Source organism: Acetobacter sp. DmW_043 (assembly GCF_002153485.1).
GTDB lineage: Bacteria > Pseudomonadota > Alphaproteobacteria > Acetobacterales > Acetobacteraceae > Acetobacter > Acetobacter thailandicus.
Map to the genome: position 1 here is coordinate 57,672 of NZ_JOMN01000016.1, position 56,540 is coordinate 114,211.

Here is a 56,540-nt window from a genome sequence, read left to right on the forward strand (position 1 = left end):
AGCGGCGGCGCTCACCCTGCTCAAAATAAATACCGGGAATACCAAGGTTGTTGATCGCCATCTCCTGCTGTGGGGAGATGTTACGTGCAATATAAACAAACTGTTTGGGTAGCGAGAGGCGACGTGTAACCTCTTCTAAATTCAGGTCATGCAGAACAGACTGAAGTTTCTTAGCCACATCCTGCGGGTCAATCAGCTCTTGCGGGTTAGCATAAACCTGAGCAACCGGCAGAGATAAAGCCAGTGTCTGCCCGTTACGGTCGATAACAGATGCCCGATGTACCTGAGGCAGAGAGAAATCAGCTGACAGGCTGCCTTTAGGGTCAATTTGCGGGATCTTAGGTACCTGCGGGGCAATCTGCCGGCTTTCAGGTGCCATAGGAGCAAAGACTGTCGCGATGGAGAGCTTGACGGCTACGGCAGAAAAAAGACCAAAGAAACCGGCAGCAACGACAAGGAGCCTGACATGCATTTTATCGCGATGCGCGCGTGCGCGCAGGTCATCCCCGGTGACGCGTACTGTGCGTGATGGGGGTGAAGACGGACCAGATTCTTGAGGCGATCGGGCCATTGCAGGATGCAGACACTTTCAGGCTGTAAACAGAGGCAGATTTAGTTTGATACGGGAACCGGGGGTGCCATTTCGGTTCCGCTGCGGCTGAGCAGAGATCCGCTGTCGTAAGATGAACCGGCGCGCGCTTCCACATATCCTGATTCTGAAGATGGTGCAGCCTGTCTGGTTCGTGGCGCGTGCCAGCTGGCAACGGTAAGAGGCAGCGGGTGGCGTACCTCCGCCTGCCGGGTGTGCACCGCTACAGGTAATGCAGATGGTGTGACCTGAGCTGCCATAATTTTTGGTGCAGGTAACCGTACCTCATGCGAAGCAGGCAGCTGTGCGGTTAACACCTTTACGGGCTGAGGTTTGCTGTCATGTGCAGCTGCCCCGGTTATGGTGAGCGTATGGTGAACAGCTGCCGGGGCAGGTGACTGTACAGTAAAAGTTGTCTGCACAGGCCTGATGGCAGGTTCTGCACTGGTGTAAGAAACAGCTGTTGTATGAACATGCGCGTCCTGTGGCAGGTGCGAAACAGGTTTCGCTACGGCTACTACTGCCGTTACCGGAGGTTTGACAGCCACAGCCACAACTGCGGACGGGGCCGCAGCCAGAGCCATAACAGGCCCGGATAAAGGTGGCAGGTTTTTACCAAGGTCAGCCATGCGCACGAACTGAACCGGTTCCATAGGGTGAAGGTCCGGGAGGTGGTGCTCTGCCAGATGTGTCAGACGTTCGGGCTGATTTTCCAGCGCCCACTCAGTTCGCAGCATAGCCGTCTGCGCCCTGACGTGCTGTGTTTCTGAGACAATTCTTGAAATCTGCTGGTCAAGTAAAGTTGTCTGGTGCTTCTTCGTATAAAGAAAAAATCCCGACGCAATCGCCAGAATAGCCGAGCAGCATGTAAATGGCCGGGGTATCATACGGTCTGTCCTTTAGCAGGCGAAGAAGATACGAGAGGGCGTTTCACGATAGCACGCAGCTTCGCACTGCGTGCGCGTCGGTTGGTATCAGATTCATCTGCACCAGGGCGCAAAGGCTTAGAAGTCAGAGTGACAAACTCACTCTCTGCGCTGCGTGACGTGACAGCGCGCGGGTCATAGCGCGAAATGTTTTGTGTTTTACCAGTCGCCTTACCAAATACACGCTTGGTAATACGGTCTTCCAGGGAGTGAAAAGAAACAACAACGAGCCTGCCCCCGGGAGAGAGCAGATCAAGCGCCTGGGTCAGACCATTTTCGATCTCTCCAAGTTCGTCGTTAACAGCAATACGCAATCCCTGAAAAGAACGTGTTGCCGTATCAATGCCTGAACGATCAGCTGGTACAATCCGTCGTATAAGTTCGGCCAGCTGCAGGGTTGTGGTGAAAGGGGTGGCAGCCCGGTCGGCAACAATGGCCCGCGCCACGCGACGTGCATGACGCTCTTCACCATAATAATGGAAAATATCAGCAAGTTCAGTTTCAGGGGCTGTATTAATAAGATCAGCCGCCGTCTGCCCGTCGCGCCCCATACGCATATCGAGCGGACCATCCTGCTTAAATGAAAAGCCACGTTCAGCTTCATCCAGCTGAAATGATGATACACCCAGATCCAGAACAATGCCGTCAAATGCATAAATACCGGCTGCTTCGGCCAGATTTTTCATATCGCCAAAGCAGCCGTGCAGCATGTGAAGGCGAGGGGATCCGTCCGCAGATAAGAAATGACCTGCCAGAGCCTGACCACGGTCGATAGCATGGGGGTCGCGGTCAATAGCGTAAACAGAGCAGTCTGCACTGTTCAGGATTGCAGATGTGTAACCGCCACCGCCAAACGTGCAGTCGAGAAAGGTCTCTCCATCAGCGGGTGCAAGGGCGCTAAGCACTTCGGAGAGCATGACCGGAACGTGGCCTGAGTGCCCCTGCACTGAAGGTGAGAAAGGAGGCGTGGTCATCAGCTGTGCCCCTCATTTTTGTGGGCCGCAGGCAGATTGACGCGGCGTGAACGCAGGCGGGCTTCAGCACGGCGCTGTTTCGCTGCTTCAGGCTCCCATAGCTGAAAGGTGCGCCCGACACCCATAAAAGCTACCGTTGCACTGCTGGTCAGGCCGGCATGGTCGCGCAGAAAGTCAGGTAAAATAATTCGTCCTTCACGGTCGGGGTCAGCAGGGTAGGCATCTGCATACAGGGCTGCGGCCAGATCATCGTGCTCGTCAGAAAACATATCCAGGCGGTCAAGCGAGCTGGTCAGCTGAGAAAAAGCAGCAGCAGGCCAGGCTTCGATGCACGGCATGACATGTGAGGGACGAAGTATCATCAGAGAGTCACCTTCCATATGCTGGCTTTTGAGAACAGTGCGAAACGCGGCCGGAATTGAGACGCGACCTTTCGCGTCAAATTTGTTTTCATGTGTGCCAAGAAACACACTCACCCGATGCTTTTCCCCTGCTGCAGGTTGTTATTTGTTTGCGTGCCTGATGCAAAGCAAGACTGGAATCACACTCTGCTGTTAATATTTGGGATAGCATGGGATTTCATGGGAAGCAATTCAAACCAGATAAAAAACAACAGAAAACGGTTTGTTTTTTAAGTATCTTTGAGAAGAGTAAAGAAAAAATAAGTCTGAATATTGTTTGCCTGAATTGCGCCTGGGCAGAGAGATTATTTTGTTCATGAAAATATCAGGAATAAACGAATTGTTAATATTTATTAACAGCTTAGGAAGGTTAATCCAGGCGGTCTGTAAGCCGGGTTCTGTCCGGCTCCGTAAGGAGCCTGGACGGTCATTCTTCTAGGATATGCCTTGCAGCATACCTCAAGCAACCAACCCGGACAGCGAGGCGGAAGAACCTCTGAAACGCCCTTGCGGGGTTTCTGCTGTCCCTATTCGGTTTTGCTCCCGGTGGGGTTTACCATGCCTCGGCTGTTACCAGCTGAGCGGTGCGCTCTTACCGCACCGTTTCACCCTTACCTTCAGTTTGTCCCATGGTTTCCCATGAAAAAAACCCGGAAGGCGGTTTGTTTTCTGTGGCACTTTCCCTAAGGTCGCCCTCGCCGGCAGTTAACCGGCACCGTTCTCCCGTGGAGCCCGGACTTTCCTCTCCTCTGCAAAGCAGAGCAGCGACCGTCCAACCGCCTGGAGGCTGCACCCTGCGTCGGGATGCGTTGCAGGTCAAGGCCGAAAAGCCGGGTAATGGTCATTATATAAGCATCTGCATGTATAAAGAGAATTTTTTCAGGTAAAATCAGCACTGCCGATACTGTTCACAAACCATAAAAAGGGTTCGGATATGCGTTGTTCTGAGTTTTCACATGCGGCATCTGACCCGGCGCGTCCGACACGTTCTGCGCGATTTTTATTGTGGTGCATCAGGAAACAGGCAGCCCGTCAGCAGAAAAAGAATGCAGATCAGCCACCTGCAATTCCGTTGAGCCCGGATGATCAGCTCAGGGTAAGGGAGGCTTTTTTAGCCCGGTTGCGTAAGGTGACAGACAGCCCTTCCTTTATACCATGCCTGTCATCTCTGCAGGTCAGGCGGGTAATTTCTCTGAAAGTGCCTGGGGCTAACGGTATGCTGCGTGCCCGTCTTTACATTCCATATGGTTGTGTCAGAGGGGCCGTTTTGTTTCTGCACGGTGGTGGGTTTGTTCATTGTGGTCTGACTTCCCATCATGGTATCTGCTGTCGTCTTGCCCGCAGTTCAGGGGCGGCTGTGCTCATGCCTGAATATCGCCTGGCGCCTGAATATCCTTTTCCTGCCGCAGTGGAAGACGTTCAGGCTGTTCTGCGCTGGCTTGCTGAACAGTCCCGCCATTACTGGGGAGGGGACGTTGCCGTGGCTGGTGATAGTGCAGGGGGGAACCTTGCCGCCGTTCTGGCGCAGCAGGCTAAAAAGGGAGGTTTGCCCCGCCCGGTTTTGCAGCTTTTATATTATCCGACGCTTTATGGTGATGATATTTCCCACTCACATGAGCATTATGGTGAGGGGCATTTTTTATCGCAGTACGCGCTAAGATGGTATGGAGCGCAGTATCTTGCTCATAAAGAGAACTGGACAGATCTGCGTTTTGCACCCGGGTTTGCTCAGGATCTGACCGGGCTGGCTCCCGCTGTTATCATGACCGCTCAGTGTGATCCGTTGCGTGATGATGGTGCCCGCTATGCGCAGGCTCTCAGGGCAGCAGGTGTACCGGTGGCTTATGCCTGTTATTCAGGAGCCCTGCACGGTTTTCTTAATTTCTATGCGGTTATGCCCCCCGGTAAACGGGCCCTGCGCGCCGGAGGGAAAATGCTGCGCAGGGCGTTTGCAGGCGCTCTCAGGGAACAGGGTGGAATTCACCCGGAGACCCCTGGTCAGACATAATAGTGTGGTTGACTCGGTCAATCTGCAACGTAAAGAGTTTTGGCAGTTCTTTGCCCGGGTTGGGGCATGTGCCTGAATGCTTTTGCATCACGTCAATACGTGAAGCGGTCAGCGGGTCGTTGCCATTGACGATAAACAGCAGGCAGTCAGGTCTGTCGTGCGACATACCATTGCTCGTTACGAGTAAACGCAGGTGACTGACAAGAGCCGTGTCATTAAACCAGCTCTCAGCGCGGAAGGTATAGCGGTCAGCCACTTTATCGAGAAAACCGGTTTTAGCCAGCCCGATCATCAGCAGCATAAGAGGCACAACCATAACCAGGCGGCGCAGAACATGCTGGCGTAACGTGCGTTTTTGGGGTGTTTTTTTGGGGTTGAGAAGTGTTTTGTTGCTCATGTCTGCATATCTTCATGCCAGAGTGCGCCATCACGTGCCAGTAAAATACGGGCGGACGCGGGGCCCCAGCTCCCGGCGGGATAAGGTTCAAGGGGGGAAAGGTCTTCGCGCCATGTTGCCAGAATAGGTTCAACCCAGCGCCATGAGGCTTCAACTTCGTCACGTCTGATAAATAAAGCCGGGTTTCCTCTCACAGCATCAAGCAGAAGGCGCTCGTAGGAATCCCGGTATGTAATGTTGAACTGATCATTATAAAGCATCTGAAGATCAGCGTTCCGCACTCTGAAACCACCTGCACCAGGGTCTTTACTGGCAAGAACCAGAGACAGGCCCTCTTCAGGAGCAATGCGGATAACCAGACGCCCGGGTGAAGGAGTATTGCTGAAAATAGACCAGATCTGCGGGCGGAACTGCAAAACAATCTCGGTTGTTTTTGCGGCCATTCGTTTGCCGGTGCGTAAATAAAACGGCGTGTTGCCCCAGCGGCTGGTACGGATTTTTGTACGGATGGCAACGTATGTTTCAGTATTTGATGTGCGGTCTTTGCCCAGATCATCCTGATAGCTGCAGACATTTTCCTGCCCGCACAGGCCGGCTGTATACTGACCACGAATAACATTCTGCCTTACCATTTCAGATGTCATCGGGCGAAGTGCATTGAGTACTTTGAGCTTTTCATTGCGCAGATCATCAGCACTGAGTGAGGCCGGGGCATCCATCGCCAGCATACACAGCACCTGAAGCAGGTGGTTTTGCATCATATCGCGCAAAGCCCCTGACTCATCGTAATATGCGCCACGTGTGCCAACACCAACGGTTTCAGCCGCGGTAATTTGTACGTGGGAAATTGCGTCAGAGGACCAGAGTTTCTCAAGAACGGGATTGCCAAAGCGCAGTGCGAGAAGATTCTGCACGCCTTCTTTGCCCAGGTAATGATCGATCCGGTAAATGGCGCTTTCGTGGAAAAACTTACCTACACCGTCATTGATTTCTGTCGCGGTGGTGAAATCAACCCCGATTGGCTTTTCAAGCACAAGGCGGGCCTTATCGGTGATAAGATCATGTTTCGACAAAGCTGCGCATAACGGAGAATACAGCGCGGGACTGGTCGCCAGGTAAAAAACACGAATGCGAGTCGGGTCAGCCAGAGCTTTTTCCAGGCCAGACCAGTCGCTATTTGCTTTGGTCGCATCGAGCGGGATATACTGAACCAGCTTGAGGAAGCGGTTAAGCGTGGCTGTACTCTTTGCTGTCTCAGGGGCAAATTCGCGCAGAGTTTTGCTGACCTGCTGGCGGTAGTCATCCTCCGAATGGGCAGAGCGGGCAATGCAGATAATACGCGCTTCATCGGCAAACTCTTTTGCATGAAAACGGCGCAGAAAAGCTGGCAGAAGCTTGCGCATGGTCAGATCGCCGGTTGCTCCGAAGATGACAAAGTCAAACGGGTCAACTTGATTGATATGGGCCATGTCCCTGGGTTCCTCCCGCAAGAATAATGAGGGCGAAGTGCTTTTTTCTCTGGCAGGCCTGTTACCTGTTTTTGTTTATAGTCTGTAACAGGTCATAGCAGAGATATCAGCTTCATGATTTAGGGTTTGTCCGGAAGGAGGATAGCTGTCAAGGCAATTGACCGCAGGCTCATGCCGCGATAATCCCGTCGGTTCTGATAGTCGCGGGACGGATGGTAATATCTCTCCGGGGCTGGCAGCCTGGTTATGAATCACAAAACAGAGGACCAGACGCTATGGATAATGAAGGTTTTTCCAGTGGTGAAGACGCAGCAGCCGGTGGTGTTGCCGCTGATCGCCTGCGCAGCATCATAGAGCGCGTTGAGCGCCTGGAAGAAGAGCGCAAAGCTCTGGCAAGCGATATTAAGGATATTTTCACGGAGGCAAAATCTGCCGGGTTTGATGTGAAGGTGATTCGCCAGATCATCCGTATCCGTAAGCAGGAGCCCGCTGAAGTGGAAGAGCAGGAAACACTGCTTGATATCTACAGACGGGCATTGGGTATGTAATTCAGCTGCCATATGCCGGCAGGCGGATGAATTTTAAAACAGGGTCAGAGGAGCACGATGTCAGATTTTTTTCCTGAGTGGATGCCACTCTGGCTGCAGGTATTTCTTGTCGTCACTGCTGTGGTGTACGGCCTGTTTTTTCTGATGATTCCGTTTGCCGTGTTTGGCCTTAAAGGCCGTCTGGCAGAGATAGAACTGCAGCAGCATGAAATTCAGGCTGATCTGCGTTCTGTCTCTATGCATCTTGTTGCTTTACAGGCGCAGAAATCATCTTCAGCCGTGCGGGATGTGCCCGCACCTGATGCACAGGTACCTGTTTCATCTGGTGGTGTAACAGTTGAGGAAGTGCGTTTTGCGCCACCCCCTCCGCCCCGTGCTGAAGAACCGCCTGCAATGCCGGCTATTTTGCCGGCTATACGTGCGCCGCGTGTATCAGATGCTTATGAGCCACGTCGTGGTGCTCCGCCTGTTCCGCACATGACGGCCGCGCCGACGGCGCGCGGGGCGCGTTCAATGCCATGGCATACACAAAAATTTCCGGTAGAATCAGAGCATGAGCGTGCGCCTGATGCGAACAGAGAGCCACACCGTATCGATTTCAGCCAGGAGCGTCCTGATTGTGCTGATCAGCGCAGGCAGGCAGCTGAACGCACGGAGCCAATGCTAAACTGGCCTCCGACACGTTCAGGCTCTTGAATTTATTTTATACCATAACGAGGTTATCGCGGTGGATAATCTCGTCATGATGTTGCCAGCCAAGAATTTTTTCAACTTCTGATGAATGATGCCCTGCGATCCGGCGTATGGCTTCCGCATCGTAAAATGACAGGCCATGGGCCAAAAGCAGCCCGGCTTCGTCAGTAACGCTCACAAGGTCCCCGCGTGAAAATTGTCCCTCAACCTGCGTAATCCCGGCGGGGAGAAGGGATGACCCCTGCTGCAGGGCGGCAACAGCGCCCCGGTCAACAATAATTTTTCCTGCAGGGGTCAGGCTGCCTGCAATCCATTGTTTGCGGGCGTCCTGGCTACATGTGCGCGGCAGGAACCAGGAGCATCTTGCTCCTTCCAGCAGAGCGCGCAGCGGGTGCAGGGGCTGGCCCTTTGCAATAGCCATTGCACAGCCTGAACGTGTAGCGATATCTGCTGCGAGTAATTTGGTGCGCATACCACCTGAAGAATAACCAGGAGGAGGCTCACCACCCATGGCCTCAATTTCAGGTGTCAGAGCGTCGATAACCGGCAGGTGTTGTGCTGTCGGGTCAAGGCGGGGATCAGCTGTGTAGAGACCATCAATGTCAGAGAGTAAAACAAGCTGGTCAGCATCGATCATCTGTGCAACGCGGGCTGCCAGCCTGTCATTGTCACCAAAGCGGATCTCAGCCGTAGCGACGGTATCGTTTTCATTGATAACCGGCACACAGTTCAGTTTTATAAGAGTATCAAGCGTGGCACGGGCGTTGAGGTACCGCTTTCGGTCTTCCGTATCACCCGGTGTCAAAAGAAGCTGTGCGGCAGTCAGACCATGAGCATGCAGGGCCTTGCTCCAGGCCTGCGCCAGGCTGATTTGCCCGACAGCTGCTGCGGCCTGTTTTTCTGCCAGTTGCAGTGTACGCCCTGTCATGCCAAGGCTGTGGCGCGCCAGGGCAATAGCCCCTGACGAAACTACGGTGACGGCCGTGCCCTGCCTGTGCAGCTGTGCAATATCAGCAGCAACGCTGTTCAGCCACTCCTGCCGGGGGAGGGCTTTTTCAGTATCCACAACCAGAGCGCTGCCGATTTTAACAACAAGGCGTCGGGCAGAAGTCAGGGAAGGGGGAAGAGCGCGTCCGGTCATAGTCTCAGAACCTGTTTGCCACAGCGGCTTGAAGTGAAACGAGATCAGGAGGCGTTATCGCGCTCCTCATTGCGTATCTCTGTGACCTGATTCTGAATTGTACGCAACAGCTCAGGTACACCCTGACGGGTTGCTGCTGAAATGAGCACAACAGAAGCGCCACTCGCTTTTTCTAAAGCGCGGCGGCGAGCCGAGGCCTCACGCGGGGTCATGGCATCATTCTTGTTGAGTGCAATAATCTCGGGTTTACTGGCCAGTCCCCCGCCATATTCTGTGAGTTCCCGGCGGATGGTGCGCCAGGTGTCAACGACATCACCTGCTGAACCATCGATCAGATGCAGCAGCACAGCGCAGCGTTCGACATGACCGAGAAAGCGCGTGCCAAGGCCTGTGCCTTCATGTGCGCCTTCGATCAGGCCAGGGATATCAGCAATCACAAATTCTTCAGCGACGGAGAGACGAACAACACCAAGTTGCGGATGAAGCGTTGTGAAAGGATAGTCAGCAATTTTTGGGCGTGCTGCCGAGACAACAGAGAGGAAGGTCGATTTGCCAGCATTGGGCATGCCAACCAGGCCAACATCAGCAATCAGCTTAAGGCGTAGCCAGACCCAGCGTTCTTCACCCGGCCAGCCTTTATCTGAGCGACGGGGAGAGCGGTTGGTGCTGCTTTTATAGTTCGCGTTACCAAAGCCACCATCGCCACCACGGCAGAGCATGATCCGTTTGCCGGGTTCGTCGAGGTCAGCCAGAAGGGTTTCGCGGTCATCATCAAAAATCTGAGTGCCAACAGGCACTTTAATAATGACGGGCGAGGCCGCCGCGCCGGTGCGGTCAGAGCCGGCACCGTTGCCGCCTTTGCGGGCTCTGAAATGCTGTGTGTAGCGAAAATCAATGAGCGTATTGAGGTTAGCGACAGCTTCAAAGAAAACGTCACCGCCGCGCCCGCCATTGCCACCGTCAGGCCCCCCGAATTCAACATATTTTTCACGACGGAAAGCCGTTACGCCATCACCGCCGTCGCCTGAGCGGACATAAATTTTTGCCTGGTCGAGAAATTTCATGGGGGGTACCTTTGTGAGCAGCAGCTAAACGTAAAAAAGGCCGATCCTCACAGAACCGGCCTTTTGTTCTGCTTTGGCATAACCAGCCTGGGCAGAAAAAATTATACTTTACTCAGCTGCAGCTGGCAGTGCGTCAACAGAGACGTGTACACGGCCTTCTGAGCGGCGTTCAAAGCGAACACTGCCGTCAACCAGAGCAAAGAGTGTGTGGTCGCGACCAACACCGATATTAACGCCAGGCTTCATTTTTGTGCCGCGCTGACGCACGATGATGTTGCCTGCAACGACGCTTTCGCCACCGAATTTTTTAACGCCAAGACGACGTCCGGCGCTGTCGCGCCCGTTACGGGATGAACCGCCCGCTTTCTTTTGTGCCATAACTCAGGTCCTCTTCTGGTCTTCTGCTTTAAACTGATACGCTCTTAAGGCGTAATTCAGGCAGCGTTGATTTCTTGAACACGCAGGATGGTAACCGGCTGACGATGACCATTTTTGCGGCGGCTGTTCTGCCGGCGGCGCTTCTTGAAGATGATGACCTTCTTGCGACGGTCCTGAGCGACAACTGTGGCAGTAACACGAGCACCGGCAACGAGTGGCGCACCGATGGTGGCAGAACCTTCGCCGCCAACTGCAAGAACTTCGTCAAATGTGACGGTTGCGCCGGCTTCGACTTCAAGTTTTTCAACTTTCAGGATCATGTCAGGTTCAACACGATACTGTTTGCCGCCGGTGCGAATAATTGCGAACATGATAACAGAGTCTCTCTTTCGGGTCTCTTAACCTCTCGCGGCAGGGTGCAGGCGAGAGCTGTGGAGGCTTTTTTTCGTGTGCCGCATGAGCGACATGCTTCCATCTTTGTGGAATGGTTGGGCTTTTACGGGGTGCAAAGGGCTTACGTCAACAAAAACTTGTTGTTCCCGGCCTTGTCGGGCTAAAAAACCGCAATTATAACCTCAGGCCTGAAGCGGAGAGGTGCCGGAGCGGCTGAACGGGGCGGTCTCGAAAACCGTTGTGCGAGTGATCGTACCGAGGGTTCGAATCCCTCCCTCTCCGCCATAGTGAGATTTTTTTAGCTGTATGTTACCACGCCCTGAAATATCAGGAACTACATCCCCGGCATGGGTTTGTGGTCTGACTATGAGCTGGCCTGTAAAAAAGATTAATGATCTTCGCTGTAAGGGCTGTTAACCGATCCTGCATCTGTTCCGTTTATTATGTCCGGCTGGTTCAGGCTCTGGCCATATGTGCGGTAGCCTGGCCCTGCGCTGTAGCTGCGACCTGAACCCACACCTGTTCCGACAGACAGAGATCCGTGAATTTTACTGTCATGAGAAGACTGCTCTGTCGCATATTGGGAAGGAGATGAATCACTCATTGAGCGAAGAAACTCTGCTCGTGAGTTCTCCTGTGGCTGACCGGTGTGAGAGCAGGCTCCCAGCAGAGGCAATGCTGTCAGAATATAAAGTCTGTATCTCGTCATGTCGTGTCCGTCTCATGTCAGCATTCAGAGACCTGAGCATACACAGCTCTGCGGTAAAGTCTCAGGTACAGGCGCGCAGCCGGCAGCGTTAATGCCCGCCAGTTTTTGAAAAGACGTTCATGATAACGACACCAGCAATAATCAGCAGCATGCCGGCAATGGCAGGGATATCTAATTTTTGCCCCTGAAATATCCAGGCTACGGCACTGATTAAAACAATGCCGACCCCAGACCAGATTGCGTAAGCAACCCCTGTAGGAATAGTTTTGAGGGTATGAGACAGCGCGTACAACGCAAAACCGTAAAAAAAGACAGTAGCAAGGCCAGGGAGAAGCTTTGAGAACCCTTCAGATTGTTTTAGAAAAGTGGTTCCCAGGACCTCGGATATAATTGCACCTCCGAGATATAGATAAGAAATATTCACCTGTCCTCCGCGCAGCCTCTGCATTTACACGATGTTTGTTTCTTCATCGCATCTTCAGGCACAACTGTCACGTGAAGTGGCGTATAGCCTCAGTCATTCTTTGTTTCGCTGTTGCCTGTATGAGGCTGCTTTGCTCTTTGAGATGGGCCCGTCACCAGCGTATCATGCTCTGCTGCCTCTGCGATGACCAGGGCAGCAGATAATCGGGTGGGGGTGATTAAACTTTGTCTCCGGGCCAGAGAGGGCCACGCTCTTTACGCACTTTTCTTACAGCAGCATCAAACATTTTTTGTGCAGCGCTCGAGCCGGCAATTAATCCTTCGGCATCCTGCGAGCAGCGACGACGGATTTCCTCGCTCAGTATCACGTTTTTCCCCGGTATCATGCCGGTGTGACACTGAATTTCAGCGGCGCGCTGAGCGACCCATAGCAGGAAGAAAGCGCGGGGAATGTCAGCACCGCCAACAGCAAGGCCGTGGTTGCGCAGCACCAGCACATGCTTTTTCCCCAGGCTTTCAAGCATACGCGGGCGTTCATCATCATAGAGTGTGATCCCTTCGAAGGCATGGTAACCAACGCGCTCAAAGAGCTGTGCACCATAAAAGTTATCGTGGCTGAAACCTTCTTCTTTCATCGCAACCGCACACACCGCATTTGTGTGCGTATGAATAATGCAGTGCACATCATCACGCGCAGCATGAATGGCACCATGCAGGGCAAATCCTGCCGGGTTAGGGCGGGTCGGACCGTTTGTAATGACACGGCCGCCAGCATCGACCATCAGCAGATTATCTGGTGTGACTTCGTCATAATTTAAGCCAAATGTATTGACCAGGTAGCGGCGTTCTTCGCCCGGCAGACGCACTGAAATATGATTGAAGATCATTTCAGTCCATCCGAAATAATTGATCAGATGGTAACATTCAGCCAGCTGGATGCGCAGCTTTTCTTCTGTAGTGTGTTCCATATTTTTAGTCCTTATATGCTGCCGCAGCAGAAAGGTTTTGCTTTATGGCGGCCTTGCGCCTGGTCAGAGTGAGCACAGTTTCAGTCACAGGCATGGAAACATTGTAGTGTCGCGCAAGGAGGAGAATGGCGTCTCCCATAGCGGATAGTTCCAGCGGGCGGTTATGTCGGTAATCCTGCAACATAGAGGTAGGATGCCTGCCGCCCTGCACGATTTTGCTCATTAGTGCCTCTGTCGGTGGCAGGTCTGAGAGGCCATAAGCCCGGCCAAGATTTTGCATTTCATTAAGGCTGCTGAGTGCCAGTTTTACAGCGTCAGGTGATGTTGTCAGTTCGTGCAGGCTGGCCTCAAACATAACCGAGAGCGGATTAGTTGAAACATTAAGGGATAATTTGGCCCACAGATCTCTCCTGATATCCTCACTTTTATAAAAAATACTGTTGTTTTCATGGAAAATATTCAGAATATCTTCAGCGCACCCACTGCCTTTTTCGACATCGCCAAGCGTAAAGTGCGGGATACCTGCCACCCTGATATGCCCCGGTGCTTCAACCTGAGCAAAAGTATAGGCTACGCATCCACATAATGTATTACGGCTGAGCTGGCTAAGTGTTCCCTCCGGGTCAAGTGCCGGTTGCAGGATTGCCTGTGTTTCAGGGTGTGCCATCCACCAGGGGAAGCCGTTTACAACTGGTATGATTTTTGTATGCGGGCCAATGGCATGTTTAACCGTGTCAAGCAGGCCAGAGAGCTGGTGATATTTTCCACATAGTATAATCAGATCCTGAATGGTGTCAGGGGCGCGGCTGTCGGCCTGAAGTCTGTGATGTGATGTAGTGTTTTCGTTTGAGCAGTATAACCCTTCATGACGTAACACGCGGAGGGTTTCTCCGCGTGCGACGACAGACAGGTCGAGTGTCAGCTCATTCAGATGTGCCGCCAGTAACCCGCCAATTCCTCCCATGCCGGCAATGCAGACACGAGGCGGAAATTGAGCTGGTCCTGAGAGCTTTTCTATCATGGGAAACCTGCCATTTTATCGAGATAAACAAAGAGTGTTGCACCAACTTCAAGAGCATCACGGGGATGTTTTGCAGTCATAGGCGCATAGTAGGTATTGGGGTTGATAGCGTATTGCAGGCTTGGTTCAATCGCAACATTAGGGAAGAGGAAAACGTGAGCATGGATATCAGCAACCAGGTGCGCGGCACTTGGTGCTTTACCATCACCACCGCTGGCTTTGTTGGCTTCAGCCAGAAACTGCGTCTCACGTGAGCCAAGCTTGGTCCAGTGCAGCTGAACACCGTAGGTATCAAGAGGATGTGATTTGAAAGGAGCCTGAACAAATGCACCAAGGTAGGCTTCTGCTTTAACAGGGGCGTAGCTTTGAAAATCTGTTCCTGCACCACCATAAATAGCAACAGCCATATTATGCGGGTCACGTGTGGTGCCATGGTCTGCACGCCAGATATATTGCTGCCCGGTGAAGAAAATACCTGACATGCCGCCGGTATGCTGCGTTGCTTTCCAGCTGCCGCCTGATGCAGTCGTTGCGCGTGCCGTAGTGGTTGTCGCTGATGAATTATAATATCCCAGAAATTCATACATGGACGGGTAAGCTGTTTCGTCAAAGCCGCGTTTATACCCGATCTCACCAACGCCGGTGGCACCGGTTGCTGTATCTGTGTTCCAGTTCCAGCCGTTCTGATAATAGATGGTTTTGTTAACTTCGGTTGCTGCTGCCTGAAAGTACCATGATTTTGTGATGTGGTAGATCGCATGGCCTGACCATGTTGCGAACACAAAGGTGCTGATGCCAGCATCCTGTGACCAGACATCTTTAAAGCAGGTCAGGATCTGATTACAGTTCGGGATAAGGAAATAACGTGAGATGTTTGCACGGCCGGCTTCAATTTCGAGCTTGTCGCTGAAAAGCTTCTGATCGAGTGTCAGTTCACTCAGATAGTTGCCACGGAAAAGGTGAGGGGGCTGATAGCCCAGGGTGTTGTCACCAACCTGCTGCGACCAGTGCTTGTCATTATCACGAAGGAAGAAGAAATCCTCGCCAAAATGTATCTGAGCTCCTTTCCAGCCAATGAGCTTGTTAAGGTCGATGTTTGTTTCAACAACACCCAGGGCGTTTTGCAGGCGTGACCCCTGCTTCACGCCACCCTGAACGTTGCTGACAAAGTTATCGATCAGCAAAGCATGAAATGTAATACCGTAATCTTTAAGCGGCTTCAGAACGTTATAGAAAAAGCCTTTTTTAACAGGGGTGCCGGCCATAGTTGAAACGGGCACTGAGGGTAAAATTTTAGGGCTGAGGTTATTAGGTGCAGCCAGAAAATCATTGCCGTTATTTGTATGCGTATGGCGCCCGATAACGTTAACCGGCTGCCCCGACGCATCGACTGCAGGTAACTGATCAGCAGGGGTTAAGTTTACATGGCCTGCATCAGCTATTGTGTGTGTTGTTGAATGTGTATTGCCGGCAACAAGCATATGACGATGCAGGTGCGAGTTAGCGGAATGTGTATGCGTAACTGGCGGATTTGTACTGGCCATTGCGGGAAGTACGCCTGCAGCGCCTGAAATGACACTACAGGTGCAGAGTATCTTGATGATGCGCTGCATGATTTAAAAAACTCCGTCAGAAGAAGGGGCGGGAAGATGAGTGTTAAGAATGTTTTTATGTCGAAATGAATTAAAGGCGGGAGGGGCGTGGAGTGGATGAAAAAAGTATCATTTTCAAAGGCTCCGTTTTGTCGTGTGCCAGGCACTGGCTAAAAAACCGGCGAGAGTTTTTTTCATAAACAGTGAAGGCAAACGTATGTCAGGACAGAAGGGGTTGCTGTGAATCGTTTCGATTCCATTATAGAAGATGATTCTAGTGAAGTTTCAAATTAAAAAAAGAATATGTTTTTGCTGAATAATTTTTTCTGTCATTTTTTTTTATATCGAATGTCGGGCAAAAAAAATGAGAAAATTTTGTTTTGGGAAATAAAAAACTCAGATTTTTTTTTATTCTGAAAAATGTTTTATAAAAACAAAAAATTTAATTAAATTAATAGGATAAATAATTTTTTTATCCTTTTTTTATCTCATCATTAATGAAAATAGATTGACAAAAGGAGGTGGCTTCTGTTCTCATTTTGATATCGAAATTAACAGAGCAAGTGTAAGGAAAATTAAATTCCAGGCTCTCTTCTTCAAAGATAATTACGTGAAATATCAACTGTGATGGTGGTGTGAACCATGCTCTTTTGCAGGGCTTGTTCTGATGTCATGCCTGCACAGGTCACTATGTTATCAGCCCAGGAGATGACAGTCCTTACTTTGCTCTGATCTTATGTGACATGGAGACCAGGGATGAGCCGATTGCGGCAGGCGAATGCCATTACGTTATTTATGCTGGCTTATCTGTTGTCTTATATAGACAGGCAGATTCTTTCTTTGCTGATTGGTCCGATACAGGCGGATTTGCATCTGGGTGATACGCAGTTTGCCTGCCTTAATGGCCTGGCATTTTCTCTTCTGTATGCTGTCCTTGGTTTTCCGCTGGCCAGTCTGAGTGACCGCAAGCCTCGCCCGCCTATTATTGTGGCAGGCGTCATTCTGTGGAGCCTTGCAACAATGGCCTGTGGTCTTTGTAACGGTTTCTGGTCGCTTTTTACGTGTCGCGTGCTTGTCGGGCTGGGAGAGGCCGCTCTTGCCCCGGCTGTTTATTCCTATCTGGCTGATATTGTACCAAAAGAAAAACTGGCAGGTACACTCTCAGTTTTTTTTCTGGGGTCTTTTCTCGGTTCGGGCTGTGCATTTCTGTTTGGTGGCAGCCTGCTAAGTGTTGCGCAGCATTATAACATGACCTCTCTTCATGCCTGGCAGGTGTGCTTTCTGGTTGTTGGTTTGCCTGGTTTGCTTCTGGGGCTGATCATTGCGACAAGTGTGCGCGAGCCGGCTCAGCGTCGTGTTGCCGGGCCGCACGTACCTGCGGCACAGGCCATTGCTTTTTTCCGGCAGCATAAAATGTTTTTCAGCCTGCATATGCTGGGTTACACCCTGCTGGCTGTGACATTGTTTTCTCTGTTTAGCTGGATGCCAGCACAGATGATGCGTATCCACCATATGAGCCACACAGAGCTTGGCCTGGTACTGGGCAGTATTGTTATTATCTGCGGCAGTGCAGGGGTGTTTACCAGCGGGCGCTGTATTGACTATCTGACACACCGTGGTGTGGTCTGTGCATCGCAGATTGTTGCTGTTACAGGCGCGTTCCTTGCGTGTGTGCCTCTGGTTATCAGTGTTCTGACAACTGACCGTCATCTGGCGGTGCCATGTTTTGCACTGGCATTCTTTTTTGCTTCTTTCCCCATGCCACCATCAGCAACTGTGCTTCAGATTGTGGTGCCGGTGCCGATGCGGGCACGTTTCTCAGCCACTATGTTGTTTTGTAACGCGATAGGTGGGTTGTCAGGCGGGTCAATTCTGATCGGTATGCTTAATGACAGGGTGTTTCAGTCACCGCTTGCCATTGGTTTGTCTATGGCAATTGTTGCCGGCACAGCCAGTGTTCTGGGTGGTGTTCTGTTGCTGCTATGCATGCCGTCATATCGCAGGCTTTATGGTGCGCAGCAGCACCATCAGCATGTTTACGACGCAGTAAGCACGGGGGTGAGAGAACAGACAGCCTGAAGAGGGTCTGTTAAAAATTAAAGAGTATATAGTGGCCTTTGTATTGCGGGTAATAATTTTACCTTAAATGCAGGGGCCATTTTTTTAATAAAGATTGTTATATAGTTTACGGCAGATTTTGAGGAGAGTTTGTATCTCATCATCATCGCAGTCATGAAAAGCGCGTTCGAAAATGAGCGAGGCAACAGAGCGCACTCCCTCAAAGGCTTCACGTCCTTTACTGGTCAGGCGTACTTCCGTCACGCGGCCATCCTGCTCTGAGACAGATGTGCTCGTCAGGCCTTCATTTTCCATACGGTAGATCAGCTTGGTCGTTGTTGAGATGCGAAACACTGCCAGCTCGGCAATGCGGCTCATCGGGGCACATTCTTCTTCATGCAGAATGGCAAGCACACGCCAGCGCGACATATCCATCCCCACACGCTTGAGGTGTGTATCCATGCGGAGCTGATACAGCCCCACCAGTCGGGCCAGGTGAAAAAAAGGTGAGGAGTCAGCAGAAAACAGAGGGTCCTGGGGGTCAGCAGAGCGCCATGTCTTGCTGGTCTTTTTTCTGATCACTGCACGTCTCACTTTCCTGAATATTGCCTTCTCCCTAGCGTTTTTACCGGGGTGTGTGAAGTTATCTTATAGAAGTTTGCTGCGTGCAGCAGTCAGCCAGGGTGTTAAGGAGGGGTGCTGCGCAGCCTCCTTAACACTTAATGATGGTGATTATGGCTGATATTACTGAGGTTTCTGAGAGAGTGAACGGCGAATTAAAAACTGCCGGATGTCGTCGATATCCTGTGGGGTTAAGACTTTTGAAAAGCCCACCATGCCATAGTTTTCAAGTGCGCCACGGCCCACAACGGCATAAAAACCCTCTTTGCTGTCCAGCGTGCCTGATGAGCGCAGGTCAGGCAGTACGCCGCCGGCAACAGCATTGTCGCCGTGACAGGCCATGCAGAAATGCTGGTAAAGGTCATACCCTCTGGTTGCATGTGCAGGGTCAAATGTTGCCGTTGTGCGAATGGGTATCTGGCCGGTATGTGTCTCCTGGGGCAGAATTTCTTTTCCGTCCAGAGCAAACACCAGCAGGCGGGAGTGGTTAACGCTTTTATTGGCATAGCGCGCCATGGCACCACCCATCAGGGGGAATACACCACCCCAGCCCACTTCAACGGCAATATACTGACGGCCATTCACAGCGTAAGAGACCGGTGGCGCTACAATGCCGCTATGAGCATCAAAGTGGTAGAGAGGTTTACCGGTGCGGGCGTCATATGCCTCAAACCCGCCCGTAGCCAGCCCCTGAAACACCAGGTTACCTGCTGTTGCCAGTACACCACCGTTCCATGGTGTTGCATGTGGCACAGTAAAGGCAACTTTGCGGGCAACGGGGTCCCATGCCTCAAGCCAGCCTTTCAGGCCACTGTCAACGGCATCGATAATCTTCTGGTCATCTGGCAGGCCAGCCATATCAATGCCGAGATTAACGCCCATTTTATGGAGCTTAAAGTTCTTCTCGGTGTGGAATGGTTCTGGCAGCTGCTGTGCTGGTATATAAACATAGCCGGTGTCAGGGCTATAAGCCATAGGAGCCCAGTTATGTCCTCCCAGCGAGCCGGGAATACCCATCCATGTTTTGCCTGTGAGTGACCATAAAGCATCAGGCACAAAGTTAGGCCGGCCTGTTTTCGGGTCTACACCCTTCGCCCAGTTGAGGAATGTATAAGGTGTAGCAGAAATAAATTCACCTGTGGCGGCGTCAAGCAGATAAAAAAAGCCGTTTTTAGGCGCCTGTGCCAGCACGTGGCGTTTCTGTCCGTTAATGGTCAGGTCAAGAATCATCATGGGCTGTGAGGCTGTAAAGTCCCACTGGTCCATTGGTGTTTCCTGAAAATGCCATACATACTCACCAGTTTCTGGCCGAACGGCAACAATGCTTCCAAGGAAGAGGTTATCGCCTGTGCCGTTTGAACGTATGCTGTAGTTCCAGGGTGAGCCATTGCCAACGCCCAGATAAACGAGGTCGGTCTCAGGGTCATAGACGATAGAATCCCATACGGTGCCACCACCGCCAGATTGCGTCCAGGCCCCGGTCGGGCTCCATGTTTTGTAAACTTTGTTGTGCAGCACGCTGTCTGATGCTGCACCATCTGGTTTGTTGCCAGGGGCCGGAACAGTGTAAAAACGCCATTTCAGCGCACCGGTTTTCGCATCAAAGCCAGAGACAAAGCCTCGCGCACCAAATTCTGAGCCGCCGTTGCCGATAATCACAACGCCTTTGGCTACGCGGGGTGCACCATCAATGGTGTAGGAGCGAATGCCACCCAGCGTGGCTTCTTCAGGTATGGTGTTGACGCTCCACAGCAGGGTGCCGGTTTTTGCATCCAGTGCCTGAAGGCGGCCGTCGTAAGTGCCAACAAAAACACGACCGTCAGAGTAAGCTGCTCCGCGGTTGACCGTATCACAGCACCCGCGCACGGCAATATTGCCAGGTACACGCGGGTCATAGCGCCATAAAACTTCACCGGTATCAGCTTTAACAGCCTCTACCTTGCTCCAGTTAGTGGTGACATACATCACCCCGTCAATAACCAGGGGGGTGCCTTCCTGGCCCCGCAGGGTGTCAAAGTCCTGATACCAGGCCAGGCCAAGGCGGGAAATTGTTTCGGTATTAATCTGCTTCAGCGGGCTGAAACGTTGCTCAGTCGTTGTGCGGCCATGCATAGGCCAGTTTGCAGCAGCAGGCTCCGGAGTTTGTGCAGCCGCGGGGGCAGCTGCACTCAGAGCGATGGCGGCACCAAGCCCTGAAAGGCGGCGCCGGGCAGAAAAGGAGAGGGGGCGACGCATAGCGGAATAAACCTTTTCTGTTAGTGGCGGATGCAGATCGCCTTTGTTTCTGTAAAAGCATCGAGCCAGCCGGTGCCAAAATCTTTGCCAAGGCCAGAGTTTTTAACGCCGCCAAAAGGCATGTTGGGGTCGATCATAACGTGGCTGTTAACCCATACGGTGCCGGCCTGCATGCGAGGCGGCAGCTCCATTGCCTGTGCCAGGCTGCGGGTCCAGACACTGGCTGCAAGCCCAAACTCGCAGTCATTGGCTAAAGCCAGGCCTTCTTCAGCGCTTTCTACGCGTGTAAGGGTCATGACAGGTCCGAACACTTCTTCTCGTGCAAGTCTGAGTGATGGGTCCGGATTGAGGATCAGGGCCGGGCGTACATAAAAACCGCCATTTTGTGGTGGCTCCTGTCCCCATGCAATGTCAGCGCCTGCATTAACGGCATCCTGAATATAGCTGAGAACTTTTTGCTGGTGAGCCAGAGAAGCAACCGGATTAATCTGTGTTGTTTCATCCATGCCGGGGCCGGGTTTCATGCTGGCTAAAGCATTTTTCAGGCCTTCGGCAATGGTATCAAACAAAGGGCCTTCAATATATACGCGTGAGCAGGCGGCACAGACCTGCCCCTGGTTTATATAGCCTGCCATAGCAAGGCCTGAAATGACCTGCTCAGGGTCGGCATCAGCCAGCACCAGAGCCGGGTTTTTCCCTCCCAGTTCGAGAGAGAGGCGGGTCAGGCGATCCGCGCTGACAGCAGCAATATGTTTGCCGACAGGAGTTGAGCCGGTAAAGCTGATTTTTGCAATTTGCGGATGACGGATAAGCGCATCACCGGTTGTTGTGCCTGCACCGGTGACAACATTAAAAACTCCGTCTGGCACGCCGGCTTCAGTTGCCAGATGCGCCAGATAAAGGAGCGTCAGCGGAGTAGTGTCAGCAGGTTTGGCGACAACGCAGCAGCCGGCAGCCAGTGCCGGCAGGACTTTCCACACAGCGATTAACAGAGGGAAGTTCCATGGCACAATACCCGCGACAACGCCCACGGGCTCCTTACGGGTCATGGCTGTATAACGTGCCCCGGGTGGGAGAGGTATGGAAACATCCAGTGTCTGACCGGTGATTTTAGTAGAAAGTCCGGCAACATAACGTATCCAGTTACACGCACCACCGGCTTCGAGAATGCGTGACAGAACGACAGACTGCCCTTGCTCAAGAGTTTCCAGCTGCGCCAGAATTTCTGCGTCGCGTTCGACCAGAGTTGCGAGTTTAAGGAGGGTGGCTTCACGTGCGCAGGGGGGCAGGTTGCGCCACACACCTGATGTGAATGCCTTGTGCGCTGAAGTAACAGCACGATTAACATCTTCTGCTGAAGCATTGGGAACGGAGCTGATTTGCTGGCCTGTAGCCGGGTTGAATACAGCAAGCGTGTCAGTGCTTTGCGCCGGTGTATAGCGGCCATCAATATAGAGCTGGTGTGTCTGCTCTATAAAAGTCTGGACGGCAGGCAAAATAGAAATTTCAGGCATGGCACGACCTTTATGATGATGGGGGTGGTCCGGTCGGGGGATGTATTATATCGAAACAGCAATGACATTAAGGGTGATAATTTTCATTTTCAAGAGAATGTTCATGTATAAAATTTTGTTTTTTACAGAAGGTGCAGGAAACTGCGCCGCAGAGTTTATTTTAATGTGGCCGAAAGAACTTAAACTATTTTTTACAATTAAAAATAAAGGGTTTTTCTGAGTTTGATTCGTAAAAATGGTGATTAATCCGGCACTTTAAACGAAAAGATGTTCGCTAAAATCGATTCGATATCGATAGAAAAATTACTTGAAATGGATAGCAATATAACGTAGACAAAAATCAGAGGACACGGAGCAGTCTGTTCCGCAAGTCCATGGTGAACTGAGGGGCAGAACACCTGTTCCCGTGACTGATCGAGAATATACAGATGCTTAATAATTCTCCCCGGGCGGCAGAGGTATTTCTGGAAGGCGGTGTCCTTGAAGAGACGCTGGCGATCATCCGGAAAAATGCCCTCGATTATCGCGCCATGCGCCGTATTCCTCAGGATATTGTAAACAGATTTCGCACTATTGGTGTGTATCGTGCTCTGGTTTTAAAACAGTTTGGTGGCCTCGAGCTTGGTCCGGCTGATTTTCTTGGCCTCGTAGAGACAATAGCTGAAGCCGATGCCTCATGCGGCTGGGTGGCAAGCTTTGGTGTGTCAGCAACGTATCTTGCAGCTTTACCGCTTGAAACCCTGCATAAATTTTATGCCGACGGGCCGGATGTCGTGTTTGCCGGCGCTATCTTCCCGCCGCAAAAAGTGCAGGCTGGTGACGGTGGTTTTGTGGTGAGTGGTCGCTGGCCTTATGCCAGCGGGTGCACCGGAGCATCGATGATTGGTGTCGGTATCGCCGTAGAAGGTGAAAGCAGCGGGTTGCCCCGCACGGCTGTTATGCCAGCTTCTGCAGTAACGATTGATGAAACCTGGAACACAATTGGTCTGAGCGCAACAGGCAGCCATGATGTGGTCGTGGATAAAGTCTTTGTATCAGAAGAATGGACATTTACCCGCGGTGGTAAGCCCACTCTTGAAAGCCCGCTTTATGCTTACCCCTCTCTTGCTCTTGCAGCTCAGGTGCTGAGTGTGGTCGGGCTGGGTTGTGCCCGGCGTGCTCTTAACGAAGTTCTTATTATGGGAGAGCGTCGCTCTATCACCGGTGCGCCGGCTCTGGGTGACCGCCCTTATGTGCAGTTGCTGGTGGGTGAGGCTGAGGCAGAGCTGTCTGCCGCCCGTGCGCTTTTTTATGAGACAACCCATAACGTCTGGGCGCGCCTGAGTGCAGGAGAGAGTGCCACCGAAGCAGATGCAAATGCTGTGCGTCTGGCTGCAACTCATGCTGCTCAGGCTTCTTTCAGCGTGGCCCGTAAATGTTTCACAATCGGTGGGATTGCCGCTGTTCAGGCTGACCATATTCTGGGTCGCTGCCTGCAGGACTGCGCAGTCGTTGCACAGCATGCCTTTATGGCTTCCGGCAATTATGAAGCAGCCGGAAAAGTAGAACTTGGACGCGGGGGACGGCCCGGTTACCCCTGAGGCTTCCAGGGCCAGACACGTCGCAATATGCCTGACTATACAGAGTAAGGATGAAAAATATGACCATTCTTCCAGATCCCGCATCCCTGGTAAATGAAGACCGTGCGGATGGTTCAATTTATAATAATGCCGCTCTCTATGATATGGAGATGGACAGTATTTTTAAGCGTAACTGGATATGGGTTGCGCATCGCAGTGACCTGCCTGAACCAGGAAGCTTTATAACCACCTTCATCGGTCAGCATCCTGTTATTGTCTCACGCGACCGTAAGGGTGAGCTGCATGTGCTGCTGAACCGCTGCCGCCATCGCGGAGCAACGGTGTGTGAGCATAAAAGTGGCAAAACAGCCAGCTTTGTCTGCCCTTATCATGGCTGGGCTTATGGGCAGGATGGTGCTTTGCGTGCTGTGCCCCAGCCCAAAGGCTATGGTGAGAGCCTGGATAAGAGCAAACTGCCGCTCGTGTCTTTAAAGGTTGCAGAATATAACGGTATGATTTTTGCGACGTTTAACCAGGATATTATGCCGCTTGACGAATGGCTTGGCCCGGCAAAAATCTGGATCGACCTGTTTATGAAGCAGGGTGCAGGCTGGCCGGTTAAAACCATGGGTGAGCATAAATTTACTTTCCCTGGCAACTGGAAAATTCAGCTCGAAAACACGACCGATGCTTATCATTTCCCGATTGTTCATAAATCATTCCTTGATTCCGTTGATAACGAAACACAGAATATCTTCGACTTTGTTGAAGGCGATGGTTTTGTTGAAGATCTGGGTAATGGTCACTCTGTGATGGTCATGATCCCTGAGCTGATTGACCTTGAAGAAAATCTTGATGCGCCTGTTCCGGAGCGTTTTCAGGAGCTGGCAGATGCTCTTTCTAAAGACTATCCGCCTGAGAAAGTAAGGCAGATCGTAAGAGCCGTTGGTGGTTCAGGCTTTAACCTTAACCTCTATCCTAATGTCGCCTGCTCAATGGCTTTCTTCCGTGTGCTGCGTCCGCTTGCTGTTGATCAGACAGAAATACGTCATATCGCGATTGGTATGGATGGCGGGCCTGATATTGCTAACGAAGTGCGTCTGCGCCTGCATGAGCATTTCCAGGGGCCGATGGGTTTTGGTACGCCTGATGATTCTGAAGCCTGGGACCGTGTGCAGCGTGGTGCTCTGGCCGGTTATAACATCGACATTCTGCTTAACCGTGGTCTTGACCATGAAGCAAAGCGTGAAAGCGGTAACCTGTTCAGTGATGTCACTGCTGAAACCGGCATGCGCGCTGCCTACAAGCAGTGGCTGGTTGACCTGACCTGTGAAACTGCTGCTGAGGAGGCTGCACAATGAGCATTACTCTCAACGATGCAATTGAGTTCATTACTCTTGAGGCCGACCTGCTTGACTATGGTCAGTTTAAAGAGTGGCTGTCTCTCTACACGCCTGAAGGTCTCTATATTGTTCCGATTGATCCGGATGCAACGGATTATGAAAAAACACTGAATTATGCATATGATAATGCAGAAATGCGTCAGAACCGTGTGACGCGTCTGCTGGGTGGCCGTGCTATTTCAGCCATGCCACCGGCACGCACGGTGCGCATGCACGGGCGTTATCGCATGCTTGAGGCTGATGAGACAAAATGTGTTGTGCGCTGCGCACAGATGCTCACAGAGCTGCGTCAGGGGCGTGAGCGCTATTACTCAGCTAATGTGACCTTCCATCTGGTAAAAACTGATGCTGGTCTCAAAATTGATCGTAAAATCGTCAGCCTCCTGACATCGACTGAAGCTCTGACCGCTGTGAGCTACATCCTTTGATGCCCGTCGCTCTTATCACCGGTGGTGGTAAGGGGCTGGGTGCCTGCATTGCGCGGCACCTGGTCTCTGAAGGGTATAAGGTTGTTATTGCTGATATTGATGGAGCTCAGGCCCAGGAAACAGCTGGTGAGATTGGCGATCAGGCGATAGCCATTACGCTTGATGTCTCATCTGAATCTGCGGTTGAAGAAGCTCTCGATGTCGTTGAGCAGCGTTGTGGCCTGCCCTGGCTGCTGGTCAATAATGCAGCCATTATGAAAGCAGAAAAACTGCTCGAAATTAGCATGGGCAGCTTTGACAGCATTGTTTCGGTTAATCTTCGCGGCACATTTCTGGTCAGTCAGCGTTTTGCACGACGTCTGCGTGCTGCTGATAAAAGCGGCCGCATTGTCAATATCGGCTCTCTTGCCGGGCAGAACGGTGGCACAGCAACAGGGGCACATTATGCCGCATCAAAGGGAGCGGTGCATACACTGACAAAAGTGTTTGCCCGTGACCTGGCACCACACGGTATTACCGTTAATGCTATAGCCCCTGGCCCGCTTGACCTGCCGTCAGTTGCTGAAACAATCGGGGCAGAAAACGCAAAGCGAGCCTTTGCCAGCCTGCCCACAGGTGAACCCGGACGGCCGGAAACCGTGGCGCGAATGGTGGCTGAAATGGCCCGTCCTGATGCCGGGGCAATGACCGGCTCTATTATCGACATTAACAGCGGACTTTATATGCGATGACAGACAGACAGGTTCCGCAGTCTTTTGCGGTTAAAGTGAACAGTGTTGAACAGCTTGGTGACGTACTGTCGTTTTCCGTAAGTATGCCCGATGCTTCGCCCATGCCGGAGTGGGAGGCAGGAGCACATGTGGACCTGTTTCTCGGCGATGATATTGTGCGTCAGTACTCTCTGTGCGGTAATCCGGCAGACCGTTCGTGTTATCGTCTGGCAGTTTTGCTCGAACCTGCCTCACGGGGCGGGTCACGTGCGGTGCACGCTACTGTAAAGCCTGGTGCGACGCTGACGATTGGTGCACCACGTAATCTTTTCCCGCTGGCAAAAGATGGCACACATGCTGTGCTGGTGGGTGGCGGTATTGGTATTACGCCTCTCATTGCGATGGCTTACGAGCTTTATGACCGAGGCACATCATTTGCACTGCATTATGCAGCACGCAGCCCGGTTTTTGCACCTTTTCTGGCTTCGTTACCGTTTGCTGATTCAGTTGTTGTTCATGACTGCAGCCAGCCTGAGAATGCGTTATTCTCTCCGGGTGAGGCACTCGGTGGTGTCGCTGATAAAACCCGGACGCATGTTTACACCTGTGGTCCGGCTGGTCTGATGGATGCCGTTTTTACAGCAGGCGAAACACTGGGTTATGCCGGATCGAACCTGCACCGTGAGGCCTTTTCTGCTGAGCCTGTTACGGGTGGTGAAAGCTTTGAGGTTCTTGCCGCTAAGTCAGGCGTGAGGGTTGAGGTTAAACCTGATGAAACCATCATTAACGCTCTGAAAAGAGTGGGCGTTAAAGTTAACGTCAGCTGTGAGCAGGGTATCTGTGGCAGTTGCGTCGTCAGCGTGCTGGAAGGTGAGCCTGAGCACCGTGACGAATATCTGACAGATGATGAACGCAGTGATCAGATTGCGTTGTGCTGCTCACGTTCGCGCTCACCCCTTCTTGTGGTTGATGCCTGAAATATAAAATGCACATCTGTAGTTGTATCTTTGGGAAAGGAATACACTATCATGACTTCGGTTACATCTGACGCATTTCGTAGTGCTATGTCTCATTTTGCAACCGGTGTTGCCGTGATTACCGCGCGTGGCACTGAGGGCGAGTGTGGTGCCACTATCAGCGCGTTTAGTTCAGTTTCACTCGATCCGCTGACTTTGCTGATCTGCCTGCATCATAAAAGTGCGACCTGTCGTGCGATTGAAGAAACCGGGAAATTCGGCATCAGTATTCTGAGAAGCGATCAGAAAGACATGGCCATGCATTTTGCCGGCCGGTCAGAGGGTAAGTCCTTCGATCAGTATTGTGTCAGAGATGAGAACGGGCATTTCTTTGTCAAAGACGCTCTGGTGCAGATAAGCGTAAGTGTCGTTGAAACCCTGCGTGGTGGCACGCATGAAATCTTTCTGGCGCGGCCTGAAAGCATAGAATTTCATCAGGATCAGAGCAGCCAGCCTCTCGTTTACTTCCGGGGTGCTTTCGACCTCGCTGCATAAGCCTTCACTCCTTTATTACCCATCAGGAAGACACAGATTATGACACAGCCACAGGTGACATCGCAGGATCATGCTGCGGCTCTTATCAGGCGTCTTGAAGCATGCGAGCCTGATGTGAAAGCTTTTACGACTTATGATCCGGTGCGTATTCGCTCTGATGCAGCAACAGCAAAAACCGGTCCGCTGACAGGGGTCAGCGTCGGAGTAAAAGATATCATTGATATGGCTGGTTATGTGACTGGTCATGGCTCTGCTATTTATGAAGGGAATTATGCGCGGGCAGATGCAGCCTGTGTCACACAGCTGCGTAATGCCGGGGCACTTTGTGCCGGTAAAACAGTAACAACAGAGTTCGCGTTTTTCCGCCCTGGTGCCACAGTTAATCCTTATGGTCCGGCACATACGCCTGGCGGCTCTTCAACAGGTTCAGCCGCTGCGGTCGCTGCTGGTATTGTTGACATTGGTCTGGCCTCGCAGACAGCGGCTTCCCTGACACGTCCCGCCTCATATTGTGGTATTGTCGGCTTTAAACCAAGCTATGGTCGTTATGCCGCTGCAGGTGTCAAAAGTCTGGCACCATCATTTGACACGCTAGGCACTGTGACGCGGGATGTTGCAACGGCTGCTCTTGCAGATGCGGTGTTAAAAGGGCCGGTTGCTGCACCTGTTACACTTGCTGCGACGAAGCCTGAGCGTGTGCTGCTGTGCCGCACACCGCACTGGGATGAAGCTGATGAGAGTACGCATAATGCGGTAGAAAAAGCAGCCGCTCTTATGGGGGCTCATGTCCCTGTGACTGAGCTGGATATGCGAGTATTTTCTGATGCTGCGGCTTTGCACATTACGATTATGAGTTATGAGGCCTCACAGGCTCTTGCCTGGGAATATACACATAAGCGCGACATGCTCAGCCAGCAGATTACAGGCCTGCTCGAAGCCGGACAAAAGATTTCCTACGCAACATACCGTGCCGCACTGGAGAAAGCGCAGGCTCTTCGCGAGGCTATAGCAGCTTTTGCAACACCCGGCACTGTCATGCTGGCTCCCGCTGCACCGGGGGAGGCACCTTTGCTGACTGAAGGCACAGGCAGCCCGATTTTCAGCAGGTTATGGACATTGCTGCGCCTGCCAACACTCACACTGCCTGGTCTGACGGGTAAAAATGGCCTGCCGGTGGGTGTACAGCTGCTCGCAGGCTTTGGTGCGGATGAAGAGCTGCTGAACTACTCCGCCTGGGCGGAAACAGTTCTGCCTTCGCTGCCTGCGCCTGTCCTTTGCTTCAATAAAGGGAATGTATAACGATGACGGTTAATGAGGCAGATTTTACAACACGTCTCAGCGCGCTTGAGCGACGTATTGAGGTGCTTGAAGCTGAAGCTGACATTCGTCGTATTCAGGCGCGCTATATGTTCCTGTGTGACACGCCATGCCCTGAATATGGGGTTACAGATGATGCCATGCGTATTGACCTGATTATGGATCTCTACACAGAGGATGCAATCTGGGAAGGTGTTGGTGAGTATTACGATAACCAGTTTGGCCGCGCTGTTGGTAAGGAAGCAATTCGTAACCACTTCAACGGGTTCTGGGGGCAGAAGCGCGATCCGGCTCTGTTGCTGAACGCGCATTATCTGACGTCTGAGCAGATTCATGTAAAGGGTGATGAAGCCGATGGGCAGTGGATTCATTGCCAGCCCTGGGTTTTTTCTGACGGGTCGTCACTGCTGCGCTCAAGCCGGCTGAACAACCTGTTTCGTAAAGTTGATGGTGTATGGAAAATTGCCCGTACCCGTACAGAAAACGTCTTTGTTGCCCCGCTTCAAAATGGCTGGGTTGAAAGTATGCCGACTTACTCTGTGCTGATGAAAGAGTAAGTCATTTTAAGATTACAAAGAAGAAGAGAGACCTATGGATCTGAAAGTTGCGGCACATAAAGAAATCGTTGATCTGCATGTTTTATTGCAGAGCTGGTTTCGCGGGGAGGGTGAGGCCAGCCCTCAGCTTATTCTGAACCACTTTACACCAGATTATGCTATGCTTGGAGCTGCAGGCCGGCCGGTTGCGCGCGAGACTTTCGCTGAAGTTTTGCCGAAGCTTTTTGGTTCACGCCCTGGTCTGGTAATGGAAATTGAGGATGTTGTTGTCAGAGCTTCATTTTCTGACGGGTATTTTGTAACCTATAAAGAAATTCAGACACAGAATGGTAAGCGCGATGAGCGTGGATCAGCTGTTATGTTCCGTAAAGGTACAGCAGAGCAGCCCTTGCTATGGCAGTATCTGCAGGAAACATTCTTCGCGATTTGAAGTTTTCTGTCATATGTAGTGTGTTACAAAAAGCGGGGCCTTCAGGTTCCGCTTTTTTTTATGTGTGCCCTGATTTACCTTGTTGATCACAACATATTACAATTATGAAAAATATTGTGATCGGCTTTGAATTTTTGGCTTATAGAGTTAATTATTTACAATCATTAATGCGTGGTAGCCATAAATATCGCACTCACACCCAGATAAATAAAAGATGAAAAGCATTATTTTATAAAACTATGAATTATTTTTTTTTGTTAATATAAACTATAATCTTACTTTCTATATAACAAGGCAGATTATTTATCTTATTTTAAACAGGTCGAAATAACATATTATATTTTTTATTGTGGTGCGCACTTTGTCGCAGTGAAGATGTAGATCAGGTGCATCATGATAAAATACTGGCCGGGGGTTGACCTGGTTTTTCTGCGCTTTAAAAGGCAGCACGGTTTTCTGGTTTTAAGAAGATATGTATATTCAAATTCCCAAAATAGTTAATGAGTGGCTGGTAGAGTTTTTTTCTATTACTCTCCTGATACTCGGAGTTCCCCTTGCCTGTGCCGGGGTATATTTTATCGTTTGTGGTGAATCATTTTACTGTTTTTTTATGGGCGTAGGTTTTACAGCGTCGGGTTATCTGGTTACCCGCCGTTTGCCTGAAGGTGTGTGGGTTTATCTGTTTACATGGGCTGCAGCCTGCTGCTGGGCCCTGTGGGGTGCCAGAGCTGATATATCTGAAGCGCTGCCCTGGCTTGTTGTGCCTGGTATATTTGTTGTTCCGGCTGTTATGCTCCTGCCGACTCTTTACCGCATCAGAAGAGAGAAAAACTTACGTAAATAGCATTTTTTAGATTTAAACTGCTCTTTTCGTGCTATTGAGGAATTACAATAGTATTTTCTGTGAGTGTATATGCGCGGGACAGTTCTTACATATGATTCTGTGAGTGGAGACGGCCTCATTAGTGGTAATAATGAGCAGCGTTACCATTTTGGGTCTGCTGACGTGCATTCTGATACCTCACTTCTCATTCCTGGCGCCGGGGTTGATTTTGAAGTGAAGGGAGAGGCCGCTACGTCTGTATTTGTCCTGCCCGTTCTTGTTAATTTTCCACAGAGAGAACCCTCATCTCAGGGGATGACCATTACTCAGGGCCGAAACCGTGTCGTAGCCAGTGCTCTTGCACTGCTGTTTGGTGTGCTGGGTATTCATAAATTTTATCTGGGCTACAAAAAAGCAGGCTTCATTATGCTGCTGGTCAGCATTGTAGGCGTTATTTTTCTCGGTCTTCCGGGCGTTGTGATCTACGCGGTCGCTTTTTTTGAAGCTATTATTTATATCTGTAAAACAGATGAGGAGTTTTACGACACCTATGTCGCGCAGGAGCGTGACTGGTTTTAACTCCCTGTCGTTCAGATCTGAACAATCGTAGAAAAACTGAAAGTCTCGCCCTCGGGGTTGGCACCAAGCCTTAAGTGGGTGGGGGATATCATGCTGTAAGGTGGCACGGGCAGATTGTATGGAGCCGGCGCATTTTTAAAAGCTCTGCCGGCGAGGTCGAAATGTGAGCCATGGCAGGGGCATACATAATGCCCCTTATTTTGCTCCGGGTTGTCACCGACAGATGGACTATACGAAGGCACACACCCCAGATGCGTGCATATGCCAACGTAAACACCATATTCAGGGCTGAGTGACCGGTGCCAGTTGCGGGCATAGGCTGGTTGCTGCTGAACCTGAGAGTCAGGGTCGCGCAGCTGTTCTCTGAGACTTTTCTCCTGCAGGGTGATGAGGTCGTCGCGGGTGCGGTGTATAATAAACACCGGCTTATTCTCCCATGTCGTGACGAGCTGCTCTCCTGGTGTCAGGTGCGACAGGTCAATGTCCACAGGCATATGCTCTGAAAAGCTCTCCGGAGGGAGAAGCCCCTGGAGAAAGGGGATAGCACAGGCTGCGGCACCTGTTACGGCACCTGCTATTGCGGTCATTTCAAGAAAATCACGCCGGCAGGGGTTTTGTGTGTCGTCCTGCTTATCCTGAGCGTCAGGAGATGAGGGGGGATGTGTCGGCATGGTGTTTCAGTTTCTGTGCATAGAAGGTCATTATAGTTTTCATGCAATGTTATCTGATGCAAGGGGAGACGATATGAATTATCGGGATTTTCTTATTCCGGTTTGGGAATGACAGCCATAAGAATATCTTATTTTATCCGCTTTTACCGTGTCATGCTCTTGCAACCTGCGAAAAATATACCCATTGTAAAAATACATTCGCTGGAACATTCAGTGAGTGTGACGTTCTCGGGGTGAGGTGAAAATCCCAACCGGCGGTAAGTGGTTCGTCCACAAGCCCGCGAGCGCCTGCCTCTGGCAGGGTCAGCAGATACCGGTGCAATTCCGGAGCCGACGGTTAAAGTCCGGATGAGAGAGAACGAGGAAACTGGTGTCCTTTCTGCTGTTGTGGCGGAGAGGCGCGGTGTCTCTTGTTGTGCCCCATAGTGATGTCTTGTCGTAAGGCGAGTAATGGAGGTGTCGGGGTGCCGGAGAGGGTTTCTTCTCAGAATAATTCCGCCATAATGTCGACCAGAGTGTTGCATGCTTTTCGTGCAGCTCTTGCTGAGGCCGCTCGTTTTGTCGGGCAGACGGCACCTAACCCTGCTGTCGGATGTGCCTTGCTTGATGAGAATGACGAGATCGTCCTGGTTGCTGCGCATCACAGGGCGGGTGAGCTGCATGCCGAACGCCTTGCTCTGCAGCAGGCGCGTGAGGCAGGTGTTATAGAACGGGTGCGTACTGCTGTTGTTACGTTAGAGCCGTGTAATCACACCGGGCGCACGCCACCCTGCACTGAGGCTTTGCTGGATTCTCCTGTTGAAACAGTCTGGATCGGGTGTCGGGACCCAAACCCGCGTGTTGATGGCAGCGGCGCAGCCCGTCTTGCACAGGCGGGTCTTACTGTGCGCTGGCTTGCTGAGGCTGGTGGAGCAACTGAGGTTTTTGCACGTTGTCAGGCGCTTCTGGCTCCTTTCGCCTGTAAGCAGATACACAGGCGCCCGTGGATCACAGTAAAGCAGGCACTTAACGCGCAGGGGAGTATGGTGCCTCCTGCCGGTCAGACAACATTTACGTCCTCTGCTTCTTTAACATTCGCTCACAGGATACGCCGTATGACGGATGGTATTCTGACTGGTACAGGCACTATTCTGGCCGATTTGCCGTCATTCACGGTGCGCCATGTTCCTGACCATGAGCATGTTCGTCGCCTGCTGGTTATCTGTGGTCAGCAGGATGCTTTGCCTCAAAGCTGGCTCGATCAGCGTCGTGCCTGTTTTGATATTCGTTTTTGTTCTGATCTGACTCATTTGCCGGCGCTGCTCGCGCAAACCAGTGCCATGTGGCTTATGGCTGAGGCTGGCCCACGTCTTCTGGCAGCGCTCAGGCAGCATAATCTGTGGGATGACTGGCTGACTATTCGTCAGGGTGCAGAGGGGCAGGATCAGTATTTTATCTCTCAACGTCAAAATGTGACCCCGCTGGCACTGCTTCCGGAGTGGGTACACTGTCAACAGGAGCAGGTATGTTTTCCGGAATCATAGAATCACTGGGGCATGTTCTTCTGGCTGAAGCCAGAGAAGAAGCACTGATCGCAGAAGTGGATACAGGCTTTAAGGATATCGCCGAGGGCGAAAGCATAGCTGTGAATGGTGTATGCCTTACCGCAGTTGAGCCGGCACCAACCGGTGTCGCCCGTTTTTTTATCAGTAGTGAAACACTGAACTGCACAGCACTCGGGCAACTGAAAACAGGCGGGCGGGTTAATCTCGAACGTGCCGTAACCCCTGCCACACGCCTGTCAGGGCATATTGTACAGGGCCATGTCGATGGCACAGCCCGTTTTGTCAGCAGCACTCCGTCGGGAGATGCCCATCAGGTTATCTTTGAAGTCCCTTCATCTCTGCGTCGTTATATGGTGGCAAAGGGGTCAGTCACACTCGATGGTATAAGCCTCACCCTTAATGAGATTGGCGCGGCAGATCATGATGTCTTTACGATTTCTCTTATGATCATTCCACATACATGGACGCACACCACACTTGGTACGCTCTCACCGGGCGATACGGTGAATGTTGAGGTTGATGTCATTGCGAAATACGTGGAGGTTTTATGTCAGAACAAATGAAAAAACCTGATGTTTCGGGTGCGGCCCCATCTGAAGCCCTGCTCAGGGCAGTCGCAGCACTTCGTGCCGGACGTATGGTCATTATGGTTGATAATGAAGATCGTGAAAACGAAGGTGATCTTGTTATGGCCGCAGAGTTTATGACCCCGGCTGCAATGAATTTTATGATCACTCATGCACGTGGCCTGGTATGCCTGCCGCTTGAAGGGGCGCATATTGACCGTCTTGGCCTGCCTATGATGGTGAGCAAAAATACGTCACGTCATGAAACGGGCTTTACTGTTTCAATCGAAGCTAAAGAAGGGGTGAGCACCGGCATTTCAGCGGCCGACCGTGCCCTGACAGTGCAGGTTGCCGCGGCCGAAACGACCTCAGCAGCTGACCTGGCAACACCAGGGCATATCTTCCCGCTGCGGGCGGCAGATGGTGGCGTTCTGCAACGTATCGGTCATACTGAAGGGTCTGTTGATATCATGAAGCTGGCGGGTTTACGTCCTGCCGCAGTTATTTGTGAAATCCTTAATGAAGATGGCACGATGGCCCGGCGCCCTGAGCTGGAGGTTTATGGTCATAAGCATGATATGCCGATTATCTCGATTGCTGAACTGGTGGAGTGGATCAGTCAGCATGGTAACGGCGCTCTTGCACCCTATGAAGAAGAGCTGAAACCTTCGGGCATACAGTCTGAAGCACCACTGGAAAAAATAGCCGTTTCAGCGTTACCAAGTGAATATGGGGGTAATGCTCTGCGTATTCATGCCTTTCGTGATGGCTCCGGCGTTGAGCATGTCGCTCTTGTGAAGGGTGATCCTTCTGCACAGGGTGAAGTGCCGCTGGTACGCTTACACTCGGAGTGTGTCACGGGGGATGCTCTGGGCTCATTACGGTGCGACTGCGGGGCTCAGCTTCATGCTGCCCTGAACAGAATTGGACAGGCCTCTTCGGGCGTTCTGGTTTACGTACGTGACCATGAGGGGCGGGGGATTGGCCTTGCCAATAAAATTCGCGCCTATGAATTGCAGGATGCCGGATTTGATACGGTCGATGCGAATCATAAGCTGGGTTTCGAGGCTGATGCACGTGACTGGACGGCAGCGGCTGCTATTTTACGTGATCTTGGCATTACCCGTCTCGAACTGCTGACGAATAACCCGGATAAAGTTGAAGCCCTTGAGGGGCAGGGTTTTGAGGTGAGTAAGAGGGTGCCGATAGAAATCGCTCCCAACCGCTTTAACCGCGAATATCTGGAGACAAAACGGCAACGGATGGGGCATCGCTTTAGTCGTTTTTCTGCCGTGAGTGAACCATCAGACGCTGTGTAATAACACTGTGTTATTAAGAGGATAATGTTATGAGTACCTATGTAACCCCTTCTTTGCCTGAGCTGAAACTTGTTCCGTCACCGCGCCTTGCGGTGGTTGTCAGCCGTTTTAATACAACCATTACTGAAGGGCTGTGTAATGGTGCGCTTGAATGGCTGGGTGAGCACGGCATTACAGTAGCCGCACAGGATATTTTCTCTGCCCCTGGTGCTTTTGAAATGCCTTTGCTGGCGCAGACCCTGGCCCGCACCGGTAAGTACGAAGGTGTCATCTGCCTTGGGTGCGTCATTAAGGGAGATACAGCTCACTTTGAATTTATCAGCCTTGGCGCAACAATCGGGATGATGCAGGCTTCGCTCGAGACCGAAGTGCCTGTCGCGTTTGGTGTACTGACGACCTATACAGAAGACCAGGCAACACAGCGTGCCTTGCCTGACGTACATAATAAAGGGCGTGAAGCAGCCGCAGCCTGTGTTGAATCGCTTGCTTTGCTGCGCCGTATTAAAGAAGGCTGAAGCAGTATTTAAACATAACGTGGTTTCTCAGATGTGACGTTTTTGTTGCAATTTATGGGTGTGTCTGGTTGGGTTTCGTACGGTATCACTTGCGGCCGGAGCCATACCAGGCCAGATAGAGGCAGCAATAAACTGTCACTATAATAGCCCGAATTGTTCAGGAGCTGATCTTCAGCCATGCTCTCTACTTATATCAGCCGTTTAACAAGCTTTTGTGTGCGCCATGCTTTTGCGGTTATCGCTTTGTTCATGGTGCTTTCTGTTGCGGCTGGTTATGCCGGGGTCAATTTTCTGGGTGTTACGACTGACACCAGTAAAATGCTTTCTGACAGGCTGGCATGGAAACAGCGATCAGATGAAATGGGGCGCCTCTTTCCACAAAAAGAGGGGCTTCTGGTCGCGGTTATTGAGGCTGATATCCCTGAAAAAGGCCAGGCAGTTGCTCAAATTCTGGCCGGACGCCTCTCTGCCGATCATAAAAATTTTGAATTTGCGAACCGGCCTGATGCAGACCCCTACCTGATGCGTAATGGTTTGTTATTTCTTCAGGCTCCTGTGCTTGAGCAGGTGCTTGATCAGACTATTTCTGCACAGCCGTTTCTTGCCGCCCTGGCGCAGGACCCTTCAGCGCGCGGCCTTTTTAGTTCTCTGTCTCTTGTTGCGCAGGGTGTTAAACTGGGGCAGGCAGATCTTAAGGGGTTTCAGGCGCCTCTTGAAGGGTTTGCAAAAAATCTTGAAAGTGCAGCGGCCGGTAAGCCACAGGCATTGTCGTGGGAGAGGTTGCTGGGAGGGGAGCTGGCCGATATGGCTGGCCGTTACCAGTTTGTGGTAACAAAACCGAAGCTTGATTTTGGTTCGTTGCAGCCTGGTGGCAATGCAGCAAAAGCCATGCGTGATGCTGCAAATAGTATTGAGTTTGTTCAAAACGGACAGGTTAAAGTACACCTTACCGGGCAGGTTCAGCTTGATGATGAAGAGTTTGCTACTGTTGCTGAGGGGATGGTAGCAGGGCTGATCGGCTCTTTACTGCTGGTTACGCTCTGGCTGTTTGCTGCTGTGCATTCCTGGCGTGTTGTTGTGCCTATTGTGCTGACGCTGATTGTCGGGCTGCTGCTTACTACTGGCTTTGCGGCTGTTGCTGTAGGCACGCTCAATCTCATATCAGTTGCATTTGCTATATTGTTTGTAGGTATTGCGGTTGACTTTGCTATTCAGTTTTCAGTTCGTTTCCGTGCTCAGAGTGAAGATGAAAACGACCCTCAGGGAGGGATAAGAGCGCTTGCTGCAACGGCTAAAGAAACAGGACATCAGATTCTGGTGGCAGCTCTTGCCACATCAGCCGGCTTTCTGGCTTTTACACCTACAGCGTTTCTTGGCGTCGCACAGCTGGGGCTGATTGCCGGTGTTGGCATGCTTGTTGCTTTTGTCTGTACCACAACTTTTTTACCAGCCCTGCTCAGGGTTTTTCATCCTTCGCTTAACTGCCCCAGCATGGGTTATGCCTTTATGAAGCCAGTTGACATCTGGATACGCCAAAAGCGTAAAGGCTTCCTGTTTGTGTTTGGTCTGGTTGCTGTGTTTGGCCTTGTTCTGGTGCCTGGTCTTCAGTTTGACGGTGACCCGCTGCATACTAAAAATCCATATTCTGAGGGGATGAAGGCCCTTCAGATGCTGATGACAAATCCGACTTCTTCTCCCTACAGTGCTGACCTTCTGGTCGCTGATCTTGATCAGGCGCATAAGCAGGCTGAACGACTGGCGAAAGTGCCTGGTGTTCACGACGCTATGTGGCTTGGTTCTTTCGTGCCTGAAGATCAGAAAGAAAAACTGCCTCTGATTCAGGATGCTGCCGGTATCTTATTGCCTACTCTGATTGTTCCTGACCCTAAACCTGCTCCTGATGCTCAGGCATTGCGTGAGTCAGTCCGCACAACGGCTGCGGCTTTGGGTGAGGTTCTTGATAAGGTACCTTCTGACAGCCCTGTGCGGCGTATTCAGGCCGCTCTGAGTAAGCTGGCAAGCGCACCTGATGATATTCTGATGGCGGCGAATAAAGCTCTGGTCGAGTTTTTGCCTCCCGAACTTGATCAGCTTCGTGTCATGCTGCAGGCAAAACCTGTAGACCTGAAAGATGTGCCGAAAAGTCTGGCTTCTGGTTATATTCTGCCTGATGGTCGTGCTCTGGTTGAGGTGCATCCCAGTGGTGGCTTTGCGCAGAGTAAAGCATTGAGGAAATTTGTTACCGGCCTGCAAAAAGTGGACCCGGATATTGCAGGTTCTGCGGTTGATATTGTTGAAAGCGCGCGTGCGATTGTAAAAGCGTTTGAGCAGGCAGCGACCGCTGCGATTATTATGATCGCCGCTATTTTATGTGTATCGCTGCGACGCATCGTTGATATGCTGCTGGTTCTGGCTCCTTTGCTTTTGTCGGCTTTAATGACGGTTATTCTGGTTGTTCTGCTGCCGGAAACACTCAATTTTGCAAACGTTATCGCTTTGCCCTTGCTGCTTGGGGTTGGTGTATCTTTCAATATTTATTTTGTGATGAACTGGCGTGATAAGGTGAAATACCCGCTGGCGTCTCCAACAGCCCGTGCTGTGCTGTTTTCAGCATTAACTACTAGTACGGCTTTTGGTTCTCTGGCGTTGTCACATCATCCCGGTACGGCAAGTATGGGTCGTTTGCTGCTGTTGTCACTGGGGTGCACGCTGGTGGCAACGCTTATTTTCGTACCTGCGTTGCTGCCAAAGCGAGATATTGATGAAAGATAATATCGTCGCGCTCAGGGTTATATTGAGTAAGATATAAAAAAGGCGCCTGCGAGAAGCAGGCGCCTTTTTTAGTGTCAGGTCAGATTTTGACCCATTCAGGATGGTGTGGCACCGAAATGTCACGCCCCTTAAGCATCATATCCCAGTACACGTGAGGGAAGGCTTTTGTTTTAAGGAACCATGCAAAACGGCTGGCTTTGCGCTGGTCGTAAGGGAAGCTTGGGGCTGGCTTGCCACCATAAAGGAATTCAGCCAGCACCACTTTCCCGTAAGCCACTGTCAGTGGGCATGCGCCGTATCCGTCATAGATGGCTTTAGTCGGAGCGCCATCCAGTGATGAGAGAACATTAGCAACAACGACTGGTGTTTGCGCACGTGCCGCGGCCATTGTTTTGGCGTTAGATGTGCCAATGGCATCACCCAGGCCAAAAACCTGGTCATATTTATTGTGTACCAGTGTGCCGGGGTCAACATCAAGCCAGCCTGCATCGTTTGCCAGAGGGCTTGATTTGACAAAGTCAGGTGCGCTCTGCGGTGGAGTGACATGAAGCATGTCGAACTCTTTCACCACATGCTCTGTTTTGCCATTTGCTGCTGATACAGCAAAAGTAGCTTTGCGGCCCGGGCCGTCAACAGAGACAAGGTTGTGTTTGAAGTTCAGGTCAATGCCATAATAATCAACTGCATTTTGCAGTTCAGGCAAATAATAGCCCACACCGAACAGAGCTTCCCCTGCGAGAGAGAAGTCAACTTTGGTGCGGAAGAGGGTTCCCTGCTTGCGCCAGTAATCAGAGGCAAGATAGGCGATCTTCTGAGGTGCGCCTGCACATTTGATTGGCATAGGTGGCTGGGTAAAAATTGCCTGTCCGCCAGCAAGGGACTGAATGCAGGTCCATGTATACTCAACCGTTTCCCGGGAGTAGTTGCTGCATACGCCATTGCGGCCAAGTGTGTCACTCAGGCCATCTATTTTATTCCAGTCCAGCTGGATGCCGGGGCAGACAATAAGGCGACGGTAACCAATAACGCGTCCGCCGGTCAGTGTGACCTGATGGGCGTCAGGCTCGAAGCTTTTTACAGCTTCGCGGATCCATGTGGCCTGTGAGGGTATAAGGCTGCGTTCCTGCTTCAGGGTGCTTTTTAATGTCATTGCACCAGCACCAACCAGGGTCCAGCCGGGCTGATAGGCATGTGTTGTTGAGGGCTCGATGATGGCAATGTCAAGAGTTGGGCGTTCGCGTAATAACCGTGCTGCAACGGCTAGCCCGGCAGTGCCTCCACCTACAATCACAACAGTGTAAAGAAGGTCTGGCTTTTTACCTGTGTCTGACTTGGTCATATGAGCCCTTTCTTTTGCTATGTATACTCAGCTGAGTGTGTATAACATAATTAATTAAATAAATTAATAAGGTTTTTAATTAATGAAAACGATTAACTAAAAACCTTATTTTTTTCATATAGTTATTCTTTTACCCAAACCTCAACTGGTCCGCTAAGTTTCATCGTGAGAGGTCTGCCATGGCGATCAACTGTCTTGCCGATTGCAACACGGATCCACCCTTCGCTGATGCAGTATTCTTCAACATTGGTTTTTTCAACACCTTTGAAGCGTACACCAATGCCACGTTCAAGCAACTCACCGTTGAAAAAAGGGCTTGCCGGGTCGACTGACAGGTGATCTGGCAATGTAGTGTCTGACATGGATAAAAAAGCTCCTTGTTATAATCAGAAATAAAAGAAGAGTAGCGATACAGCATATCGCCAGGCTACAGGTGAGAAACCTAAGCCTGATATCTTTGTTTGTAAGGTTTTTATGGGGAAAAGATCAATGGATATTAAGATATCAGTGTCTTTCAGCGGCGGTGTTTTTTGCGTCGTGCAAGGCGTTTTCTGAGTTTTGGGCTGAGCAGGAGAGTTGTTGTTTTATGGAGCCAGCGGAAACGCCTTTTGCTCCATGCGCTCAGTCTGTGCATAAACAGATAAATAACGGGCGTTGAGTAAAGGGTCAGGAGCTGACTCATTGCCAGCCCGCCGATAATAGCCACACCCAGGGGGCGACGCAGTTCAGCACCGTAGCCATGTCCAAAAATCAAGGGAATGGCACCAAAAGCAGCGGCCATTGTTGTCATCAGAATAGGGCGGAAGCGCGTAATACAGGCACTGTAAATGGCCTGATAGGGTGTCAGATTTTCAGCCCTTTCTGCATTCAGGGCAAAGTCGATCATCAGAATGGCATTTTTCTTTACGATGCCAATCAGTAAGATAACACTCAGCATTGCAATGAGGGAGAAGGATTCACCGCACAGCCACAACCCCATAAGAGCACCGACAGCGGCTGAGGGCAGGGTTGAGAGAATAGTTAATGGCTGAATATAACTCTCATAGAGCACACCAAGAGTGACATACATGGTGATAATTGCAGCAATACATACCAGAAGCTCATTTCTCAGGTTTTTTTGCATATTGCCAGCCTGACCACTGTACTGGCCGTGCAGAGATTCAGGAACATGCAGGCGCTTCATGGTGCGAAGAATTTCAGCCGTTGCATCCTGAAGTGATTTGCCCGGTGCAAGGTCGAATGAAATAGCGCCTGATGTTGCCCCGTTTTCATGGCTGACCTGCAAGGGCGTTGGCTGAGATTCGAGGTCTGCCACCGAAAGCAGAGGGACCATCGTTTCCTGAGATGAGGAAACAGCCGAGCCGCTGGAGGCGCCTGCGCCGCCCGCCAGGCGGTTGGCTATTGAGTTTCTGAAAGAGAGTTCGTTCTGATTTGTTTTGCCGGTAGAAGATGCTGACGTATTTTTAACGCGCACCGTATTTGACGCAGTAGCACCCGAAGCTGTGCCACCTGCTGTTGAAACCCACAGAGATTTCAGCGTTTCAGGTGTCTGACGGAACCTGTCTGCAACTTCCATTATAACATAATAGGTCGTCAGAGCGGTTGAAATGCTTGAGGCTGTTCTTTGTCCATAGGCGTCATAAAGGGCGTTTCCGATGAGCTGAGGCGTAATCTGATAGCGCGCAGCGGTATCGCGGTTAATAAGAACGTGCATGGCAGAGCCATTAGATGAAAGCTGGCTGCTTACACCGGTAAGAACATGGTTGCGTTGCAGGCTGGCTGTAATGCGGGGTATCCATGTATAAATATCTTTGTCGCTGGTGCTCTGAAACACGTAGCTGTAAGTGCCCTGGTGCTGGCGCTGCCCGCCGCCATTAATATCACCCGCATTTGAGACACTAATTGTCAGCCCAGGTACCTTTTTAATCCTCTGGCGAATGCGTGCGGCAATCTCCTCAGGGCCGGAACTGCGTTTTTCTTTACTGATAAGCTGTGCAAAAATCTGAGCTTCATTCGGGTTATCTTCGCCGGCAAACCCCATGACATTCTCTATGTCGGGGTCACCCTGCATAATGTCCATGATATCTGTCGCTTTGGCAGCTGTCGCTGCGAACGAACTGGTCTGGTCAGCGCTGAGGTAGCTTTCAATTAATGATATATCCTGGGCCGGCAGAAGGGTTTTGGGCATCGCTATAAAAATGGCGATGGTCAGAAAAAAGCTGAGAGGGAGCGAAAAAAGAATAAGCCACGGGTGACGAAGCGCCCATCCCAGAGAGCTGCGATAGCCTGTGAGCATATGCTTCATAAGCCAGTCTGTCATGTCGGCTATCAGGTGAATACTATAAAGAGCAATATTAAGTCTGGGGCTGGTGTGGGGTTTCTCAGCCGAAGGTTCGTCAAGCATATAGGCGCACATCATCGGTGTGAGCGAGACTGACAAAAAAAACGAGATTGTAATGGCGGCTGACAGCGTCATGGCAAATTCAAAGAAAATTTTACCAGGAATTCCCCCCATCAGTAAAAGTGGAAGAAAAACAGCAATAAGAGACACTGTGATAGAGAGAATTGTAAACGTGATTTCCTGTGACCCGATAAGGGTTGCTTCCATACGTTTTTTACCACTCTCCAGGTGACGTGTAATATTTTCAACGACAACAATCGCATCATCAACAACAAAGCCTGAAGCAATGGTCAGTGCCATGAGGGAGAAGGTATTAAGGGAGAAATGGCACAGTTTCATAACGGCCAGAGAGCCAATCAGTGAAACAGGAACCGTAATGGCCGGGATAATGGTTGAGCGCCAGCTGCGTAAAAAAGCGAGCACAACAATAATAACAAGTACAACAGAGATGAAGAGTGTCAGCTGTGTGTCAGCCAGCGATCCGCGAATAGAGACAGAGCGGTCAGAGACAAGTTTAAAATCGACATCCGGTGGCAGGGCATTGCTGAATGCCGCGGCGCGTGCGCGGATACTGTCAGTGACTTCAATAACATTTGCTCCGGGCTGTGCCCGGATAAGCGCGATAATGGCAGATTTACCATTCATCCAGCCGGCTTTGCGTTCATCCTGCGGGCCATCGCTTACCGTTGCCACACTGTGCAGATGAATAGGCCGCCCGTTACGATAACCGATAATCAGGTCCTGGTATTGTTGTGCTGTGCGTGCCTGGTCATTTGTTTCAAGTGTCAGACGCTGTGCTGATTCTTCAATAAAGCCTTTAGGTGTGTTGGCATTAGCTGAGGCAAGTGCTGAACGAATATCTTCAAAGCCAACGCCATAACGATATAAAATCAGAGGATTCATTTCGACGCGTATCGCGGGCTTTGATGCGCCTGCCATTTCAACCCAGCCAACGCCTTTAATCCCGGCCAGCAGGGGTTTAAGATGTGTTTCGGCAAGGTCGCGCAGCGCGGAGGATGTACGTGTTTCTGAGGTGAGTACAGCCAGCATGACCGGGCTGTCAGAAGGGTCAGCTTTAAAATATTGGGGTTGTGACAGCATGGTGGTTGGCAGGTCTTTTTTGGCAGCCTGCAGAGCAGCCTCAACATCACGCGCTGCACCGTTAATATCGCGGGAATCATCAAAAAACATCAGAACAAATGCGCTGCTGTCTGTTGATTCTGAGCGGATACTGGTGATGCCGGCAATCTGCCCCAGGTGCCGTTCCAGAGGGGTTGTCATCGAGCTTGCCATTTGCTGCGGCGAGCTGCCTGGCTGTGATGCAACCACGTAAATAACCGGAAATGAGATATTGGGCAGGTCAGCGACGGGAATTGTTTTGTAAGAAAAAACACCTGCCAGGACAAAAGCCATGGCCATAAGGATGGTGCCGACAGGACGGGTAATAAAAAGTCGGCAGAAAGACAAAACAAAGTTTCCTTATTCTTCAGAAACATCACGCCGGGTGTGTATGGGCGTAATTATAAATATAAATCGTTACGAAAGAAAAATTTATTGTTATAAAAAAGGCAGGCGCACCGCTGTTTATTACTGAGGCAGCGCATTGGCTGTGTCTGCCCGCTGTTTCCCCCGGGGCGCTGCGGCATTTGGCATAATTCTGCCGCTGTTGCCGCGTTCAGTTGCAAGTGTTCCCAAAACCCTATCAACAACAATATCCCCTTCAGAGACAGTGCGAAAAATGCCAATCTCAGTCGTAATGTGGAAAACAGCGTTTTTCGTGCTGGCAGACGTGACTTCGAGTGCCTGCAGATGACCTGCTTTAGCAAGAAATGATGACTGATCGCCGAGGTAAAGTGCGAGAGCCGGCGCTGCTACTTCATTGATTGTCAGGGTGGCAGAAGCTTCTTCGCGAATACGCGCTGAAGCAGAAAGTGTGCGGATGGTGACCGGTCCTCCCGTAGCAATAAGCCCCAGCTCTCCGGCCCGGCCCATTTCGAGGGGAGCACTGCCGGCTTTTATAAAAACAGTGCTGCTGCGATCATCAAGCGTGACAGGTGTTTTCCCTGTGTTGTCAAGTGTCAGCGGGAGTTCCGGGCGTGTCTTAATGGTGAGCGGCTGTGCTGCACATTCTTTTTGTATAATGACGATACTGCTGGTTTTGGGGTCTGTTGTTATTGTGACGCCAGCAGGAACAGGGAGCTCTGGCTCGGCATCACTTCTGAGCGTGGCAGAAGTTGTAATATGCAAAGCACTCAGGCAGGGCGCTGAGACAATCAGGTTTTTTCCATAAAGCGGCTGTGCAGCTCTGGCTGGTGACACCACACAGAATATCAGAGCCAGAAAAAAAGTGCAGAAATGCGACCGTATGTTCGTCATAAGGCTCTCTTATCAGATAATCTGCGCGGTCAGATAGGGTAATTATGTGTCAGGTCAGGCGGCTAGTGGCGTATGCCACTGCCACCGGTGCCACCCATGAGCGTGTCGTGCAGGCGGTCAAGTGTATCCGTCAGTGTGTCGTGGGCGCGCTTGCCTTTGCTACCCACTACAGTCACGGTTGTTGTCATGCCGGCAGCAAGCTGCGTTCCTGGTGGTATGCTGTCGATATGTACTCTGACCGGTATACGCTGAGCAAGGCGTACCCAGGTGTAAACCGGGTCAACTGCCGGCAGGCCCTGCACTGACGGTGTTGCATTAGGTGTGGCAATACCGTGCGTAATGCTGACCACATGCCCCCACATCGGGGCACTGTAACCCATAAGGTCCATTCTGACCCGGTCACCAATATGAATGGCGCGGATTTTGGTTTCTTCAAAATAGCCATCAACCCAGAAGGAAGATGAATCAATAACCTGAATATTAGGTGTTCCTGCTGTGGCAAAATCCCCGGTACGCATAATCAGGTTATTAACATACCCTGTTACGGTGCTGCGAATATGTGTGCGCTCAAGGTTGATATTCGCCTGTGACAGATGGGCCACAGCGTCAGCATACTGGGCTTTGGCAACTTCTGCTGTCGCTTCGTATACCTGTTTCTCTTCGTTAGAGGCGGCGACTTCGGAGAGGTTTTTACGGCGAACGCGCTGTGTGTCTTTAAGCACCATATCAGCCTGTCGTTCATTGACCTTTGCGGTGGCAACAGCAACAGCCACCTGAAAGTCAAACGGGTCAATTTCGTAAAGAATATCACCCTTATGAACAAACTGGTTATCTTTTACATTGACTGAAATAATCTGCCCTGAAACACGAGGGGCAATGTCAGCCACCTGCACACGTACCTGGCCGTTTCTGGTCCAGGGGGCAGCGGTGTAATAGTCCCACAAAACGAAGCTTACGATTGCAGCAACAAACAGAATAGTTCCTGTTGTTATTAATTGCAGGACGCGGCGTGCGCGTTCGAACACGGCAGATAAACCCTTTTAAAACAGTATGGTGTAGAGACCGATAAAGCATATCAGCATGCCGAACTCTGCCAGGGGAACATTCCAGATAACCCGACGGGCTCTTATTTTCCCCAGTAAAGGATTAAGCACAAGAAGAGTGGCTATAGCCAGTGCTGCGTGGATCACAAAAGAAGAAACCAGCAGCCCGCCAATATCGAGAACAGGCGTGAGATGAAATTCCATCATGTGAAAAAAGCTCTTTTTCGCCGGCCTGCGGGAGGGATTACCTCATAGAGGCGTAAGGCTGAACGGTTATGCTCAAGCAGATGGATCGTGCCAACAATAGCCGAGACGGCAGCAAGAGCGGTTGTTAGCTGCCCGTCGGGCAGGGACATACTTTTTTCGAGCAGCAGCCAGGCCCGGTGCTGCAGGCGTTCTGTCGCTTTGTCTGCATCGCGGATAATCGTGGCACGAAAAGCGGCTTCGGCCTGTGTGCGAATAGCGGGAATTGTTGCCGCACGTTGCAGATGGCGCCGCGCGCGCGCGAGTTCGATGTTGAGTTCATCCAGGCTTGAAAGACGGTTAAAGACACGTTTTTTGGCGCGCGTATCAGGCAGATAGCTATTCCATTCCAGAATACGGCACAGGCGGTCATAATGCCGGCTGATCAGAGCTGAGCCTGTGCGCTCTCCCCTGAAAGAAAATTGCCTGCGCAGGTCATGGCCAATTGTAATGGCCACGCGAAAGCGCCTGCCTGTGGCTGAAGGGGGCAGTAAAAGTACCAGTGAAATAAAGATAACAATCGCAGAAAAAAGATACATCACATTGCGGTCGATAAAAGCCGTGGGATCATAGTTTTGTGTATTTGCAACGCCCAGAATAACAAAAAAGAAAACACCGCCATTAAAGCCTATCGTTGCTGTTTTGGGGTTCATGAGCAGCAGGCAGCTGCAAAAAACAACAGGCAGAATAGCCAGGGCCATAAAGGGCATATCTGACCCTTTGGGCAGAATACCAAAGTTCAGAACAGCCGCTACAATAATGGCCATCGGGGTGCCGATCAGGGCCCCCATGCCAAACCCCCGGGCATTATAGGTTGTGGCAGCAAGGGTCATAATCATGGCGACCTGTGCCAGAGCGGTGTAGGTGGCCGGTATGTCAGAAATAATGCATAGCCCGGCAGCAATGCTAAAACCTACAAGCGAACGAAACCCTGAGAGCAGGGCTGCAATAACGTCGTCATGTTTTTCAATTTTCAGGTCAGGGGCTGTTGTACGTGCACGCCGGCCTTTTTCAAAAGCCTCAATGCCGTCGGTGGCCCAGCGGGTATCAAGCTGCAGCGCCATAGAGCGTTCGGTAAGCCAGATCTCATCAAGCAGAACATTACGCTCAGTTTCAGGGGTATAGATCTGGCGTGCAAGGGTTTCGAAGTTTTTTATTGTCTGACGTTGTGGTTCGGCCAGATGGCTGTCTTCAAAGGTTGATCTGACATGCTCAAGGACAAAAGGTGAAATATTTTTGCGGCGCAGGGCATTGTTGATGGCGCGGCTGCAGCTGAGCATTTCAAGTAATGCCACCATAGCTGAGCGCGCACCGGCCAGCCGGATGGCGGCATCAGACAGTTCGGTTTTAACGAATGAGGCATGTGTGGTCAGTGCCATAATCTGCCCCGCCAGCCCCGCGCAGGCGATATCATCAGGGATGTCACGCCCCGATATGGCCTGACGGGCAATATTTCTGACCGTATTGGCACTGGCTGTAAGGCCTGCTGCCAGCTTTTCCCAGGCAGTAGGTGAGCCAAAGATATCGTTGATAGCTGAGGTTGCAGCGATGCCCACAACAATGTCCGATACGCGCGCGATAGCAGTATCGAAAACATTGCCTGGATTGTCGATGCAGTTGATCCCGACAATAGCGACGGTATAGCCTGAAAGCATAGCAGCATAGGCACGAAAATCTTTTTCAAGAGTGCCGATAATCGTGCACAGCGTGATCCAGAGCGCAACGCCCCCCAGAAAAATGCCGCGTTCCTGGTTAAAGCAGGCAGTCAGAAAAAGAGCAACGAATGCTCCCAGAAAAGTACCTAGCAGGCGATACATAGCTTTTGAGAGGACCTGGCCCCGCAAAGGCTGTGCCAGTATCATGACTGTCACTGCAGCTGACGCAGGCGAAGGCAGCTGCAGCCAGAAAGCAGTGCTCAGTGCGAGCACCACTGACAGCCATGTACGAAAACAAAAAGAAAACCACCCTGGTGTGAAAATATGCTGCGGTAGCGGAATACCTACGCCAGCCCAGAAACCAGGACGATTTTCAGTTTTCTGAGGGGTCACTGCTGCACCATATGGCAGCTTGCCTGCCGTGCAGGTTTATTCAACAACGACTGTTCTGACAGTTGAGTCCTCAGGCAGTTTTTCAAACGTCCGGCCATATTTGAGAACGATCTTTCCCGTGCCTTTAGTAATGGCTTTAAAATAAAGTGTTTCATTGCCACCGCAACCCATTGCTCCATGACAATCCTGAGATTGTGTATACTCCATACCAGTTAAAACAACATTATGAGGAATATTCTGAACCATCCAGCCATATCCGGTAGTTGGATTAGACGGGAGTTTTATTTCAAAAATACTGTTATTTTTGACATGAATTGTGTCGTTTTCTGCTGCAAGGCAGTATGTCGGTGCTATGATCATCAGAGCGGCAATTATCTTTTTCATAAGTTTTACTCCGTTTGTTTTGCTGAATGTAGGCTGATAATTTTTCTCAGTCTATTCTTGCTCTCTTTGTTCTCGGGTGTTTTTGTTGTCGCTATTCTGTTTTGTTGAAAATAATTCCGTGCAGATATCAGTGTTCAGAGCACGGTGAGAAAGTCAGGCGTCGTTTATGAAGTTTCTTCACACATCAGACTGGCAGGTAGGCCGGACATTTGGTTTCGCGGGAGATGTCGCTCAGGGTGCGCTTCAGGCTCAGCGTGTTGAGGTTATTCACCGGCTGGGGCTTCTGGCGCGCAGTCACGGCGTGCATCACGTACTGGTTGCAGGTGATATTTATGAGCACGAAACACCAGCCAGGTTAACCCTGCATCAGCCGCTTGAACGTATGCGTGAGTTTTCTGATATACGCTGGCACCTTATCCCTGGTAATCATGATGCCCATACACCCGATGGCCTCTGGTCGCGCCTGTTGCGTAACGGCAGTTTGCCTGAAAATGTAATTTTTCACGGTAAACCCGGGGCCGTGCTGATTGATGAGGCCGAAAATGCCTGGCTTCTGCCTGCAGTTTTGCAGCGTCGCCATGTGCTGACAGACCTGAGTGCCTATATGGATCAGGAGACAACTCCACCGGATGCCCTGCGTATTGGCCTGGCGCATGGTTCAGTGACCGGTTTTGGCAGCGGTGGTGAAGAGGAACATAACCAGCTGGCGCCTGACCGTGCAGAGAAAGCCGGCCTGAGCTATCTGGCTCTGGGGGACTGGCACGGTTTTAACGAGATTAATGCCCGCACATTCTATTCCGGCACACCAGAGACAGACCGTTTTGATATTGGCGGCGGCGGTGGTGGCGAGGCTTTGCTGGTGACAATAGCCGGCAGCCGGGCGACACCGCAGGTCGAGCGGTGCAGAACCGGGCATCATGTCTGGAAAAAACTGGGGGAGGTAACACTCACCAGCCATGAAGATATTTATGCGCTGGAGGCACGTGTCAGGAGTATTGCACCCGAGCATACCGGTTCAGTTCTGGCCTGGGCAGAAGTGTCTGGCCTGCTGAGCATGGAAGATATGGCGCTGTATGATAATTTAATTGTTCATAGCCTTGCCGGAGCAGTGACCTGTCTGCGCCTTTCGGGGGAGCCACAGCTGGCTGCAGATCTTGATGATCTTGATTATTTTGGCGAGGCCGGCGCTGTGCGGAATGCAGCCGGTGTTCTGCTCAGTAAAGTCAGTGGCGGGGGGGAGGAGGGCGCAGTGGCAGCGGATGCCCTGCAAAGACTTTTCCTTTTCTATAAAGATCTTGGAGGTGCAGGCGCATGATACTGACAGAGATACAGCTTAATGGTGTCCGGCGTTTTACTTCTCCGATAAAGCTTGAAGGCCTGGGGCCTGGCCTGAATATACTGGCTTTGCCTAATGAATCGGGTAAATCGACCCTTCTTCTGGCTTTGCGTGCCGCATTAATGTGGCGGCATAGTTCGGGTGGCGAGCAGATTAAAAGCCTTGCGTCTTATGGTGGCAGTGAGCCGCATATTATCCTGCGCTTTATGTGGGGTTCTGTGCCCTGTGCTTTTGAAAAACGCTTTTTGAAAAAGAAAGGCGCACGGCTGCTCATGGGGGGAGAGCAGTATCAGGGAGATGAAGCTGAAGAGAAAATTCGTAATCTGCTGGGGCTGAACGATCTTATTAATAAAAACAGCGTGGCGACAGGGTTATGGAGCGCGCTTTTAGTGCCGCAGGGAGAGAGCCAGTATCTGCCCGAGCTGACAGATGCCGGCTATACGAGTATTCGCTCCTGTCTTGATCAGGGCAGCGGGAGTGTTGCTCCGGCTGGCGGAGGTAAAGCTGCGCTGCTGTTATCACGTGTCAGAGAAAAGCTTAGTCCGTTACTGACTGAGAAAAAAGGTGAGCCGACCGGAGGGTATAAGCAGGCTTTGCAAAAAGAGGCAGAGCTTACCGAACGTTTTGAACAGCTTAAAGCCAACAGGCTGCGCCTTGCTGATGATCTGACAGCACTGGAGCGTGACCGTCGCGTTTTACGTGACCTTGAAAACCCTGAGAGACGGGCTGAGGCTAAAAGCCAGCTTGAGCAGGTGCGGCAGGAGCGTGACCGGGTTTCTCAGTTTGCGCTCAAGGAAAAGGAAGTTCTGGCTGGCGTACGTCTGGCTGAAAGGGTGTATGAATCGCTGAAGGCTGAACGGCTCGGGCGGCATGAAAACCGTAACCGTCAGAAAGAGCTGTCAGAGCAGATGCAGAGCGCACAGCAGCAGCTGGCGCAGCTGCGTGATCATGTCCGGCATGCACAGGATAAGCTGACGGAGGCTGGCAATAAGCGTAAAAAGGCTCATGAACAATATGAGCGCAGCGACCGTCGTAACAAAAGTATAACGCGTCAGCGGTTGCTTGAGCAGGATCAGGAAGCACTGAAGTCAGACCGTACAGTCCTGCATCGTTTAGAGCAGGCCAGTGCAGTGTGGCGCCAGGCTCAGGCTGCCTTCAAAGCCTGTCGGGTTGATCAGAAAGCTGTTGATGCCCTGCGCAAAGCCGAGCGTGACTGCGATAAACTACAGTTGCAGATGGAGGCTCAGGCCCCCTCTGTGTCTCTGCATCTGCTGCCAGAAGCAGCTGATCGTGTTACTGTTAATGGCAGTCTCTGCTCTGAGAGCACTTTTAAGGTGCTCGAACAAACCCGTATTGAGATAGAAGGTGTAGGCGCGCTAAGCATTACCCCCGCGCTGCAGGAGCAGCAGGGTGCGCAGGCACGCTGGCATGACGCAAAAAAACAGCTTGAGCAGGCTTTGCAAAAAGTCGGGTGCAGTACGATGGCTGAGGCTGAGCAGGCTTTTGATATATACCGCCAGACGAAAGCTGAGCAGGATGCTGCGCAGAGAGCTGTCCTGTCCTGCCTGCCTGAGAACCGGCAGAGCACTGACCAGGTCAGTGCAGTTATTGCCTTGTATCAGGAGCAGATTGCTGACAAGGAAGCCAGGCTGCGGCAGCGTTCTGCTGAGCTGAGCACTGAGCAGGTCACACTCTTTTCTGAGGGTGAAATATTGCAGGCAGCAGAGAGTGACCTTGAGGTTGAGCAGGCCTTATCTGTGTTCAGAGAAGCGCAGAGAGAAGAAGAAGACAAAGTCGCTGTTTTAAAAAGCATACAGAGTGATGAAACTCAAAAAGCAGCTGATGTTTCTGAGCTTGGCAGAGCCCTTGAGCGTGCCCGGCATGAAGAGGAGACGGCACAGAAACACAAAACAGATGCAGCTCTTGAAGCCGAGAGTGCTCAGGCTGAGCTGAGTCTGAAAGATGCACATAGCAAAAACGAGGCACTTGCGCAGGAGATGGCAGCTGAGGCGCGTTCACTCTCTGACCTTGAAGGGGATATCAGGCGCCGTGAAGAAGCTCTTGCTGCACAGGATGGACGTATCAGGGGACTGCATGGTGACGTAAGGGCCTGTGAGGAACGGGTGCGTCAGGCAGAAGGCGAAGGCCTTGATGAGCAGATTGCTGAAACAGAGCGTCTGATAAAGCAGGCTGAGCATGAGTGTCGGGGGTATGCGCGTGAAAGTGCTGCTCTGACATTGCTGAAGCAGACGCTTGAGGCCGCAGAGCAGGAGCAGACCGAGCGTTACCTTGCCCCGCTTGTAAAAGTGATGCAGCCTGCATTCTCGACAGTTTTCCCTGATATGACGCTGTCACTTGATGCCAGTTTTGGTGTGCAGGCTATAACCCGGCGCCAGACAGAGCAGTTTAGCGATTTGTCTATGGGAACCCGTGAGCAGATCGCAGTGCTGGCGCGTCTTGGTTTTGCGCAGCTTCTGCATCAGCAGCAGGGTAAAAGTCTGCTTGTGCTGGATGATGCACTCAGTTTTTCTGATAAACAGCGGCGAGAGCGCCTGTTTGAGGTGCTGACTGATGCGGCCCGGCATTTCCAGATTCTTATTTTAACGTGCCGTGATGATATTCTCTCAGAGCTCGGAGGGCACACTTTGCATCTCCGTCCGTGTGAGGAGATGGCAGAATTGCGTGTATGACTGTCTTACAAACATTGTTTTGTAGGTGAACAGTGATATGACGGTGAGCCAGAGATGAGGGAGCAGATCTGCTGATGAGTAAACTGGATATGAGTTTGCCGTTTTTGCCTGTGCGTATTGCTGTCATGACAGTGTCTGACACGCGTACACTGAGCACCGATACATCTGGTCAGGCTTTGGTTGACCGTCTGGAGCGTGCAGGGCACGTACTGGCAGACCGGGCTATCGTAAAAGATGATGTCGGGCTGATTACGACACAATTGCAGAGCTGGATCAGCACGCCTGATATTGATGTTGTGATTACAAACGGCGGGACTGGCGTCACCGGTCGTGACGTTACCCCCGAAGCTTTTGATCGTGTTCTCGAAAAACGTATTGAAGGGTTTGGTGAGCTGTTTCGGATGCTGTCGTATCAGAAAATTGGCACATCAACCATTCAGTCACGCGCTGTGGCCGGTGTTGCGCAGGGCACGTATCTTTTTGCTTTACCAGGTTCGACTGGCGCTGTGAAAGATGGCTGGGATGATATTCTGCTCTTCCAGCTCGACAGCCGCCATCGCCCCTGTAACTTTGTCGATCTTATGCCACGTTTAAGAGAAGAACTGAAAGAAGGACATGATCATGACTGATGAGATAAAACTCCTGATGGTTGCAGGTGATTATGTCGAAGATTATGAAGTTATGGTGCCATATCAGGCACTGGTAATGCTGGGCTACAAGGTCGATGTTATCAGCCCGGGCAAAAAAGCCGGCGACAAAATTATTACAGCTATTCATGACTTTGAAGGCGCACAGACTTACAGCGAAAAGCCAGGTCATAATTTTGTGCTGAATGCGACATTTGATGAGATCGATACGGATGATTATATCGGCCTGATCGTTCCTGGCGGACGGGCTCCTGAATATCTGCGGCTTAACCCGCGTGTGATTGAAATTGTTAAGGCGTTTGCTGACCGCCCTCTGGCTGCAATCTGCCACGGGGCTCAGCTGCTTGCTGCGGCTGGTGTTATTAAGGGGCGTCGCGTGTCAGCTTATCCGGCATGCCGCCCTGAGGTTGAGCTGGCTGGTGCGATTTATGCTGATATTCCGGTTGATCAGGCAATCACAGATGGTGAGCTGGTGACCGCTCCGGCGTGGCCGGCTCATCCGGCCTGGCTCGCACAGTTTCTCACCGTTCTGGGTGTTACTGTTTCTATCTGACCAGTCAGGTCAGTGCCAAGCCCCTGCTTCATGCAGGGGCTTGTATGATCTCAGATACCGCTGACAGCCGGCCGGTTGAGCATTGCCATCAGCTCCTGGCGGGTCTGTACGTTTTCACGAAACACACCCAGCATAGTGCTGGTTACCATAGAAACGCCGGGGCGGTGTACGCCTCGTGTTGTCATGCATTCATGAGCAGATTCAATAATGACAGCAACACCATGTGGTTCGAGAACATCATTAATCGTGTTGGCGATCTGTGCTGTCATGCGCTCCTGAATTTGCAGGCGACGGGCATAGGCATCAACCACACGTGCCAGTTTCGAAATGCCCACAACGCGGTTGCGCGGCAGATAAGCCACATGTGCCTTGCCAATGATGGGAGCAAGGTGATGTTCGCAGTGACTTTCGAAACGAATATCGCGCAGAAGCACGATTTCATCATAGCCTTCAACCTCTGAAAATGTGCGTTTCAGCAGGTCATGGGGTTCGACCTCATAGCCTTCAAAAAACTCTTCATAGGCGCGGGCAACACGTGCTGGTGTATCCTGAAGGCCTTCGCGTGCAGGGTTATCGCCGGCCCAGCTCAGAAGAGTGCGTACAGCCTGCTCAGCTTCTTCTCGTGTAGGGCGTGCGTTGCCAGAAGGAGGGGCGTCGCTCATATTGTTCTCCTGCAGAATAGTAAAAGCTTAATGGACCTGCTGTGTCTGAAACGGGCTGTCGAGGCTGAAGGCCGGTATTTCGATGTCAAAACACCTCCCGGTATCTACGTCACGCATCAGATAGGTGCCGCTCATGAACCCTCCCGCAGTTTTGAGGGAGACACCTGACGTATAGTCAAAGTCTGCTTTAGGTTTCAGCACAGGCTGTTCGCCAACGACACCCTCACCATGAATGCATTCAGTATGCCCGGAGGAGTCTGTAATATACCAGGTGCGCTCTGTCAGTCTGACAGATGCTTTCCCTGTATTTTCAATACGAATACGATAGGCCCAGCAATAAAGGTCTTCATCGGGTTCAGATTGTTCGGGCAGCCAGAAAACCTGGACCATGACCTGAACACCTTCAGTTTCGCTTTTGTAGCCAGGAACAGACGAAAGGAGTTCGCTAAGTACGTCTCCCGCATCGTTGGACATGGGCGGTGAAGCCGACCAGTCAGACATGAGCTTTCGTTCTCCTGGGGTGCGGGATGCCTGCGCTCAGTGACGTGGGGAGGCAGACGAGATCCGGCAGTGAGGTCTAGGGTCTGTCGCCCTATCATGATTTTTCGAAAGGGGAAAGTTTCCTGCATCGTATTTCTGATTTTACGTCAGAGTGCGTTTATCAGGCAACAAATACGATGCAGGAAGGGTAAAATCAGGCTTTCTGAAGTTGTGCTATGCCACGTGCGAGATCATCAATCAGATCTGCGCTGTCTTCCAGGCCGACTGAAAGCCTGATGGCACCATCAGAAATGCCAAGGCGGGCCCGTTCGTCTGCACCAACTTTCATGTGAGTTGTAGTTGCAGGGTGTGTGATGAGAGAACGGCTGTCTCCCAGATTGTTTGAAATGGCAATCAGTTCAAGGGCATTCATAAAAGCAAAAGCGCCTTTCTGTCCTTTGTCCACCTCAAAGGCAATGAGGCTGCCAGCCCCGCTCATCTGGCTTCTGGCCAGGTCATACTGGGGGTGGTCTTTACGGCCCGGATACCGGACCTGCAAAATGCCAGAGGCCTGGGCCAGATAGTCAGCAACAGCCGCTGCATTGCGTGTCATAGCATCAACGCGCAGAACGAGGGTCTCAAGTCCTTTAAGCATGACCCATGCATTGAAAGGAGAGAGCGCATTGCCTGTATTGCGTGTGAAAGGCTGAAGGGTTTCAGTAATCCAGTCTTTGCGGCCCAGAACAGCGCCACCTAAAACACGGCCCTGACCATCTATATGTTTTGTACACGAATAAACGACGACATCAGCACCCAGTTCGAGAGGTTTCTGATAAACCGGGGAGGCAAAGACATTATCAACGACAACCAGAGCCCCGGCTTTGTGTGCCATAGCTGAGATGGCGCGGATGTCGAGAATGTCGAGCATGGGGTTAGACGGGCTCTCGAGTAACACCGCAGCAGCAGGCTGAGACAAAGCTTCTTCCCAGGCTGAGAGGTCAGAGCCATCAACAAATATGGTCTCTACACCGTAGCGTGGCAGCAGTGCTGAAACAATCCAGTGACATGAGCCAAACAGCGCGCGTGAGGCTACAACTCTGTCTCCGGCCTTGACGTGCGCCAGAAGAGCGGATGAAACAGCTCCCATGCCTGTGGCTGTGGCCACGCAGGCTTCGGCCCCTTCAAGGTTTGCCAGGCGGCGTTCAAGAGCGGCAACAGTCGGGTTGCCAAAGCGGCTGTACTGATAATGCTGCACTTCACCGGTAAAGGTTTTGGCTGCCTGTTCAGCATTATCATAAATAAAGCCTGAGGTGAGAAAGAGAGCCTCGCTGGTTTCGCCAAACTCGGTACGTTCTGCTTCAGCGTGAAGCAGTCGGGTTGCCTGACGCCAGGCTGACGGCGTTTTTTTAATACTCATGGCAGATATCCGGTTCTTACCTGTTCATAATGACTGAAAGAGAACCGGGGGTAAAAACAGGTTCGGTTTCAGTCACGCCTGATTCGTTGATGACC

General features: G+C 51.4%; 54 protein-coding genes, 1 tRNA gene, 1 other RNA gene and 1 riboswitch (1 of these 57 only partly in view). Of the genes, 25 read left to right on the top strand and 31 right to left on the bottom strand.

Annotation, left to right across the window (positions count from 1 at the left end; translation table 11 throughout):
• The 5 genes from HK11_RS06625 to rnpB form a co-directional block, all read right to left on the bottom strand.
• Positions 1–571: the beginning of a penicillin-binding protein 2 gene (locus HK11_RS06625; RefSeq protein ID WP_086554563.1), read on the bottom strand. Its footprint begins 1,496 nt before the window's first position; 571 of the gene's 2,067 nt are visible here — the first part of the coding sequence; it begins with the start codon at positions 569–571; the stop codon falls past the left edge of the window.
• Between the two features lie 41 nt (positions 572–612).
• A complete protein-coding gene (locus tag HK11_RS06630) occupies positions 613–1,476 on the bottom strand; it encodes a hypothetical protein (RefSeq protein WP_086554564.1) in 864 nt (287 codons plus the stop codon).
• On the bottom strand, positions 1,473–2,489 hold the full coding sequence (gene rsmH, locus HK11_RS06635) for a 16S rRNA (cytosine(1402)-N(4))-methyltransferase RsmH (RefSeq protein ID WP_086554565.1): 1,017 nt from the start codon (positions 2,487–2,489) through the stop codon (positions 1,473–1,475). The genes HK11_RS06630 and rsmH overlap by 4 nt, the downstream gene beginning before the upstream one ends.
• On the bottom strand, positions 2,489–2,965 hold the full coding sequence (gene mraZ / locus HK11_RS06640) for a division/cell wall cluster transcriptional repressor MraZ (protein ID WP_086554566.1): 477 nt from the start codon (positions 2,963–2,965) through the stop codon (positions 2,489–2,491). The genes rsmH and mraZ overlap by 1 nt, the downstream gene beginning before the upstream one ends.
• A 296-nt stretch (positions 2,966–3,261) precedes the next feature.
• Positions 3,262–3,674, bottom strand: an RNA gene (gene rnpB, locus HK11_RS06645) — RNase P RNA component class A.
• Between the two features lie 150 nt (positions 3,675–3,824).
• Here rnpB and HK11_RS06650 point away from each other — a divergent pair.
• Positions 3,825–4,898, top strand: a complete 1,074-nt coding sequence (locus HK11_RS06650) for an alpha/beta hydrolase (RefSeq protein ID WP_086554567.1) — start codon at positions 3,825–3,827, stop codon at positions 4,896–4,898.
• Here HK11_RS06650 and HK11_RS06655 read toward each other — a convergent pair.
• Positions 4,852–5,295: a hypothetical protein gene (locus HK11_RS06655; protein WP_086554568.1), complete on the bottom strand. Its 444-nt coding sequence runs from the start codon at positions 5,293–5,295 to the stop codon at positions 4,852–4,854. The genes HK11_RS06650 and HK11_RS06655 overlap by 47 nt on opposite strands.
• Complete coding sequence (zwf, locus tag HK11_RS06660) at positions 5,292–6,764, bottom strand: glucose-6-phosphate dehydrogenase (RefSeq protein WP_086554569.1); 1,473 nt, start codon at positions 6,762–6,764, stop codon at positions 5,292–5,294. The genes HK11_RS06655 and zwf overlap by 4 nt, the downstream gene beginning before the upstream one ends.
• A gap of 275 nt (positions 6,765–7,039) precedes the next feature.
• Here zwf and HK11_RS06665 point away from each other — a divergent pair, with 275 nt between their 5' ends.
• The gene (locus HK11_RS06665; RefSeq protein WP_086554570.1) at positions 7,040–7,312 is read left to right on the top strand and encodes a DUF2312 domain-containing protein; all 273 of its coding nucleotides are present in this window, start codon (positions 7,040–7,042) and stop codon (positions 7,310–7,312) included.
• Between the two features lie 57 nt (positions 7,313–7,369).
• The gene (locus HK11_RS06670) at positions 7,370–8,008 is read left to right on the top strand and encodes a hypothetical protein (RefSeq protein WP_086554571.1); all 639 of its coding nucleotides are present in this window, start codon (positions 7,370–7,372) and stop codon (positions 8,006–8,008) included.
• A gap of 7 nt (positions 8,009–8,015) precedes the next feature.
• Here the strand turns inward: HK11_RS06670 and proB are convergent, their stop codons facing one another.
• The 4 genes from proB to rplU form a co-directional block, all read right to left on the bottom strand.
• Positions 8,016–9,146 (bottom strand): glutamate 5-kinase, encoded by a 1,131-nt coding sequence (gene proB / locus HK11_RS06675; RefSeq protein ID WP_086554572.1) that lies wholly within the window; start codon positions 9,144–9,146, stop codon positions 8,016–8,018.
• 44 nt (positions 9,147–9,190) lie between these two features.
• The gene (gene obgE / locus HK11_RS06680; protein ID WP_086554573.1) at positions 9,191–10,210 is read right to left on the bottom strand and encodes a GTPase ObgE; all 1,020 of its coding nucleotides are present in this window, start codon (positions 10,208–10,210) and stop codon (positions 9,191–9,193) included.
• 108 nt (positions 10,211–10,318) lie between these two features.
• Positions 10,319–10,588: a 50S ribosomal protein L27 gene (gene rpmA / locus HK11_RS06685; protein ID WP_086554574.1), complete on the bottom strand. Its 270-nt coding sequence runs from the start codon at positions 10,586–10,588 to the stop codon at positions 10,319–10,321.
• Between the two features lie 56 nt (positions 10,589–10,644).
• Complete coding sequence (rplU, locus tag HK11_RS06690; RefSeq protein ID WP_086554575.1) at positions 10,645–10,959, bottom strand: 50S ribosomal protein L21; 315 nt, start codon at positions 10,957–10,959, stop codon at positions 10,645–10,647.
• A 217-nt stretch (positions 10,960–11,176) separates the two neighbouring features.
• Here rplU and HK11_RS06695 point away from each other — a divergent pair.
• Positions 11,177–11,266 (top strand) — tRNA-Ser (locus tag HK11_RS06695).
• A gap of 103 nt (positions 11,267–11,369) precedes the next feature.
• Here HK11_RS06695 and HK11_RS06700 read toward each other — a convergent pair.
• From HK11_RS06700 to HK11_RS06725, 5 genes are all read right to left on the bottom strand, one after another.
• Entirely contained in the window at positions 11,370–11,690 is a 321-nt protein-coding gene (locus tag HK11_RS06700) for a hypothetical protein (protein WP_143216356.1), read from the bottom strand.
• An 88-nt stretch (positions 11,691–11,778) separates the two neighbouring features.
• A complete protein-coding gene (locus tag HK11_RS06710; RefSeq protein WP_233127582.1) occupies positions 11,779–12,108 on the bottom strand; it encodes an SMR family transporter in 330 nt (109 codons plus the stop codon).
• Between the two features lie 223 nt (positions 12,109–12,331).
• The gene (locus HK11_RS06715; RefSeq protein WP_086554578.1) at positions 12,332–13,081 is read right to left on the bottom strand and encodes a class II aldolase/adducin family protein; all 750 of its coding nucleotides are present in this window, start codon (positions 13,079–13,081) and stop codon (positions 12,332–12,334) included.
• 4 nt (positions 13,082–13,085) lie between these two features.
• Positions 13,086–14,102, bottom strand: a complete 1,017-nt coding sequence (locus tag HK11_RS06720; protein ID WP_086554579.1) for a ketopantoate reductase family protein — start codon at positions 14,100–14,102, stop codon at positions 13,086–13,088.
• A complete protein-coding gene (locus HK11_RS06725) occupies positions 14,099–15,715 on the bottom strand; it encodes a carbohydrate porin (protein WP_086554580.1) in 1,617 nt (538 codons plus the stop codon). Before HK11_RS06725 ends, HK11_RS06720 begins: the two co-directional genes overlap by 4 nt.
• Before the next feature lie 735 nt (positions 15,716–16,450).
• Between HK11_RS06725 and HK11_RS06730 the strand changes: the two genes are divergently transcribed.
• Positions 16,451–17,773, top strand: coding sequence for an MFS transporter (locus HK11_RS06730; RefSeq protein ID WP_086554581.1), 1,323 nt, complete (start codon positions 16,451–16,453; stop codon positions 17,771–17,773).
• 84 nt (positions 17,774–17,857) lie between these two features.
• Here the strand turns inward: HK11_RS06730 and HK11_RS06735 are convergent, their stop codons facing one another.
• The 3 genes from HK11_RS06735 to HK11_RS06745 form a co-directional block, all read right to left on the bottom strand.
• A complete protein-coding gene (locus HK11_RS06735) occupies positions 17,858–18,334 on the bottom strand; it encodes a MarR family winged helix-turn-helix transcriptional regulator (protein WP_233127632.1) in 477 nt (158 codons plus the stop codon).
• A gap of 162 nt (positions 18,335–18,496) precedes the next feature.
• Positions 18,497–20,608, bottom strand: coding sequence for a PQQ-dependent dehydrogenase, methanol/ethanol family (locus HK11_RS06740; RefSeq protein ID WP_086554583.1), 2,112 nt, complete (start codon positions 20,606–20,608; stop codon positions 18,497–18,499).
• A gap of 20 nt (positions 20,609–20,628) precedes the next feature.
• Positions 20,629–22,122, bottom strand: coding sequence for an aldehyde dehydrogenase family protein (locus tag HK11_RS06745; protein ID WP_086554584.1), 1,494 nt, complete (start codon positions 22,120–22,122; stop codon positions 20,629–20,631).
• Positions 22,123–22,550: 428 nt separating this feature from the next.
• Here HK11_RS06745 and HK11_RS06750 point away from each other — a divergent pair, with 428 nt between their 5' ends.
• From HK11_RS06750 to HK11_RS06800, 11 genes are all read left to right on the top strand, one after another.
• Entirely contained in the window at positions 22,551–23,702 is a 1,152-nt protein-coding gene (locus HK11_RS06750) for an acyl-CoA dehydrogenase family protein (RefSeq protein ID WP_086554585.1), read from the top strand.
• A 59-nt stretch (positions 23,703–23,761) separates the two neighbouring features.
• Positions 23,762–25,042, top strand: coding sequence for a Rieske 2Fe-2S domain-containing protein (locus tag HK11_RS06755; protein WP_086554641.1), 1,281 nt, complete (start codon positions 23,762–23,764; stop codon positions 25,040–25,042).
• On the top strand, positions 25,039–25,512 hold the full coding sequence (locus tag HK11_RS06760; RefSeq protein WP_086554586.1) for an aromatic-ring-hydroxylating dioxygenase subunit beta: 474 nt from the start codon (positions 25,039–25,041) through the stop codon (positions 25,510–25,512). The genes HK11_RS06755 and HK11_RS06760 overlap by 4 nt, the downstream gene beginning before the upstream one ends.
• Positions 25,512–26,243: an SDR family NAD(P)-dependent oxidoreductase gene (locus HK11_RS06765; protein ID WP_086554587.1), complete on the top strand. Its 732-nt coding sequence runs from the start codon at positions 25,512–25,514 to the stop codon at positions 26,241–26,243. Before HK11_RS06760 ends, HK11_RS06765 begins: the two co-directional genes overlap by 1 nt.
• Positions 26,240–27,199, top strand: coding sequence for a PDR/VanB family oxidoreductase (locus HK11_RS06770; RefSeq protein WP_086554588.1), 960 nt, complete (start codon positions 26,240–26,242; stop codon positions 27,197–27,199). The genes HK11_RS06765 and HK11_RS06770 overlap by 4 nt, the downstream gene beginning before the upstream one ends.
• 51 nt (positions 27,200–27,250) lie before the next feature.
• Positions 27,251–27,733: a flavin reductase family protein gene (locus tag HK11_RS06775; RefSeq protein WP_086554589.1), complete on the top strand. Its 483-nt coding sequence runs from the start codon at positions 27,251–27,253 to the stop codon at positions 27,731–27,733.
• Between the two features lie 39 nt (positions 27,734–27,772).
• Positions 27,773–29,032 carry an amidase gene (locus HK11_RS06780; protein ID WP_086554590.1) on the top strand — a complete coding sequence of 420 codons (1,260 nt, stop codon included), beginning with the start codon at positions 27,773–27,775 and terminating at the stop codon, positions 29,030–29,032.
• A 2-nt stretch (positions 29,033–29,034) separates the two neighbouring features.
• Positions 29,035–29,607 carry a nuclear transport factor 2 family protein gene (locus HK11_RS06785; RefSeq protein WP_086554591.1) on the top strand — a complete coding sequence of 191 codons (573 nt, stop codon included), beginning with the start codon at positions 29,035–29,037 and terminating at the stop codon, positions 29,605–29,607.
• A gap of 34 nt (positions 29,608–29,641) precedes the next feature.
• Entirely contained in the window at positions 29,642–30,037 is a 396-nt protein-coding gene (locus tag HK11_RS06790; protein WP_086554592.1) for a hypothetical protein, read from the top strand.
• A 472-nt stretch (positions 30,038–30,509) separates the two neighbouring features.
• Positions 30,510–30,881 (top strand): hypothetical protein, encoded by a 372-nt coding sequence (locus HK11_RS06795; RefSeq protein ID WP_086554593.1) that lies wholly within the window; start codon positions 30,510–30,512, stop codon positions 30,879–30,881.
• Positions 30,882–30,950: 69 nt separating this feature from the next.
• A complete protein-coding gene (locus tag HK11_RS06800) occupies positions 30,951–31,439 on the top strand; it encodes a TM2 domain-containing protein (protein WP_086554594.1) in 489 nt (162 codons plus the stop codon).
• An 11-nt stretch (positions 31,440–31,450) separates the two neighbouring features.
• Here HK11_RS06800 and petA read toward each other — a convergent pair whose 3' ends face one another.
• Positions 31,451–32,110: a ubiquinol-cytochrome c reductase iron-sulfur subunit gene (gene petA / locus HK11_RS06805; protein WP_086554595.1), complete on the bottom strand. Its 660-nt coding sequence runs from the start codon at positions 32,108–32,110 to the stop codon at positions 31,451–31,453.
• Positions 32,111–32,330: 220 nt separating this feature from the next.
• A riboswitch (FMN riboswitch) is annotated at positions 32,331–32,474 on the top strand.
• Between the two features lie 139 nt (positions 32,475–32,613).
• Between petA and ribD the strand changes: the two genes are divergently transcribed.
• The 5 genes from ribD to HK11_RS06830 all read left to right on the top strand — a co-directional run bounded on the left by ribD (position 32,614) and on the right by HK11_RS06830 (position 38,826).
• On the top strand, positions 32,614–33,633 hold the full coding sequence (gene ribD / locus HK11_RS06810; protein WP_086554596.1) for a bifunctional diaminohydroxyphosphoribosylaminopyrimidine deaminase/5-amino-6-(5-phosphoribosylamino)uracil reductase RibD: 1,020 nt from the start codon (positions 32,614–32,616) through the stop codon (positions 33,631–33,633).
• Positions 33,615–34,217, top strand: a complete 603-nt coding sequence (locus HK11_RS06815; protein ID WP_086554597.1) for a riboflavin synthase — start codon at positions 33,615–33,617, stop codon at positions 34,215–34,217. Before ribD ends, HK11_RS06815 begins: the two co-directional genes overlap by 19 nt.
• Positions 34,202–35,539: a 3,4-dihydroxy-2-butanone-4-phosphate synthase gene (gene ribB, locus HK11_RS06820; protein ID WP_304528675.1), complete on the top strand. Its 1,338-nt coding sequence runs from the start codon at positions 34,202–34,204 to the stop codon at positions 35,537–35,539. The genes HK11_RS06815 and ribB overlap by 16 nt, the downstream gene beginning before the upstream one ends.
• 29 nt (positions 35,540–35,568) lie before the next feature.
• Positions 35,569–36,054 carry a 6,7-dimethyl-8-ribityllumazine synthase gene (gene ribH / locus HK11_RS06825; protein WP_086554599.1) on the top strand — a complete coding sequence of 162 codons (486 nt, stop codon included), beginning with the start codon at positions 35,569–35,571 and terminating at the stop codon, positions 36,052–36,054.
• A gap of 177 nt (positions 36,055–36,231) precedes the next feature.
• Positions 36,232–38,826 carry an MMPL family transporter gene (locus tag HK11_RS06830; RefSeq protein WP_086554600.1) on the top strand — a complete coding sequence of 865 codons (2,595 nt, stop codon included), beginning with the start codon at positions 36,232–36,234 and terminating at the stop codon, positions 38,824–38,826.
• Positions 38,827–38,905: 79 nt separating this feature from the next.
• Here the strand turns inward: HK11_RS06830 and HK11_RS06835 are convergent, their stop codons facing one another.
• The 8 genes from HK11_RS06835 to HK11_RS06870 form a co-directional block, all read right to left on the bottom strand.
• Positions 38,906–40,165, bottom strand: a complete 1,260-nt coding sequence (locus HK11_RS06835; RefSeq protein ID WP_086554601.1) for an FAD/NAD(P)-binding oxidoreductase — start codon at positions 40,163–40,165, stop codon at positions 38,906–38,908.
• Between the two features lie 122 nt (positions 40,166–40,287).
• A complete protein-coding gene (locus tag HK11_RS06840; protein ID WP_086554602.1) occupies positions 40,288–40,527 on the bottom strand; it encodes a DUF3297 family protein in 240 nt (79 codons plus the stop codon).
• A 152-nt stretch (positions 40,528–40,679) separates the two neighbouring features.
• The gene (locus HK11_RS06845) at positions 40,680–44,033 is read right to left on the bottom strand and encodes an efflux RND transporter permease subunit (RefSeq protein WP_086554603.1); all 3,354 of its coding nucleotides are present in this window, start codon (positions 44,031–44,033) and stop codon (positions 40,680–40,682) included.
• A gap of 120 nt (positions 44,034–44,153) precedes the next feature.
• A complete protein-coding gene (locus HK11_RS06850; RefSeq protein WP_086554604.1) occupies positions 44,154–44,942 on the bottom strand; it encodes a hypothetical protein in 789 nt (262 codons plus the stop codon).
• 62 nt (positions 44,943–45,004) lie between these two features.
• Positions 45,005–45,967, bottom strand: a complete 963-nt coding sequence (locus HK11_RS06855) for an HlyD family secretion protein (protein ID WP_086554605.1) — start codon at positions 45,965–45,967, stop codon at positions 45,005–45,007.
• 15 nt (positions 45,968–45,982) lie between these two features.
• Positions 45,983–46,189: a DUF1656 domain-containing protein gene (locus HK11_RS06860; RefSeq protein WP_086554642.1), complete on the bottom strand. Its 207-nt coding sequence runs from the start codon at positions 46,187–46,189 to the stop codon at positions 45,983–45,985.
• The gene (locus HK11_RS06865) at positions 46,189–48,276 is read right to left on the bottom strand and encodes an FUSC family protein (RefSeq protein WP_086554606.1); all 2,088 of its coding nucleotides are present in this window, start codon (positions 48,274–48,276) and stop codon (positions 46,189–46,191) included. The genes HK11_RS06860 and HK11_RS06865 overlap by 1 nt, the downstream gene beginning before the upstream one ends.
• Before the next feature lie 36 nt (positions 48,277–48,312).
• The gene (locus tag HK11_RS06870; RefSeq protein WP_086554607.1) at positions 48,313–48,660 is read right to left on the bottom strand and encodes a protease inhibitor I42 family protein; all 348 of its coding nucleotides are present in this window, start codon (positions 48,658–48,660) and stop codon (positions 48,313–48,315) included.
• 166 nt (positions 48,661–48,826) lie between these two features.
• Between HK11_RS06870 and HK11_RS06875 the strand changes: the two genes are divergently transcribed.
• The 4 genes from HK11_RS06875 (at position 48,827) to HK11_RS06890 (ending at position 53,886) form a co-directional block, all read left to right on the top strand.
• Positions 48,827–49,975, top strand: coding sequence for a metallophosphoesterase (locus HK11_RS06875; protein ID WP_086554608.1), 1,149 nt, complete (start codon positions 48,827–48,829; stop codon positions 49,973–49,975).
• Entirely contained in the window at positions 49,972–52,686 is a 2,715-nt protein-coding gene (locus HK11_RS06880) for an AAA family ATPase (RefSeq protein WP_086554609.1), read from the top strand. Before HK11_RS06875 ends, HK11_RS06880 begins: the two co-directional genes overlap by 4 nt.
• A gap of 74 nt (positions 52,687–52,760) precedes the next feature.
• Positions 52,761–53,315 carry a molybdenum cofactor biosynthesis protein B gene (moaB, locus tag HK11_RS06885; RefSeq protein WP_086554610.1) on the top strand — a complete coding sequence of 185 codons (555 nt, stop codon included), beginning with the start codon at positions 52,761–52,763 and terminating at the stop codon, positions 53,313–53,315.
• Entirely contained in the window at positions 53,308–53,886 is a 579-nt protein-coding gene (locus HK11_RS06890; protein WP_086554611.1) for a DJ-1/PfpI family protein, read from the top strand. Before moaB ends, HK11_RS06890 begins: the two co-directional genes overlap by 8 nt.
• Before the next feature lie 50 nt (positions 53,887–53,936).
• On the opposite strand, the gene folE is transcribed toward HK11_RS06890, so the two are convergent.
• The 3 genes from folE to metZ form a co-directional block, all read right to left on the bottom strand.
• On the bottom strand, positions 53,937–54,548 hold the full coding sequence (gene folE / locus HK11_RS06895; RefSeq protein WP_086554612.1) for a GTP cyclohydrolase I FolE: 612 nt from the start codon (positions 54,546–54,548) through the stop codon (positions 53,937–53,939).
• Positions 54,549–54,575: 27 nt separating this feature from the next.
• Positions 54,576–55,049, bottom strand: a complete 474-nt coding sequence (gene apaG / locus HK11_RS06900) for a Co2+/Mg2+ efflux protein ApaG (RefSeq protein WP_086554613.1) — start codon at positions 55,047–55,049, stop codon at positions 54,576–54,578.
• Between the two features lie 193 nt (positions 55,050–55,242).
• Positions 55,243–56,445 carry an O-succinylhomoserine sulfhydrylase gene (gene metZ, locus HK11_RS06905; RefSeq protein ID WP_086554614.1) on the bottom strand — a complete coding sequence of 401 codons (1,203 nt, stop codon included), beginning with the start codon at positions 56,443–56,445 and terminating at the stop codon, positions 55,243–55,245.
• Positions 56,446–56,540 lie beyond the last annotated feature (95 nt).

What these genes read in the sequence shown, in the direction of transcription:
- HK11_RS06850 (WP_086554604.1), bottom strand. Translation starts at nt 44,942, where the DNA reads ATGACGAACATACGGTCGCATTTCTGCACTTTTTTTCTGGCTCTGATA.
- HK11_RS06770 (WP_086554588.1), top strand. Translation starts at nt 26,240, where the DNA reads ATGACAGACAGACAGGTTCCGCAGTCTTTTGCGGTTAAAGTGAACAGT.
- HK11_RS06780 (WP_086554590.1), top strand. Translation starts at nt 27,773, where the DNA reads ATGACACAGCCACAGGTGACATCGCAGGATCATGCTGCGGCTCTTATC.
- HK11_RS06670 (WP_086554571.1), top strand. Translation starts at nt 7,370, where the DNA reads ATGTCAGATTTTTTTCCTGAGTGGATGCCACTCTGGCTGCAGGTATTT.
- HK11_RS06665 (WP_086554570.1), top strand. Translation starts at nt 7,040, where the DNA reads ATGGATAATGAAGGTTTTTCCAGTGGTGAAGACGCAGCAGCCGGTGGT.
- HK11_RS06880 (WP_086554609.1), top strand. Translation starts at nt 49,972, where the DNA reads ATGATACTGACAGAGATACAGCTTAATGGTGTCCGGCGTTTTACTTCT.
- rplU (WP_086554575.1), bottom strand. Translation starts at nt 10,959, where the DNA reads ATGTTCGCAATTATTCGCACCGGCGGCAAACAGTATCGTGTTGAACCT.
- ribD (WP_086554596.1), top strand. Translation starts at nt 32,614, where the DNA reads ATGTCGACCAGAGTGTTGCATGCTTTTCGTGCAGCTCTTGCTGAGGCC.
- HK11_RS06715 (WP_086554578.1), bottom strand. Translation starts at nt 13,081, where the DNA reads ATGGAACACACTACAGAAGAAAAGCTGCGCATCCAGCTGGCTGAATGT.
- HK11_RS06775 (WP_086554589.1), top strand. Translation starts at nt 27,251, where the DNA reads ATGACTTCGGTTACATCTGACGCATTTCGTAGTGCTATGTCTCATTTT.
- ribH (WP_086554599.1), top strand. Translation starts at nt 35,569, where the DNA reads ATGAGTACCTATGTAACCCCTTCTTTGCCTGAGCTGAAACTTGTTCCG.
- HK11_RS06655 (WP_086554568.1), bottom strand. Translation starts at nt 5,295, where the DNA reads ATGAGCAACAAAACACTTCTCAACCCCAAAAAAACACCCCAAAAACGC.
- HK11_RS06630 (WP_086554564.1), bottom strand. Translation starts at nt 1,476, where the DNA reads ATGATACCCCGGCCATTTACATGCTGCTCGGCTATTCTGGCGATTGCG.
- petA (WP_086554595.1), bottom strand. Translation starts at nt 32,110, where the DNA reads ATGCCGACACATCCCCCCTCATCTCCTGACGCTCAGGATAAGCAGGAC.
- HK11_RS06830 (WP_086554600.1), top strand. Translation starts at nt 36,232, where the DNA reads ATGCTCTCTACTTATATCAGCCGTTTAACAAGCTTTTGTGTGCGCCAT.
- HK11_RS06700 (WP_143216356.1), bottom strand. Translation starts at nt 11,690, where the DNA reads ATGACGAGATACAGACTTTATATTCTGACAGCATTGCCTCTGCTGGGA.
- HK11_RS06890 (WP_086554611.1), top strand. Translation starts at nt 53,308, where the DNA reads ATGACTGATGAGATAAAACTCCTGATGGTTGCAGGTGATTATGTCGAA.
- moaB (WP_086554610.1), top strand. Translation starts at nt 52,761, where the DNA reads ATGAGTAAACTGGATATGAGTTTGCCGTTTTTGCCTGTGCGTATTGCT.
- HK11_RS06840 (WP_086554602.1), bottom strand. Translation starts at nt 40,527, where the DNA reads ATGTCAGACACTACATTGCCAGATCACCTGTCAGTCGACCCGGCAAGC.
- HK11_RS06760 (WP_086554586.1), top strand. Translation starts at nt 25,039, where the DNA reads ATGAGCATTACTCTCAACGATGCAATTGAGTTCATTACTCTTGAGGCC.
- rsmH (WP_086554565.1), bottom strand. Translation starts at nt 2,489, where the DNA reads ATGACCACGCCTCCTTTCTCACCTTCAGTGCAGGGGCACTCAGGCCAC.
- apaG (WP_086554613.1), bottom strand. Translation starts at nt 55,049, where the DNA reads ATGTCTGACTGGTCGGCTTCACCGCCCATGTCCAACGATGCGGGAGAC.
- HK11_RS06720 (WP_086554579.1), bottom strand. Translation starts at nt 14,102, where the DNA reads ATGATAGAAAAGCTCTCAGGACCAGCTCAATTTCCGCCTCGTGTCTGC.
- metZ (WP_086554614.1), bottom strand. Translation starts at nt 56,445, where the DNA reads ATGAGTATTAAAAAAACGCCGTCAGCCTGGCGTCAGGCAACCCGACTG.
- HK11_RS06800 (WP_086554594.1), top strand. Translation starts at nt 30,951, where the DNA reads ATGCGCGGGACAGTTCTTACATATGATTCTGTGAGTGGAGACGGCCTC.
- zwf (WP_086554569.1), bottom strand. Translation starts at nt 6,764, where the DNA reads ATGGCCCATATCAATCAAGTTGACCCGTTTGACTTTGTCATCTTCGGA.
- HK11_RS06870 (WP_086554607.1), bottom strand. Translation starts at nt 48,660, where the DNA reads ATGAAAAAGATAATTGCCGCTCTGATGATCATAGCACCGACATACTGC.
- HK11_RS06815 (WP_086554597.1), top strand. Translation starts at nt 33,615, where the DNA reads ATGTTTTCCGGAATCATAGAATCACTGGGGCATGTTCTTCTGGCTGAA.
- folE (WP_086554612.1), bottom strand. Translation starts at nt 54,548, where the DNA reads ATGAGCGACGCCCCTCCTTCTGGCAACGCACGCCCTACACGAGAAGAA.
- HK11_RS06740 (WP_086554583.1), bottom strand. Translation starts at nt 20,608, where the DNA reads ATGCGTCGCCCCCTCTCCTTTTCTGCCCGGCGCCGCCTTTCAGGGCTT.
- ribB (WP_304528675.1), top strand. Translation starts at nt 34,202, where the DNA reads ATGTCAGAACAAATGAAAAAACCTGATGTTTCGGGTGCGGCCCCATCT.
- HK11_RS06750 (WP_086554585.1), top strand. Translation starts at nt 22,551, where the DNA reads ATGCTTAATAATTCTCCCCGGGCGGCAGAGGTATTTCTGGAAGGCGGT.
- HK11_RS06650 (WP_086554567.1), top strand. Translation starts at nt 3,825, where the DNA reads ATGCGTTGTTCTGAGTTTTCACATGCGGCATCTGACCCGGCGCGTCCG.
- HK11_RS06835 (WP_086554601.1), bottom strand. Translation starts at nt 40,165, where the DNA reads ATGACCAAGTCAGACACAGGTAAAAAGCCAGACCTTCTTTACACTGTT.
- rpmA (WP_086554574.1), bottom strand. Translation starts at nt 10,588, where the DNA reads ATGGCACAAAAGAAAGCGGGCGGTTCATCCCGTAACGGGCGCGACAGC.
- HK11_RS06755 (WP_086554641.1), top strand. Translation starts at nt 23,762, where the DNA reads ATGACCATTCTTCCAGATCCCGCATCCCTGGTAAATGAAGACCGTGCG.
- HK11_RS06790 (WP_086554592.1), top strand. Translation starts at nt 29,642, where the DNA reads ATGGATCTGAAAGTTGCGGCACATAAAGAAATCGTTGATCTGCATGTT.
- HK11_RS06785 (WP_086554591.1), top strand. Translation starts at nt 29,035, where the DNA reads ATGACGGTTAATGAGGCAGATTTTACAACACGTCTCAGCGCGCTTGAG.
- HK11_RS06860 (WP_086554642.1), bottom strand. Translation starts at nt 46,189, where the DNA reads ATGGAATTTCATCTCACGCCTGTTCTCGATATTGGCGGGCTGCTGGTT.
- obgE (WP_086554573.1), bottom strand. Translation starts at nt 10,210, where the DNA reads ATGAAATTTCTCGACCAGGCAAAAATTTATGTCCGCTCAGGCGACGGC.
- HK11_RS06745 (WP_086554584.1), bottom strand. Translation starts at nt 22,122, where the DNA reads ATGCCTGAAATTTCTATTTTGCCTGCCGTCCAGACTTTTATAGAGCAG.
- proB (WP_086554572.1), bottom strand. Translation starts at nt 9,146, where the DNA reads ATGACCGGACGCGCTCTTCCCCCTTCCCTGACTTCTGCCCGACGCCTT.
- HK11_RS06725 (WP_086554580.1), bottom strand. Translation starts at nt 15,715, where the DNA reads ATGCAGCGCATCATCAAGATACTCTGCACCTGTAGTGTCATTTCAGGC.
- HK11_RS06795 (WP_086554593.1), top strand. Translation starts at nt 30,510, where the DNA reads ATGTATATTCAAATTCCCAAAATAGTTAATGAGTGGCTGGTAGAGTTT.
- HK11_RS06730 (WP_086554581.1), top strand. Translation starts at nt 16,451, where the DNA reads ATGAGCCGATTGCGGCAGGCGAATGCCATTACGTTATTTATGCTGGCT.
- HK11_RS06765 (WP_086554587.1), top strand. Translation starts at nt 25,512, where the DNA reads ATGCCCGTCGCTCTTATCACCGGTGGTGGTAAGGGGCTGGGTGCCTGC.
- HK11_RS06875 (WP_086554608.1), top strand. Translation starts at nt 48,827, where the DNA reads ATGAAGTTTCTTCACACATCAGACTGGCAGGTAGGCCGGACATTTGGT.